This is a genomic window from Methylobacter sp. (genome assembly GCF_023227905.1).
Classification (GTDB): Bacteria; Pseudomonadota; Gammaproteobacteria; order Methylococcales; family Methylomonadaceae; genus Methylobacter_A.
Map to the genome: position 1 here is coordinate 1 of NZ_JALOCF010000005.1, position 57671 is coordinate 57671.

Genomic DNA, 57671 nt, shown 5'->3' on the forward strand with positions numbered 1-57671 from the left:
CCAGATGTACTTCATGGTAAACCATACCAGAAGTGCAAAGGTAATCATTTGCCCAATCAGAGTAGCATTGATACTCACGATGCGTTCCTCTTGTTGCTATTAAATTTAAACGACTTATTGACCCGCTGCAGCTTGTACAGCAGACAGGAATGGGTTGGCAAAAGTAAAGAACAGCGCCAAACCAACACCGATCATGGTTACCGCGTCCAACAGACCCGCAACAACGAACATTTTTACTTGCAGCATAGGTACCATTTCCGGTTGACGAGCTGCACCTTCCAAGAATTTTCCACCTAACAGACCAAAGCCTATCGCTGTTCCTAAAGCGCCCATACCAAGAACCAGACCTACTGCGATAGCAGTCATGCCTTGTACATCAGCAATTAATTTTGCAATTTCCATGAAACCTCCAAACGGTTAGTTAATTATAAAAAGTTAAAAAAGTCTTTAATGATCTTCGTGCGCCATGCTCAGGTAAACAATGGTCAAAACCATAAATATGAATGCCTGTAACGTGATAATTAAAATGTGGAAGATTGCCCAGGGGAAACTCAGCACCGGCTGGAGTTGCCAAGGCAGCAAGGCTATCAAAATGAAGATCAACTCGCCCGCATACAGGTTTCCGAATAAACGAAGTGCCAGTGAGATTGGCTTTGCTATTTCTTCTACCAATTTCAACAGCAGATTGAACGGTAAAAGCCATGGACCGAAAGGTTGAAACATCAATTCTTTGGCAAAACCCCAAGGGCCTTTTACTTTAATGCTGTAGAAAATAATTAAACAGAAAACGGAAATCGACATTGCAAAGGTTGCATTTAAATCCGTACTTGGAACAACGCGCAGATACTCAATACCCATCATCGAGCCGATTAACGGCAATATATCGACTGGGAACAAGTCCATGAAATTCCACAGGAACACCCAGCAAAAGATGGTCAAGGCCAGCGGCGCGATTAAGTTATTTTTACCGTGAAAACTGTCTTTAACTTGCGTATCGACAAATTCAATCAGCATTTCCACAAAGTTCTGTACCAGTCCCGGAACGCCTGCTGTTGCTCTGTCAGCCGCCATCTTAAAAAACCAGACAAACAGGCCGCCCAGAACAGCTGAGAAAAACAACGTATCCAGGTTCAATGCCCAGAAACCTTCGCCTACGGTTAGCGAAGTTAAATGGTGGATAATATAACCGGTTGCACCTTCGGCGGCATGAGCTTCGGTAGCCATCGTTCCTCTCTAAATATTAATAATGTCAGCGCATTAACAACGCAAACCAAAAAACCGATAATGCTGCTACATAGACTGAAAGCAGCGGTAATATTTCTATGTTTGGAAGTTGAAAAATCATGAAGAACAGCGCAGCTGTCAATAATAATTTGCCTGATTCCCCAGCGTAAAAAGACCTTACAATCTTTCTTGCTTCTTGCCCTGCGGATTTGCGCACCCTTAACGCGAAATACAGATTGGGAATAAATGCCGCCGCTCCGCCTAAAGCCGCCGACAAGGCGTAAGATCTAGCCCCTATCAAGGCAAATCCCGATGTCATTATTATGATCACCAGAATCTGGTAGCTTATGACTTTACTGACAGTAGAGCGCTTTCTATCTGTCATGCTCAACTCCATACACAACAGCTCGGGAATTATATCTAGCGACCCTCATTAAATCAAGGAACATTAAATTTAACTTACATTTACTATTGTTTTTCATCTACAGGCAGAGTACCTAATAACGCTATTTAATTTGCTCGAGAATTCCATCCAACTCTTCCAGACTGGAATAAGCAATGACCAACTTTCCGGCGCCATTTTCTTTATGCTCAATCAGCACCTTTGCACCCAGTTTGGCGGTCAGGTCTTCCTGTAAACGCAAGGTGTCTTTGTCTATTACCCTTACCTTAGGTATTTTAGGTTCTGCTTGACTGTCTTTTACCAGACGCTCCGCCGCCCTGACCGTCAACCCCTCCTTAACGATCTTGTGGGCCGCTGCCACCTGCTTCGGACCGTCCAGAGACAGCAGCGCCCTGGCATGCCCCATTTCTAGCTGCCGGCTGACCAATAGTTTTTTCACTTCCGGGTGCAACTCTATCAATCGCAATAAATTAGTCACCGTAACGCGCGACTTGCCGACCGCATCCGCAACTTGCTGATGGGTCATTTCAAACTCTTCCAACAACCTTTTTAGCGCTTCCGCTTCTTCCAAAGGATTCAGGTCTTCCCGCTGGATGTTTTCAATCAGCGCTATCGCCATTGCGGTACGATCGTCTATCTCTTTGATGACTACCGGCACCTGCTGCAATCCGGCCAATTGCGCTGCACGCCAACGCCGCTCCCCGGCAATAATTTCGTATTTTTCCGGCGCCATCATGCGCACCACAACCGGCTGGATGATTCCTTGCGCCTTGATGGAATCGGCCAACTCCTGCAATTTTTCGGGATTCATATCCTTTCTTGGCTGATACTTGCCCCGCTGCATGTGCTCGATCGGCAGGGTTTGCAGCTGATGGCCTTCCCCGGTTTCGCCTTGATCGTCTTTCCCGGCAACATTGCCCAGCAAAGCATCCAGCCCTCGATTTAATCCCCGCTTTTTCACAGCCATAACTTTTAATTTTCTCTGTTGGTCATTTTCCGCCTATTACACTAATCCATGCTGGCGCGAACTGTTGCTTCAAACTCTTCTATCAGCTTTCTTAAAGCCTCTGCCTCTTCAAGCAGCATACGATTTTCTTTTTGGATATTTTTAAATAACGCAACCACCATTGCCGCTTGATCATCTACTTCCTCAATGGCCTGCGCTGCATCCTGATCCACCTCTTTAGAGGGCTGATTTTCCTCCGATTGCACAGCTTGCGATTGATGTATTTTCTCTTTAGCTGAATCATCAGCCAACAAGGCTTCAAGCCCCCGACCTAAACCACGTTTTCTAAAAGTCATGTGCCGCTATGCTTCTCTTTTCTAATCATTTCACCCGCTAACGCAATATAGGCCATAGACCCTCGCGAAGCTTTGTCGTAGCTAAGCACAGGCAAACCATGACTCGGCGCTTCCGCCAGACGGATATTTCTTGGAACGCAGGTTCGAAATACCTTATCGCCGAAGTATCGAATCAACTGCTCCGATACATCCTTGGTCAAGCGGTTCCTGTCGTCATACATCGTCCGCAGAATACCCTCCAGATGCAACTCAGGATTAACGGAATCTTGGATGTTTTTCAATGTCGTCATTAATGCAGACAACCCTTCCAACGCATAATACTCGCATTGCATCGGTATCAACAGGCTGTTGGCCGCTACCATCGCATTCAAGGTCAGCATATTCAACGAAGGCGGACAATCGATCAAAATAAAATCATAATCCGCTTTGATCGGGATTAAGGCATCGGACAGTCGCCGCTCCTTATGATCGGCATGCATCAATTCGACTTCAGCCGCAGTCAGGTCAGAGTTTCCGGGAATCACCGAGAAACCGATTTCCGGCAGTTGAATGACGGTCTCCGACGCCGGCACTTCTTCCATCAACAAATCGTAGCTGGAATATTTAACTTCCTGCTTATCGATGCCGCAGCCCATCGCCGCATTACCTTGGGGATCAAGATCCACCAGCAACACGCGCCGGTTAGCCGCGGCCAGCGAAGCCGCCAGATTGACGCTGGTCGTAGTTTTTCCTACACCGCCTTTTTGATTGGTTATGGCAATTACTTTTCCCACTAGCTTACCTCGGCCTGTTCAGGCGATTGTATTCGTACCAGACATCGTTCAACATCAGTTCCCGGAACGCTAACCGAGATGACAGATTTTTTTGCAGTAATTTCCGCCAGTTCCGCATCAAGACTTTGCCCCTTCATTGCCAGCAATACACCTTCTTTAGATAGCAAATGTGCGGTCAACTTCACTATATCCGGCAAGCTGGCAAACGCCCGGGTAAGAACGGCATCATACGTTTGTTCAGGATGATAATTTTCCACGCGACTGTGCAAAACTTCGACGTTTTTAAGTTTTAATTCCAAAACGACCTGCTGCACAAACCGGGTTTTTTTGGCATTGCTGTCAAGCAAGGTAAAACCGACTTCCGGCAAACAGATCGCCAGCGGAATACCGGGCAAGCCCGCGCCGGTGCCGATATCGATGATCCGCTTGCCTTCGATATGCGGAACAATCGTCAGACTGTCCAGTATATGCAGCCGCGCCATCTCCTCCCTGTCCCGTATCGCGGTCAGATTATAGGCTTTATTCCATTTCTCAATCAGTTTTATAAAACTGAGTAACTGATCAACTTGCTGATCAGTTACATTTAAATTTAACGAGGCTATCCCGGAGACCAGGATTTTTCGACAGTCTTCCATCAGGCGCTTTTCTTCTTTAAATAAACCAACAACAAGGAAATAGCGGCCGGCGTTATGCCAGGGATACGCGATGCCTGACCCAAAGTCTCCGGCCGTTGCTTTTTAAGCTTTTCGCTTACCTCATTAGACAGTCCCGGAACGCCGCTGTAATCCATAATCTCAGGCAAGCGCAGATGATCATAGCGCAAAGCCTTGTCTATCTCGGTTTGCTGCCTGTCGATATAACCTGCATATTTGGCCTGAATTTCGACCTGCTCGGCTACCTGCGGATCTATATCCCCGGCCTCATCCATAAACGACAACAGCTGTTGAACATCCACTTCCGGACGGCGCAGCAAATCCATTAAGTTAGCTTCGCGTAATAACGGTTTGCCCCAATATTGCTCGACTTGACCGGCCTCTTCGGTTTCCGTTCTGACCCATTTCTTTTTCAGATCGCCCTGCAATTGCGAAATCGCATCACGTTTAGTCTCGAATGCCTGCCAACGCTCGTCATCAACCAAACCCAATTCACGGCCTTTTTCGGTCAGGCGCAAATCGGCATTGTCTTCCCGCAGCAGCAACCTATATTCTGCGCGGCTGGTAAACATCCGGTACGGCTCTTGGGTACCGCGCGTGATCAGGTCATCGATCATCACGCCGATATAAGCCTCGTCGCGTCCCGGACACCAGCTGTCCAGCCCTTGAACCAATCGAGCCGCATTAAGCCCGGCAATCAAACCTTGCGCGGCCGCTTCCTCATAACCAGTCGTGCCGTTCACTTGCCCAGCAAAAAACAGCGCATCCATGTGCTTGGTTTCCAGCGATGATTTCAAATCCCGAGGATCGAAAAAATCGTATTCGATCGCATAACCGGGACGCACGATTTCGGCGTTTTCAAAGCCCAGCATCGAGCGTACGAACTCATACTGCACATCAAAAGGCAGGCTGGTCGATATGCCGTTTGGATAAATCTCATGGGTATTCAGGCCTTCCGGCTCGACAAAAATCTGATGCGAATCCCGGTCGGCAAAACGCACAATCTTGTCTTCAATCGACGGACAGTAACGCGGCCCGATGCCCTCGATAATTCCCGAATAAAGCGGCGACCTATCCAGGCCGGAGCGGATAATATCGTGAGTTTTATTGTTAGTGCGGGTGATATGACACGGAATTTGCCGAGGATGATGCTCCGGCTTGCCGATGAACGAAAACACCGGCACCGGATCGTCGCCGTGCTGCTCTTCCAGCTTGCTGAAATCGATCGTCCGGCCGTCGATGCGCGGCGGTGTGCCGGTCTTTAAGCGGTCGATCCGAAACGGCAGTTCCCTTAATCGGTCGGCCAAAGCGATGGAGGCCGGATCGCCCGCGCGGCCGCCACTGTAATTTTCGAGGCCGATATGGATTTTGCCGCCCAAGAAAGTGCCGGTGGTCAAAACCACGGCTCTTGCGGTAAAACTCAAACCCATTTGCGTTTTAACGCCGGCAACCCTGCCGCCCTCGACAATCAAATCGGACACGGTTTGCTGAAACAAAGCCAGGTTGGGCTGATTTTCCAGCGCCGTTCTTACCGCTTGCTTGTAAAGCTGACGATCCGCCTGGGCGCGGGTTGCCCGAACTGCCGGACCTTTGCTGGCGTTCAGAGTGCGGAACTGAATGCCGCCGCGATCGATAGCTCTCGCCATTATTCCGCCCAAGGCATCGACCTCTTTAACCAGATGTCCCTTGCCGATCCCGCCGATGGCTGGGTTGCAGCTCATTTGCCCCAAGGTATCGATATTTTGCGTCAGCAACAATGTATTTGCACCGCACCGAGCCGATGCCAGCGCGGCTTCCGTACCCGCATGACCGCCGCCAACTACGATGACATCAAAATCTCTTCTAAATTTCACTAGCGCTATGTACTCTTAAAAAATGGTATATTACTACTGTGTGGCTTCACACAAACTTGACATATTATAAGAGGTAAATCATGAAAAAACGTAAAAATCCGAAAGGGCCGCAAATTGCCCCCATTCAAAACCTGGTCGCGAAGCACGCGCATCTGTTTAACAAAGCACAAACCTTTTGCGATAAAAGCAAATACAGCCGTAAAGCAAAACACCCAAGGCAGGAGGCTAATCCAACAGTTCCAGGCGGAATTATTGGATTAGCCTCTTGTTTTATCCAAAACCGGCTTTCAAGCTTATTTCCTGCCAGATAGACTCATTACTGTTTTCTCTACAAAATTCACCTGTGCTAATAAATTGAGGCAATAGAGGATAAACAGCAGTTTATACATTGAATTTTTGATTGTTTCGGGCATGCCAGGGCAAGGAAGAAAAACCGTAACTTATTATTTTCAAATAGCAAAACAACCATTAGGAGTTGAACCATGATTAATATCACTATCGACAACCCCGACATAGAACACATATTGCAACAAACCTATGGCAATAATCACAGCCGCCTGATCAAAGAATTCAGCCAATTCATACAAACTACAAGAATTAAAGACGATATCGGCATTTCCATACACCAACTTGAACAGGGCGAAAGCGTAAAACTGGCGGATGCGTTTACCCAAGTCAAACGAAGATATGAAGAGTGAACCGGAAATCGTCTTATCGCCTAAGGCTCTGCGACGATTGGAAGAGCTTGCCGAATATCTATATGAACAAACCCAATCAAAACGCTTTGTTAAAGAATATATCGGCAAAATAGAAGCTTATTTGGAAAACACCCTCAAATTATTCCCCGAATCCGGAACACCGATGCCGGAGTATGGTGAAGACATACGCCGCCTAAGCTATCAGCGATTTTCTATTCTGTATAGAATTGAGGGGACGCAAATTCAAATTTTAACCTTTTATCGGCAAAATCAGCCTTAATCCGAGTATCTTTCAACATGACAGGATCGGTACGACTTGGATACAGGCGTAGGCCGGAATAAGGCCATCCAAGCGCGTAGCGCAAGGTGGTGTTTCCGGCTAATTTAAGTAGGGGTTGCCGGAAAAGCTTCCGCTCCTCGGCAACTGCTCCTGCGTTGCTAAACCACAGGGAAGTGGCGAATGCAGAAAACGCAGGAGCGGTTTTCCGCCTACCTCCTGCATCCTTGCAGTCGTGCTCACGCCCCTTACCTACATAATCCACAGGGATGTGGTGAATGCAGATATTGCAGGAGCAAATATCTGTCCATGTAAGCAACGCCAGTTTTCGCTGTCACTCAAACCGACTTATTCCGGCCTACCGGGCTAATCCAATAGTTCCAGTTGGAATTATTGGATTAGCCTCTTGTTTTATCCCTCAGGCCTGAAAACTCTGCTCGTTATTGTGAAACCCAACAGTCCAAAAACCGCCCGTATCCGAGCGAACCTGTATTTGCATTCCTAAAACGTTTGCTTTAGCATGAAACTACTTTTGTAGTATTTTATTTCGGAGTGAAGCTATGGGAATGCCGGTACGCATAAATGATGATTTGTACGAACAGGCACGGGCGCAAGCGCAGGCTGAGCGGCGCACGATTGCCGGGCAAATAGAGTTTTGGGCTTTGGTGGGAAGAACCGCCTTGGACAACCCCGATCTGCCGATTGATTTCGTCCGTGACTTGTTGGTTGCCCGTGCAGAAGGACCGACGCTTGCCACCCCCTTCGTTCCCGAAGGAAAGCGTAATTGATGGCTGATGCCATTCAGGTACTGCAAAGCGCAATGTTCAAACGGGCTTATAAGCGCTTGCACCCGAATCAGAAAACCGATGTAGATGATGCCGTAGCTGAAATTGTTCGTGACCCGACCATCGGCGAAGCCAAGAAAGGCGATCTGGCAGGAGTGTTTGTGCATAAGTTCAAATGCAATGAGCAGCTGATGTTACTGGCTTACGAATACGATCCCGGCACTCGTCTATTGCTGTTGCTGGGTTCCCATGAAAACTTTTACCGGGACTTGAAGCGGTAAACCTACAAGTCCTGTCGAACGGGCATGTTGATTATTCCCGGCATTTCCATGTTTGGAGGGACGACAATTTTTATCTTGCCTGCACTACGTCAGGACGCCGCTTTGTTGCCTGAACGGCGGAATATGTGATTGCAAGACTTAACCCTGTACTTCTTGCAGAAACAATTACCTGAGGTCTAAGGGTTTCGCGTACTCTACCCATCCTATCGAGCTCCAGCCATTACATCGAACTTAACCGTTAGGGGGAGACGCTATACTGTTAATCTTATTTAAACCCCATGCTTCAATATCTTCTACAAAACTATCCCAGTCGGGAGCCAGCCCTACTGAGTTAAAAATCCTGTAGATTAGAGGCGTTGCGAACACATATGGAACAGTCTGATATTCATCATTACTAATAGAGCAGTTCAATTTCCGCAATTCCGCCTTGTGAATAAACATATTATCTTCAGTCGGCTCCTTGGGAAGGACTATCTCACGATCCATTGTCAATGGTAAAGACAAAGACTTTATTCTATCTATAAAGCAACTTGAATCTACAAATGGCGATGTATGAAATACATTTCGTAAAGTAAAACACGAAAAAACATCTCGTTGGTCGTCAGTAGCTTTAAGCATATGAAGGTAACAATTAGTTAACGCCCCAATAATTGGAACAAACATAGCGTAATCGACGATTTTCATATCTTGACACTGATTTTCATATGCAATCCCGCAATATTGACCTGCATAGATGTTTTTCTCGTGTGTCTTGGCAAAATTAGATAAATCGTAGAGATTTAGAGGAATATCAAATCGAACGCTTCCATCGTGCCACCAACGAATAGTCAACAAAGCAAGACTTGGATCATTATCTCCAATTTGCCTAGCAACAAAGCCATTCAAGGCACTATGGGCAGCAGGCAGTGGCGCATGCACACCAACTATGCTGTTATCTGAATTTGTAACGATACGTACAAATTCATCAAAACTTAACTTCTTGGTCGGCGGTAGTTGCCTTTCGCTTGGCTTGAAGAAAATATATGCCCACGGAGAATTAGACTGACATTCTGGTAATTCTGGTGTTTTAGTTAAGTGCATAACATTTTTCTGTTGATGTTCATTACCTCGTTTCCATAGCTCATCAAGAATATATCTATCTGTTTCTTCTTTTGGTTTAGATTGATCCGCTACACGACGATAAATTCTGCCTGAAGAATGTATGTGCGGCGTAGCAACACTTCTAGGTATGCCAACCACTACAATAGATTTTCCTTTCGCTAGATTTATTTCATCTATTGGCCCATCAATGACTTTTTCTTCATATAGAACTTCTGGATTAACATGAGCCGATGCAGCCTCTCTTAAAGCTAACGTGATTTTTGCTACTTCACTTTTTTCTACACCAGGAAATTCACCCGCTGTTCGAGAACCATCATTCTTTTCACTTACGCCAATGATTAGCCAGCCACCATATTGATTGGAAAAGGCGGCCAAGTGCTTTCCATAGTCAGATATTTTTAAGCCTTGTACCTTATAATCAATATACCAACCCTCTGAAACATCACGCAAAAGAGATAAGTCACTGCCATCAAGCTCCTCTAAAATATTTTTGAATGGAAAAAAAGAATAATTAAGCAATCTTACGTACTCCTAAAAAATTATTATCTAGTATCCACGCAACCTAACATAATTCATTAGGATTTTATATTTAAGCTTTTAACTTCTGCTATCGCAGCTCGATAGTTCGGTCATCTTGTTTATACCCGACAATTCAATGCGCCAATGTCCACGTTATTTCCATTTTTAGGTGCTATTGCAATTACTATATAAGCTGAAATAATTGTAGCGTCTGTTTTACAGGAGATCGAACCTTGCCCAACCAACAAAAGAATCAAAGCAAACAGCCTCCTTCACCTCCCTGGCATCTCCTGGAACCCTGGCAGACCACTGCATGGCTCAAGGTCGATCCAGAAAAAGGCCTCAATCATCAGGAGGCAAAAGAACGCCTCGAAACCTACGGACCGAACGCCATTAAGGAACAAAGCCGCCGGGGACCGGTGCGGATGTTTTTCGGGCAATTCGCCGATTTCATGATTATCGTGCTGATTATGGCCTGCATCGTTTCGGGTTTGATCGGCGATTTGACGGATACGATCGCCATCAGTGTGATTGTCGTGTTGAACGCCATCATCGGCTTCATCCAGGAGTACCGCGCGGAAAAAGCCGTGGACGCGCTCAAACGCTTGTCCAGCCCCACCGCGCAAGTGCTGCGCGAGGGCAAGACCCAGACCATCGCTGCCAAGGAACTGGTTCCCGGCGATTTGGCCATGCTTGAAGCTGGCAATATCGTCCCGGCCGACCTCAAGCTATTGGATGTGGCGCGGCTCAAGGTGGAGGAAGCCGCGCTGACCGGCGAATCGCTGCCGGTCGAAAAATCGGGAGCGTTGATTCGGGAACTGGATTCACCGCTCGGCGACCGGCTCAACATGGCTTACAAGGGAACGGTAGCGACTTATGGCCGTGGCGTCGGCATCGTCATCGCCACGGGGATGGACACTGAGCTCGGCAAAATAGCCGAGCTTCTGCGCCAGGGCAAGGAGACCAAAACCCCGCTGCAACAACGTCTTGCCAGCTTCGGCATGCGCCTTGCCCTGTTGGTTTTGGCCGTCTGCGCGATTATTTTTGCGGTCGGCTTGTTGCGCGGCGAAGAGCCCATGTTGATGTTGCTGACCGCTATCAGTCTGGCGGTAGCCGCTATCCCGGAAGCCCTGCCCGCCGTAGCGACGGTGACTTTAGCCATCGGCGCGCGCAAGATGGTCATCAAAAACGCGCTGATCCGCCGCCTGCCTGCCGTGGAAACGTTGGGTTCGGTGACTTTCATTTGTTCGGACAAGACCGGCACGCTAACGCAAAACCGCATGCATGCCGAAGCGTTTTACGTCGAAGGGCGCTTGCGGGAAGGCATCGCCGACGACTTTCCGGCCCCGCTGTTACGGGCGCTCGCCTTAAACAACGACGCCCGCCGCAACCACGAAGGGCAACTGCTGGGCGACCCTACCGAAACCGCCTTGTACGAAGCGGCCGAGAGCGTTGGCTATGTCGGCGCCGATCTCGTCAAAGCAACACCGCGACTGGATGAGATTCCTTTCGATTCCGAGCGCAAGCTGATGACCACGCTGCATCAGGAAAATGGCGAACTTGTCGCTTACACCAAAGGCGCGCCGGAGAATGTGCTGTCTCGCTGCATTAGCCTATGGACCAGTGACGGCCCGCAGCCTCTACCGAAAGAAAAAATATTGGCTGCCGCCGAGCAAATGGCGGCGGACGGCCTGCGGGTGCTGGCCCTGGCCTACCGGCAATTCCCCGAACGCCCGTCAACGCTGAGCGCGGACTCTGTCGAAGACGAATTGTGTTTTCTGGGCTTGGCGGGACTGATGGACCCGCCGCGCCCGGAAGCCAAGGACGCGGTGGCGCTGTGCAAGACTGCCGGGATTACGCCGGTCATGATCACCGGCGATCACCCGGCGACTGCCCGCGCCATCGCAATCAGGCTCGGTATCGTCGACGACGGCTGCAAGGTGCTGACCGGGTCGGAACTGGCGCAGATGAGCCTTGCCGAATTCGAGAAACAGGTCGAAGACGTTCGTGTTTATGCCCGCGTTGCGCCGGAGCAGAAGATCGAAATCGTCAAGGCGTTACAGGATAGGGGAGAGTTCGTCGCGATGACCGGGGACGGCGTTAACGATGCGCCGGCTTTGCGCGCCGCCAATATCGGCATCGCAATGGGCAAGATCGGTACGGATGTGGCGCGTGAGGCATCGCACATGGTGCTGCTGGATGATAATTTTGCCACCATTGTGAAAGCCGTTCGCGAGGGGCGGCGGATTTTCGACAACATCCGCAAGTTCATCAAATACACGATGACCAGTAACTCGGCGGAGATATGGACGTTGTTTCTGGCGCCTTTTCTGGGCTTGCCGATTCCGTTGCTGCCTATTCATATTCTTTGGATCAATCTGGTCACCGATGGCTTGCCGGGGTTGGCGCTGGCTGTCGAGCAGGAAGAGCGGGGCATTATGCAACGGCCGCCCCGTCCGCCTCAGGAAAGCATTTTTGCGCAAGGCATGTGGCAACATATCCTGTGGATCGGCCTATTGATGGGCGGCGTTTCGTTATTCTCCCAAGGTTGGGCTTATTATACCGGCTCCGCGCATTGGCAGAGCATGGTGTTCACGGTGCTGACTCTGTCGCAGATGGGACATGTATTGGCGATCAGGTCGGAACGGGAATCACTGTTCAGTCAGGGACTGTTTTCCAACAAGCTGCTGTTGGGTGCGGTGCTGTTGACCTTCGGCCTGCAAATGGCGGTGTTGTATGTGCCGGTTTTGCAGCCTATCTTCAAGACCGAGGCTTTGAGCCGCGACGAGCTGTTGTTCTGTCTGGCGCTTTCTTCGATTGTGTTCATTATGGTGGAAATTGAAAAGTGGATGCGCCGCCGGGGCTGGATTTACCGGAACGGCCAGCAAAGCCAGTAGTATTTTATAGCCATCGTATCCATTCTACGGATTCGCTGAATATTTTCGCGCTTTTAGTGATTTTCGCGGATTAAACGCTTTTTCAGGATTCATGCTGTTCAGTTTGGCTGCCGGCAGGCCTTTATCAGTTATAAGCCATAATGTCTAAATCATTACGAACCTACTATTGAATGCTAGAATACGGTTAAAGTGCGCATTGGATCGAATAGCTAACATCTAAAAAATGCACCAAACAAATACGTTTAAAACATTTTCTACTAAGAGGACACTATGCGGAACCTGAAGCTTCTACCCGCGATAATTGGAGCGACCCTTGCTGTCGCTATCATTTTATATGTCGCCTTCTACTTCATATTTCTCGATCTGTTTGTCGACTTATGGTGGTTCGAATCATTGAAGCTTGAGGCCTACTTCTGGCTAAGACTGCTCTACAAGTTCTTTCTTTCCGGCGCAGTCACGCTGGCGTTTTTTGCCATTTTCTTTTTTCACTTCTGGATTGCCTCGCGCTACCTGGGCTTAAATCCGCCGGATGAGATTCTCAGCAATTTAGATAAGCGCCGACGCTTTCAACGTTTTGCCGACACCTTCTTAAACGGATCGGCAGCCGTGTACACACCGATATCGCTAATACTTGCCGTATTTATTGCCATTCCCTTTTATAACCAGTGGGAAACGACACTGCTGTACTTTTTCGGCAGCGATTCGGGCGTAACCGAATCGGTTTACGGCAAGGATGTCAGTTTTTATATGCTGTCCTACCCGACTTATATGCTGATTCAGAAGGAACTGCTGACCACCGCCTCGCTGATTTTCTGCATGGTTGGTGTCTTATATTGGCTGGAACATGTTTTTATCCCTAGCCAAAACTCGGAATTCCCGTTAGGAGCCAAAATTCACCTAACGACCTTGATCGGTTTTGTAGTGGCTTTTGTGGTCTGGGGCTTCATGCTGGATCGCTATAGCCTGCTTTATACCGATAAGCACGAACCGGTGTTTTACGGTCCCGGCTTTGTTGAATTGCGCTATCACTTGCCATTGATCTGGCTAGAGATCGTTACCTTCGTAGCGACAGCGATAACAGCTGGCCTGTTTATTTTTTCGGAAAAACACCGGGTCAAATCGCCGTTTTTAATCTCACTCGGCTTATTTCTTTTTATTGCATTTTTACCGAATGTCCAATTTATCCCCAATTTAATTCAAAAATACATCGTCAACCCGAATCCGGTTAAAACCAATAAGTCGCTTATACAGCACAATATCGATTCAACGCTGGCCGCTTACGATTTGAAGAATATCAAAACGATTGATTTGCGCGTTAAACTGGATGCGGCCAAGGATATCGAAACGTGGAGCACACAAAAACATTTTGAAAATATTCCGGTGTGGGACAGGGAATTTATCGTTCATAGCTATAGACAGCTACAGGAAATAAGACCTTATTATAAAATCCTGTCTGTCGATGAAGACCGCTATTTTATTCTTGACCACACCCGGCAGGTTAATCTGGCAGCCAGGGAAGTCAATGTTTCCAAGCTGCCGCCTGAAGCGCAGAACTGGGAAAACATCCATTTGCGCTATACCCACGGTTATGGCGCTGTCGTTACTCCCGCAGCACAGGATGCCGACAACCCGCTGGTCTGGTATTTGCGCGACCTGAACATGCACTCCGACGTCGGCTTCAACGTCAAGCACCCGGACATCTACTACGGCCAGGAAAAATTCTCCTATGCCATCGTCCCCAATAAGCTCAACATTGTCGGCATTGCCGGCTCTGAGCCCGTCATAGAGGAAGCTTATCACGGCGAGGGTGGCATCCCCATTCCGTCGCTGTTCAGAAAGGCATTGTTTTCCTTTTATTTCAAGGATGAAAAAATATTTTTTTCACCCAACATTTCCACAGAGAGCAAAGTCAAGATGCGCCGGAATATAACCGACCGCATTAATACGCTGACCCCTTTCCTGCATCTGGATAAAGACCCTTATCTGGTTATAACCCAGGATCGGTTCTACTGGATACAGGATGCTTACACCTTGTCCAACCGGTATCCGGTCTCCAAGCCTGCGGACGATGATTTCCTGGAAGGCAAACAGAATTTCAACTACATCCGCAACTCGGTAAAGATTGTTGTCGATGCGTTTGATGGCGATGTTGATTTTTATATTTCAGATCCATCGGATGCCATCATTCAGGCCTACAGCAGTGCCTATCCCGGCTTATTTAAAAGTCTGCAAGAAATGCCGGACGAATTAAAGCGGCATTTGCGTTATCCCCGCGATCTTTATTATCTGCAGATGAAAGTGTTCGCCAAGTACCATCAACAAACCCCTGAATTATTCTACGAACAGGCAGAAACCTGGCAATTTGCCAATGTCCGCGGTGAGCCGGTAATGCCTTATTATCAGACCATGGACTTTGGCAACTGTAACGATATGGAAGAGTTTGTGTCGATTAACCCGATGACGCCGGTTAACAGAAGCAATCTTAGTATGATAGGCATTGCCGGAACACTCGATACCACCACTTGCAGCCTGGATTACAAGCCCGGCATTACCGTTTACAAGTTCGGCAAGGATGTTCAGGTCAATGGTCCGGCACAGGTTGAAGCCTTGATTAACCAGAACCCCGAAATCTCTGCCCAATTTACATTATGGGGCCAGGCCGGTTCTGTTGTTGAGATGGGTCGGATGATTATCCTGCCGATGGGCAGCACCGTTCTGTATGTACAACCCATTTACCTGGCTTCGATCAAAAACAAAATACCCGAATTAACCCGGGTCATTGTTTCTATTGGCAACGTGGTTGTTATGGATAAAACCTTATGGTCAGCTTTTAATCGTTTGAAGCAAATTTATCTGCAAAGTGCGGCGGAAAGCGATGGGACGGAAACGCCTAAAGCAATCGTAGAGCCTAAAATCGAGCCTAAAGTAGCCCCAGAATCAAAATAATGGGAAAAGGCCGGCGGAACAATATCCGCCGGCCTTTATTTTTCAATCAGCCCAACTTTATCGCCAAGTGTTTTCCTGGCGTGACTGTTCCAGCAACGCCTGACAATGAAGTTTTATCCCATCGCAGATAGTATGCAGGGGTAAATGGCTTAAGCTCTTTGTATCGAACGGATTTTGCAATTCAATACCAATCCTGTCCAAAGACAACAATGGATAAGCGACTAGCAAGAAGATAAACACCGCGCTGAAACCCAAATTGTCTATTAAAGAAAACGGCAGCAGTACCAAAAAAGTCAGAATGAAGCGCCTGGCTTTGATCGCGTAAACCAACGGCATTGGCGTTTTTAAGATCCTTTCGCAGCCGCCAAGGTGGTCAACCAGCAAAATTCGCTGCCCCTCCAACTCCCTAAAAGTGAAGCCATCGATATAACGGCTAACCCTGGCTTGCTGAATTAATGAAGCTATTTTACTGGCGACAAACAGCGGCATATGCACCGCGGATTTCAGCATTTCCAGTTCCTGTTCGCTCAGTAGACCGTTTAAATTATCAAAGTCTTTGCCGTTGCGTAAGGATTCTCTGACCGCAAAAGAAAACGTGACCGTCCACTTCAAAATTTCTTTACGCCACACATCCTGTTCAGAGCTGCAATTTTGAAGCTTAGTGTAGTTCAAAGCTTCAATAACGATGTTCCTGCTTTGGTTAACAATGCCTCCCCATAGCTTTCGAGCCTCCCACCAGCGCTCGTGGCCCGCGTTAGTCCGAAACACCAAAACCAAACCGAGCACCACCCCGGTATATTCAAGCGGCGTCACATCAAGATGCGGCAACGGCCGCCAATACTGATCCAATGCAACAACTAACCCGCAATAACAAGTCATCACCAGCAGATTGGGCAAGATACGCGGCGTAACGGAACCACTCCACATTAGGGCACCGCGTAAAAAATCCGGCGATTCATCTTTATTGCTATGTAACGGTATAGATCTTTTCATGCCTGCCCCTTATGGAGAATAAAAGTAAAATAGCAACACCATCTGAAAATAATAGTAACACTATCTTTTAAAGTGGCAATACTTCGGTTATTATTTCTTCAATGACGTGCAATAGCCCTTTTTAGAACAACCGGGCAACGTGCCTTACTATTTGAGATAAACAAGCCAAACCAAAGCGATGGAAATACAGCTACACATTAAAATGAATGAAAAATTGTTTCTCAGGGATCCGGAGCAATCCGAGCTGGGCAAGAAAATCATTCTGCACAGTATTCAGCTCATCCATAAAAACGGCTTTGAAGCATTTACATTTAAAAAACTCGCCGAAGCGATCGGCACCACCGAAGCAGGTATTTACCGGTATTTTGAAAACAAGCACCGATTGTTAATATACATTACCGCCTGGTATTGGAGCTGGCTTGAGTATCGGGTTAGTTTTCAGACTAATAACGTTAAAGACCCTGTTGTTAAGCTCAAAATGGTCATTAAATTGCTGGCTACTACCGTGGAAGACGATATCAGAACCAGCTATGTAGACGAAGGCATTCTTCATCAGATTATTGTCACGGAAGGCTCCAAAGCCTATTTGACTAAACGGGTATCGGAAGATAACAAGGATCACTTGTTTAAACCCTACAAAGACCTTTGCGCTGTTATCGGAAATATGATTTTGGAGTGTAATCCTCGTTACAAATACCCGAAATCATTAGCGTCCACCATTATTGAAATGGCGCATTTCCAGAGTTTTTTTATGAACAATCTGCCGGCGCTGACTGACTTTGGCAAAAACAAAGATGAAGCGGAGATTGTTTTATTCCTGGAAGACCTGGTGTTTTCCAGCTTAAATTCGGCTCAATAGCGGCAAGCTTAAGGAATATTTATGTTACGAAAAATTCTAATTGCCAACCGGGGCGAGATCGCGGTGCGCATCATCCGCGCCTGCGCCGAAATGGGCATACGCTCAGTCGCCATTTATTCGGACGCAGACCGCTTTGCGCTGCATGTCAAAAAAGCCGATGAGTCTTATTGTATCGGTAGCGAACCTGTAGCGGGCTACCTGAATGTCTATGGCATCGTCGATTTGGCGGCTGCGACCGGCTGCGACGCGATTCATCCGGGCTACGGCTTCTTGTCTGAAAACGCCCAGTTTGCCAGAGCCTGCAAAGAGCGCGGCATTATTTTCATCGGCCCCGATGCCGAGGTGATCCACCGGATGGGCGATAAGACTGAAGCCCGAAAAGCGATGATTGCCGCAGGCATTCCGGTCACGCCGGGCACCGACGGCAATTTGGACAGCGTTGAACAAGCACTGGCCGTAGCCGAAAAAATCGGCTATCCGATCATGCTCAAAGCCACATCCGGAGGCGGCGGACGCGGTATCCGCCGTTGCGATAATGCCGATGATTTGCAGCGTAATTACCAGCGGGTCATTTCCGAAGCGACCAAAGCGTTTGGCAGCGCCGACGTGTTTCTGGAAAAATGCATCATTAATCCCCGGCATATTGAAGTCCAGGTGTTGGCCGACCATCACGGCAATACCATTCATCTTTACGAGCGCGATTGCTCGATTCAACGACGCAATCAAAAGCTGATCGAAATAGCCCCGTCCCCGCAACTCGACGAAGCGCAACGCCAATATATCGGCGGTCTTGCGGTGCTTGCTGCTAAAGCCGTCGGCTACACCAATGCCGGTACCGTGGAGTTTTTGCTGGACGATAAAGATCGTTTTTATTTCATGGAAATGAATACCCGCGTACAGGTCGAACATACCATTACCGAAACCGTGACCGGCGTGGATATCGTCGAGGAACAGATCCGCGTCGCGGCCGGATTGACGTTGCGCTTCAAGCAACACGAAATTGTCCGGCGCGGTTATGCGATCCAGTTCCGGATTAATGCCGAAGACCCTCAAAACGGCTTCTTGCCCAGTTTCGGCCGGATTACGCGTTACTATGCGCCCGGCGGTCCCGGCGTGCGCACCGATACCGCGATTTATACCGGTTATGAAATTCCGCCGTTTTACGACTCCATGCTGGCTAAAGTGATTGTCAGCGCGATAACTTGGGAAGATGCTATCAAGCGCGGCGAACGGGCGTTGAAGGACATGGGCCTGTTCGGCATTAAGACCACCATCCCTTATTACCTGGAAATTCTGCGCCATCCCGAGTTTAGGGCCGCGACCTTTAATACCGGCTTTGTCGATAAATATCCCGAACTGGTTAATTATTCCAACAAACTCCGACCCGAAGAATTGGCCAGCGTGATCGCCGCTGTGTTGGCGGCCCATACCGGCCTGTAACCCAAGGAAAAACAGATGCAAAAAGTTCACATTACCGACGTTATTCTCCGGGACGCTCATCAATCGTTGATCGCGACCCGCTTGCGCACCGAAGATATGCTGCCCGCCTGCCCGATGCTTGACGATATCGGTTATTGGTCGTTGGAGTGCTGGGGCGGTGCGACCTTCGATGCCTGTCTGCGTTTTCTGAAAGAAGATCCGTGGGAGCGCCTGCACAAACTAAAGCAAGCTTTGCCAAAAACCCGCTTGCAGATGCTGCTGCGCGGGCAGAACCTGCTCGGCTATCGCCATTATTCCGACGATGTGGTGCAAAAGTTTATCGCCAAGGCCGCCGAAAACGGCATGGATGTGTTCAGGATTTTCGATGCGCTGAACGATGTACGCAACCTTAAAACCGCGATTGAAGCGACTAAAGCCGCCGGGAAACATGCGCAAGGCACGATTTGCTACACCACCAGCCCGGTGCATGATGTGGCCGGTTTTGTCGCACTAGGCAAAGACTTGGCTAACTTGGGTTGCGACTCGATTGCAATCAAGGACATGGCCGGACTGTTGACGCCGTATGCCGCCGGCGAGCTGGTCAAAGCGTTGAAAGATGCGGTCGACCTGCCGCTGCATCTGCATTGCCATGCCACGTCCGGGTTGGCCGAAATGTGCCAGCTCAAAGCCATCGAAGCCGGCTGTCTGCATACCGATACCGCTATCTCATCCTGGGCGGGCGGCACCAGCCATCCGCCGACTGAAAGCTTCGTCGCGGCTTTGCGCGGCACGCCTTACGATACCGGCCTGGATTTGGACAAGCTGCAAGCGGTCAACAGCTATTTTGCCGAAGTCAGGAAAAAATATCGCCGTTACGAAAGCGAATTCACCGGCATCGACACGCAAGTGCATGTGTTTCAAGTGCCCGGCGGCATGATCTCCAATTTAGCCAACCAATTGAAAGAGCGCAATGCACTGGATAGGATCGGCGAAGTCTATAAAGAAATCCCGCTGGTGCGTAAAGACCTGGGCTATCCGCCGCTGGTGACGCCGACTTCGCAAATCGTAGGAACACAAGCCGTGCTGAATGTATTAACCGGCAAACGCTACCAAACCATCACCAATGAAGTGAAACGCTACCTGCAAGGCGGCTATGGCAAAGCTCCGGCAGCGGTTGACAGCAATTTGCAAAAACGCGCGATCGGCAAGGAGGAAGTCATCGATTGCCGCCCTGCCGATTTGCTGAAACCTGAGTTCGACAATCTTCGCCAGGAAATCGGCGAACTGGCGCTGAATGACGAGGACGTGCTGAGCTATGCGATGTTTCCTGAAGTCGGCCGGACGTTTTTGGAACAGCGCTTGAATAACACGCTGGTGCCTGAACCTTTAGAAATTGAATCCAGAGCATCTGACGCAGTCAAAAAAGCGCCGACCGAATTTAATGTGGCGTTACATGGCGAGTCCTATCATATCAAAGTCACCGGTACCGGCCCGAAAAACCAGACTTTGCGGCATTTTTATTTCATGGTGGACGGCGTTCCCGAAGACATCGTGGTTGAAACCTTGGACGAAATAGTCCTGGAGGGCGGCACCCAGGGCGCGGTTAAAAGCGCGATTTCCCGTAAGCGCGCCAGACCTTCGACGGAAGGCGATGTTGTGGTCGGCATGCCGTGCAACATCCTGGATGTATTAGTCAAAACCGGCCAGCAAGTGACTGCCGGACAAGCCGTTTTGATCACCGAAGCAATGAAAATGGAAACCGAAGTAACCGCGCCGATAAGCGGAACCGTAAAAGCGGTGCATGTGGTTAAAGGCGAGCCGGCCAACCCGGATGAAGTCTTGATCGAAATCGCCCCCTCAGCATGATGAAGAACATTAAACCGATTGTTGCCGATGCCGACGCGATTAAGCGCGCGGCTGATTTATTGCGCCAAGGCCGGCTGGTGGCGTTCCCGACCGAGACGGTTTACGGCCTTGGCGCTGACGCCAGCAATCCTGATGCGGTCGCGGCTATCTTTAAAGCCAAAGGACGGCCTGCCGACCACCCATTAATCGTGCATATCGCCGATATTGACAGCCTTTACGATTGGGCCAGCACCGTGCCTGACGCTGCATTAAAGCTGGCGAATCGGTTCTGGCCGGGGCCGTTGGCAATCATCCTGCCTAAAAAGCCCGAAGTGCCGCTGGAAGTGACCGGAGGCCAACAAACGGTTGGTTTGCGCATGCCCGATCATCCTGTCGCGCTGGCTTTGCTAAAAAGCTTTGGCGGCGGTGTTGCCGCGCCGTCGGCGAACCGCTTTTGCCGGATCAGCCCGACCCAAGCGAGTCACGTCAGCGAAGAGCTGGGCGATGCGGTCGATATGATTCTTGATGGCGGCGCCTGTGAAGTCGGCGTTGAATCGACGATTATCGATTTAAGCGGCAGCAAGCCGAGATTGCTCAGGCCGGGACATATCACCCGTCAGCAAATTGAAGCGGTTTTACAAACCGAGTTGCTGATGCCTTTAGTATCAGGCGCGCCAGCCCCGGAAATTTCGGAAGAAACCCGTGCGCCGGGCATGATGGCCGTGCATTATGCGCCGACCACACCGGCTATGCGCTGCCCGGCAGAACAGTTGCCGGAGAGGATCCGGCAGTTGATCGCTGAGGGCAAAAGGATTGGCTTATTGACTTATCAATTGGATATAGCGGAAACCGGTCAAATCCGTGTTTTGCATTTGCCCGAACAAGCCGCTAACTACGCTCAAAGCCTTTATGCGGCACTAAGGGAGCTGGATAATTTGCAACTGGATGTGATTCTGATAGAGCTGCCCCCGCAAACAGAGCCATGGCGAGCAGTTAATGATCGTTTAAATAAAGCCACTGCTCTGCACTTATAATCCCTCAGGATTCGGTATGAATAAATTCGGCCAATAAGTGCGCCAGCTATCCGGGCGGGTTATGATATGAACCAATTTCCTTATTGGCCGATAAGTCATGTTTTAGGTTGTCAAGAATAAGGGCTGCATCACTGCCATATTTATCATTGAACGATGCCGCCGCCTCTGTAGAAGCCGACAATGCCAGAGCAATTTTTCTCATGACTGATAATGCGGGGTCTGACTTATCGGCTCCGGCGAGCAAATATTCGCAAACACTAAAATGGCCAAGAGAAATATAATTAATGAGTATTTCGGAAAATCGGGCCAACTTCCTCCTTACCGCCCGGTTAGCCGAAAAAGGTATAAGTTCAGCAATATGGCAAGACAAAGACCAGACTTTCTGTCTTTCGTTTTGTAGTTAAGTTATCAGTTGATAAGCCTGCTGTTTTTTCCGGATTCATTTGAACTGCAATCGACATGAACGCATTCCTAGAGGTTTTAGTTAGCGGCTTTAATTTATGTCGATTATTAAAAGCTCAAAATTAATTAAATCATAAGGATTTTTTTGAAAATCTCAGTAGTCGTTCCCACTTATAACCGCCGAGAATTGCTGGAGCGCGCGTTATTATCCATTTTCTGTCAAACATCGTTGCCGACTGAAGTCATAGTAATTGATGACGGCTCTACCGATGGCACGAAATCCATGCTTCGCCAGGAGTTCCCTCAGATAAACTACTGCCATCAGGAAAACCTCGGCGTCAGTGCGGCCCGTAATCTTGGCATACAGCAAGCAAACGGTGATTGGGTGGCGCTTCTGGATTCTGATGATGAATGGCTGCCTGGAAAGCTGGCCGCCCAGAAAGCGGCGCTGACGGCCAACCCTGAATACAGGATTTGCCATACCGAAGAAAACTGGATACGCAACGGAGCCCGGGTTGAAGTGCCCAAGAAATACGCCAAAACTGGCGGCTGGATATTTACCGAATGCTTGCCGCTCTGCGCGATATCGCCGTCCACGGCCTTGATACACCGTTCAGTATTTGCAGACATAGGCCTGTTTGACACCCAACTGCCGGCCTGTGAAGATTATGACTTGTGGCTTAGAATCGCCGCCAATTACCCGGTTTTATTGGTTGAACAGCCGCAGATAAATAAGCATGGCGGCCATGAAGACCAGCTATCGATGGCACTCTGGGGCATGGACCGGTTTCGCATCAGCGCTTTGCAAAAAATCATGGATGGCGGTCAACTGTCCGAGCAAGACCGGCAAGCGGCGGCAAAGATGCTGGTAAAAAAAGCACGCATTTACCTTGCCGGGGTTACCAAACGCGGAAAAACCGATGAAGCGGACTATTATCGGCAACTGATCAATCGTTATGCACTAGACGCTGTGTAAGTTACTTGATCCTGAAACTACACTTGCAATCGCCTTTAGCCATGCAGCTTAACTGCTCAACATCCTTATCCAGCAACGAAGACATCAGCACCAAATCGAACTCGCAAATCTCATGGTGTTTTTGAGCCAAATCATGATAAATGCAATTATAAGCCTGCATATTCGGGTTTTCAGTTTCGGGTTCCACGTCCACTTTTACTTGAAAGCCAAGGTCAGTCATGACTATAGCCAGTTCATCAATGCGCTCGGTTAAATTTTTGCCTTCAAATTTGCCGCGCAGCTTATCGGCCAGCTTGCTGCCCAGTTTTTGCATATAGGCTTTAAATCGCTCAGGACCTATTTCCTGTTGCAAATCGCTAAGGATTAATTCTGAAAACCAGGCATATTGCTTGGGAAAATAATTGTTGCCTTTGTCAGTTAAAACATAAATCGTCACCGGACGCCCGGCTGTTTTATTAAGCATGCTTTTCTTGATATAGCCGTCCCGCTCAAGAACAACAAAATGCTGCTGCACACCCGTTCTGGAAATATCCAGCGCTTTAGCCAGCTCATCAACACTCAAGCCATTCCTGCTTTCCAGCAAATGCTCAAGTATTTGGTGTTGGCGGGAACTGATCTTCTGAAGCATTAGCGGGTTCATCCTATGTGTTAAGTGTGCGGTAATAATAACCTATTATGACATATATAACTTGTAAAAGTTTTATATAGCAAAAAATCACCTGTTGTTATAAACTCCCCTTTGAGCAAGTTTGCTTATAAAAATAATAATGATATTACACATACTGGAGACTAATAATGAGCGATACTCAAGAAACAGGCCAAACACTCTATGAAAGAATCGGCGGCGAAGCGGCTGTCAATGCTGCCGTAGATATTTTCTACCGCAAAGTGCTGGCGGACTACCGCATTAACCGTTTTTTTGACAATACTGACATGGATCAACAAATCGCCAAGCAAAAAGCCTTTTTTACCATGGCATTTGGCGGCCCGAACAATTACAGCGGTCAAGACATGCGTAATGCGCATGCCCGCCTGGTCAAAATGGGCTTGAATGCCAGCCACTTCGATGCCGTAATGGAGCATCTTGGCGCCACATTAAACGAGCTGAATGTGCCGCAAGAACTGATCGCCGAAGCTGCCGCCATTGCGGAAAGCACACGCAACGACGTATTGGGTAAATAACGAAACACCAGGTGGAGACCATGCGAAGCATAACTATTGGCGGATCAACATTTTCCTGCCAACCGGGTGAATCTGTACTGGAGACCCTGCTAAGGGAAAACATACAGGTACCCAATGGTTGCCGCCAAGGACTTTGCCAAGCCTGCCAAATGCGCAGCCTTGATAATTCTCCACCTGTCTCTGCCCAAGTCGGCCTTAAAGATACCTTACAAAAGCAGAACTATTTCCTGGCTTGCATCTGTCATCCTGAGCAGAATATGACGGTTGCCTTGCCTAACCATCAAGGCGCGTCAATTAATGCCGTCGTTATCAAAAAACAGTTGCTAACGCCCGATATAGTACAGCTGGTTTTGCAATATCAAACCCCGTTTACTTTTTTCGCGGGCCAGTTTGTTAATTTAAAACGGCCCGATGGCTTAACCCGCAGTTATTCGATTGCCAATATCCCGACTCATGAAAACATTCTCGAGTTTCATATTCGCCGCTTGCCGAACGGCCAATTCAGCAACTGGATTTATGATGAATTGGAGGTAGGCGCTCAATTAGCCATTTCAGAAGCGCAAGGTTCTTGTCATTATCTGCCCGGACGTCAAGAACAACCCTTAATGCTGATCGGAACCGGCAGCGGCCTGGCTCCGCTTTACGGCATTATTGCCGATGCTTTGGCGCAAGACCACTCCGGGCCGATTCATTTGTTTCATGGTAGCCGCGATCTTAACGGCCTGTATTTCATCGATGAGATGCGCGAGCTTGCCGAAAAGTTTGGCAACTTTTATTACACGCCCTGTCTTTCAGGAGAGGATGTTGAATCGGAGCATATCCGGGGCCGCGCTCATGACGTTGCCTTATCATCCACTGAAACCTTAAACGGATGGCGGGTTTTTCTGTGCGGCCATCCGGAAATGATCAACCAGACCAAGAAAATGGCGTTTATGAAAGGCGCGTCTATGAGCGATATTTACACAGACGCTTTTCATATCGCTCAAGTGGAAAAGTAATAAGTCCGACTAAACACCCTACTCTCCAACTGGAGACATCCTATCAGGTTGGCTTGCAGCGAATTGTCGGAGCTGATGAACCCCAGCTTCGGCCTGGATAAACCGGCGCGAACTAATTCCGCGCCTTGTTACGCGCCCTTTTGCAAACCCGGCATATTGGCCTCTGCAATCGGCTTTACAAAGTCGCTAGAACCTTAAGCCCTTCACAAAAGCGTTTCCAAATATTCTTTTAAAGCTGCGGCATTATTAAGACGAGCTTCCTTGGAGCTAAACAAGAGAGTGGCTCGGCCATTGCCAATTTTGGCGATAAGCTCCTGCACCGGGCCCGGATGGCTTTGTAATTCGGTAAGGTATTTACGCTGGAATTCGGGCCATTTCTCCGGCTCATGTTGATACCAACGCCGAAGCTCACTGGAGGGAGCCACTTCCTTGGCCCAGAAATCGATCTTGGCCTCAGCTTTTGAAAGACCGCGCGGCCATAGGCGATCAACCAGGATGCGCATCCCGTCGCTATCCGCCGGCGGTTCATAAACCCGTTTAAGTTGAAGTTTCATCGTTACCTCCCAAGATAACAAGAATTGCCGCCTATCCAGAACCTCAATAGCATCGTTAGGTGCCTAATGTACTTGTTCTTATCAGCCCGGCTCTTGCCAGAGCACTTCGGCCACCCGCTTTCGAAGCGCCGGGAGCAGTTCGGCTTCGAACCACGGGTTTCGGCGAATCCAGAGATTATTTCTCGGGCTGGGATGCGGTAGAGGAATGACTTTTGGCCAGTAAGTTCGCCATGCCCGTACGGTTTCAGTGACCTGCAAGTTGGCTGTATTCATATGGTAACCTTGCGCATAGCGGCCCAGCACCAAGGTGACTTCAAGCTGTTTAAGACTCCCCAGAAGCTGCTCGCGCCATGCGATGGCACACTCCGGTCGCGGCGGTAAATCTCCTGATGCGCCGGAACCGGGATAACAAAAGCCCATCGGCAAGATCGCAATTTTCCCAGCATCATAGAAAACCTCGCGCGTCACGCCCATCCAGTCCCGCAAACGATCGCCGCTTGCGTCGTCGAACGGCACCCCCGAATCATGAACCTTTCTCCCCGGTGCCTGTCCTGCAATTAAAATCCGCGCTTTCGGATGAAACTGAAGCACAGGCCTGGCGCCGTGGGGAAGTTGCGCCTCGCAGATTTTGCAGGCCAAAATCTCGCTGAGTATTTTTTTTAGAGGCATCATCGCAAAGTACCTTTCAATAGCTTTACTTGACTGAATTGATCGAGCCTCCGTTTAGATTACCGCCGTTAACGAAGGCCTGGATGAAATTCTATCTTAAAACAGGGCAACTTTGACCTGTATACGCAAGATTATCGCTTTCATTGCTCTGTGTCGCCCTTAATCAAGTTTAAAATTCAGACAATTACGGCCTATTCAGTAACTGCTTTTTGCTGCTCGATAACAGCCAATAGACGCAAGCTATCCACCACCTGTTGCAACACGACCGAATCGCTGTCGCGCGGAAAAACCATGTACACCGGCAACCTGAATCGGAGACTGCCTGGCACATGGAATAATTTTTCGGCCTGGATTAAAGGCGCGGCCATGCGTATCGGCAGAAAACATGAGCCGCCGTTGCTGATGATTAACTGCACCCCCAGCCAGCCGATATTGACTACCTGCGGCGGGCGCTCCAGATCAGGGTAATTGCTGGAGTGTTGAGCATAAAATGCCGGCCCCCAATCTACATAGACGTAATCCTCATTGGGCCACGGCTTAGCCGGATCGGTGGTCATCAACACCAACGTTTCATCAAACAGATGTTCAATCTGGAGACCGGGGTTATGCTGCGGCGTATACATCAAACCCACATCTATCCTGCCTTCAATAAGCCCTCGCATCAGGTCTTCTTCAAAACCGATTTCGCTACGGATCGATACATCCGGAGCCTGCTTTCGCAATGCGCCAACCCATCGGGGCAGCATCTCTTCCCATAAAGCAATCCGCGCGCCCACTGTAATGCTGGCCCGGTAACGACTGGGCAGGCCAATATCATGCCGTGCCTGTTCCAGCGTTAATAACAGGGATTTGGCATGACGCAAAAAGCGATGGCCTGGCAGCGTTAATACGGCGCCGGAGCGATTGCGCACAAACAGGATAGCGCCAAGATAGGATTCCAGCCGCTGAATGCGCGTGCTTACCGTCGATTGCGTCACATGCAGCCGGTTGGCCGCTTCAAGAAAACTGCCGTTGGCGACTACTGCCAAAAAAGTTCTGATTTGATCTATATCCATGGCATTAATATCGGATATATCGATACTAATGTCCAATAAATATCGTTTGCCTTATACATCTATACTTCTTATATTGTTAATTAAAACTCTCTTGTCGCCATATTTTTAGATCAGCCTGGAGAAGAAACATGACACGAAATAATCTAACCGCTCGGCGGAATGAACAAAGCAAAACAGTCGGTGAACAACTGGCTGTGATTATCCCTTTTTACTACAAGCTGTTGAATGCAGCATACATCGGCCATTTTTTTGAAAAGATACGACATGTGCGGCGTTTGTTGCCGACCGGCAAAAACTGCGGCTTATTGCTTCCGGTACTGTTTATATTGAGCGCTTGCGTTGCCGCGCCGATTACACCGCCAACCGCCAAAGTGAGTGAGCTGCGAAAAATTCTTGTGACCTCGGTGGAATCGCCGCCGCTTGAGGTCATTCCCGACCTGATAGAAACCCGGTTTCCGGTGTATAACCAGTTTCAATATCAAGCCATGCCATCGCATCTGTACCTGGAGGAAAAAATCTACCAACATCCCGGCGGAATACTCATCGCCGGCATGGTGAGCAAGGATGAAGTTGTGCCGGCAGCCGATGCGTACCGAACCACAGCCTCAATGGAAGAATCCGCACTCCATGAACCTGCCGATAGCTGGACGCCAAGCCTTGCATTGGCGCAGCAAGCGGTCGCGCAATTGAATGGCGATAGGATCAAGGCAAAGCTGAGCAATCAGCCTTCCCGTCTTCCTATGGCAAGCAAAGATCGCAATGCAAATCCCGGCAACTGGCATGATGCCATTGAGCAATGGTACGGCCAGGACATTTCATCCGTCGCTTACCGGCCGTCCGACCTGGAACAGGTGGATGCACTGTTGGAAGTGGGCATCGGGAGTTATAGAATCTTTAACGCGCAAACATCGTTGCAGGTACTGGTCAAACTGATCGATCCCAAAACCCGGCAAGTTATCGGAAGGACCCGCGCACGAACCTTCTCTGCCGAGGATTCGCCACAAACGCTGCTCAGCCAAGATGCCGAAAAGTTCAAACAGCTTGTGTCCTTGATGGGTACACAACTGCTTACTCAAGCATTCGGCAACCTTGGGCTGCCGCACGACGCCCCCGACAGCAAGTTCCAGGCAGCGGTTGACAAGACAGCACTATGACTATCGCCTACGCCAAGCGCCTGCGCGGCTGGCGTTTTATCCTGTTTAATGTCGCGCTCAGCTTGGGCCATATCGCCGTACTGTTTAATGTCGGGGCCTATATTGCGCTGCTGCCGCATGTGGCCGGCGATCTGGGCGGCGTATTCCCGAGCTTTGGCACCTGGGGCCAGACGTACTTCATTGTTGCGCTGGCACTGGCCTTTCCTATCGCCCGTTGGCTGTCAGGCCGGTTCGGAGACTATCGCTTGTTCAGCACGGCGTTTGTCGTGTATGCCTTCGCGTCCTATCTGTGCGCCGTCAGCCAGAGCTTATGGCTGTTTGTTCCGGGACGCGTCCTGCTCGGCTTTTCAGGCGGGATTACGCTCTATATCGGCCAGTCCTTGATGTTGAAGGAGTACCCGGACGGCCGGAAAATGCTGGGTTTGGGAATATGGGGACTGGTCACGCTGATGCCCTTTACCCTCAGCTTTCCGATAGGCGGCCTGATCGCCGACGAACTGGGCTGGCGTTACCTGTTTTACCTGAATGTCCCCCTGGGCCTGGCCATCGCCGGGATTACAGGTTCGTTGCTTGCCGGACGGGGATTTGAACGCAGCCACATTCGTTTCGACAGCATCGGCTTTATTCTGCTGGCCTTGATTCTGGGAGGCTTGCAGACCATCCTGAACCTGGGCAACGATTTCGACTGGCTGGATTCGCCGATCCTGCGCAACACCTTGATTATGCTGATTATCGTATTGCCCTGCTTCATCATCTGGGAGCTCGGCGAACGCCATCCGGCATTCAGCGTACGCCTTTTTTCACAGCGCAATTTTACGATAGGCGTACTTTGCCTGATGCTCGGGTTTCTTTCAATACAGGGACTACTGTCTGTGTTTATCGTCCAGCTTCAGTTATTGCTGGGATATTCTTCGTCTCTGGCGGGCATGGCCTATCTGCCGATGATCCTGCTTGCATTGCCAGTGACGCTGGCAATGCATGTGCTGCCGAAAAATATCGACGCCCGCCTGCTGGCCTGTGTCAATTTGCTTGGCTTTTCCTTGACCTTTTACTGGCTGGGTTTGTTCGATGATCCCGGCTCATTCGACCAAATTTTTTGGCCAATGTTGCTGCTCGGCTTTTTCCTGGGTTCGTTCTTCGTGCCGCTAACCCGACTGACGCTGCACGGGCTGTCCGGTAAGCAGCAGATGCGCGCGGCCGAAGAGTCGGGGCTGCTGAGAGTCGTTTCCGGCGCAATCGGCATCACCTTGCAAGGTATCGTGGTGTTTCGGCGTAGCCCTTTTCATCAGCTTCAATTGGCGGATCATTTCGGAGGACGGCAGTTCGCTTCAATCGATGTACTGCAAGAGCTTTCTTCGAGATTGGCAGCGTCCGGCCTTGACTCCGGCATGATCAATCGCAAGCTTCTGGCCGTCCTCAAGCAGCAGGCAACCCTTTTGGCACTCAACGACGCCTTTTTGCTGGCAAGCTACCTCTTTCTTGGCATGGCCGGACTGGTATGGCTGGCCTATCCTACCCACCCACCAGTTCATCCAACTCTGGCGAAAGATTTAGCCGATATTCGGGCGGAAGAAATAATGGAAGAACCATGATTCGTCAATTCACACCCAACCAACGGCTGCGTTTTGGATTGCTCGTATATATGCTGTTGATATCCGGTTGTGCCTGGATACCTCAGGGAGACAAGCCTGCCGAGTTTCTGAAAACCCCACCCATGGAACATACGCTATCCCATCCGGGACGGGAGCCGGTTGCGCCTGCCGGGCATTGGCCGCCTGAACGCTGGTGGCGTGAATTCGGCTGCGCAGAACTCAACGGCCTGATGGATACCGCGCTACAGGACAACATCGGCTTGAAAGTGGCAGCTGCAAGGCTGCATCAAGCGCAAGCCATGGTTCGCGTGGAAGGCGCGAGGCTGCTGCCATTCCTGGATGCGACCGCAGGTATGGAAGTGGGCCGTTTTTCGGAAAATGGTTTCAATGTGGTGTTGCGGGGCGAGAATTTTGTTTCAGCCTTTATAAATCCCTTGAGCCTGCGCTACCAGTTCGATTTCTGGGGAAAAAATCGCGCCGCGCTGGAAGCGTCTCTGGGCGAAGAGGCAGCCGAGAAAGCGCAACAGGCCGAGACTCTGCTTCATTTGACCGGCGCAATTGCCAGGTCCTATATCCATGGCATGGCACTGCGCCAGCAGCTCGACCTGGCGCAGGACATGGCTAAGTTGCGCCGCGATTTGCTCAGTATGGACCAGACACGCCTGCGGTTGGGTCTGGATTCCGGCGATTTGGTTAAACAGGCCAATATTGAATTAGAGCATATCAATAAACGCGAAGCCGGTATCCGGGTTCAGCTGGATATTCAGCGGAACCTGTTGGCCCGCCTGATAGGTAAAGGCCCCGACTCGACGCAAAAGCTGTTTACCGATACTCTTCTCAGCTCGGAAAAGTTACGCTTGCCGACACAACTTCCGCTGGAGCTGCTCGGCCAGCGCCCTGACTTGGCCTCGGCGCTTCACCGAGCCGAGGCGGCGGCGCAAAGGGTCAAGATGGCCAAAGCCAGCTTCCTGCCGACCGTCGACCTGACGACATTTGTCGGCGTGAACGCCCTCAGGCTGACATCGCAAGGAGGAAGCTCTCTGGCCAACCTGCTGTTCTCAGGTTCCAGCTTTTCCTATGGCGTCGCGCCGGGCCTACGGCTCCCCTTATTCGAAGGCGGACGTCTGCGCGGGGAATTATCGGCGCAACGGGCCGAGTACGATGTCGCCGTGGAGCTTTATAATGAAACCTTGCTGCATGCCGTGCAGGAGGTCGCCGATAGTCTGAGCCGCTGGCGGGAAACCAGCGCCATCCTCGAAGCGCAAGGCCGCTCGCTATCTGCGCAACATGAAAACCTGAGTTTCTCTGAAGTGCGCTTTCGCACTGGCCTGGATGATCGCCGGGCGATGCTGACCCGCCAACATGCCGTGCTGGACCAGGAATATGCGTTGAAAACGCTGGAAGCCGATAAGCTGCTGGCAATGGTGGATGTGATGGAAGCGCTAGGCGGAGGGTACGTCAACGATCTGCGAACGACCGATCAGAATCCCGAACAAAAACAGCCCGGCTGGTGGCCATGGTCGATTTAATGGAAGCCTTGAGCGGATGGATTCGTATTAAAAATAATAATATGGCACTGCCGATATAACTACCTATGACAACTCAACCCAAGATTATTCGCGCCCGACGCAACCGCTATCTATTAATCGTCGCACTGGTAATGACCATAGCCGCTTTGGCTTACGCCGGTCATTGGTGGTTCAACTATCGTTTCCGGGTGGTAAGCCACAATGCGTTCGTCGCCGGCAACCTTATTCCGGTGGAAGCGGATGCAACGGGTATCGTCACACAGGTACTGGTCGAGGAGAGTCAGTATGTGAACAAGGGGGATCTGCTAATCCGCCTTGATGAGCATCGTGCGCAAACCGCGTTGGGCCAGCGTAGAGGCGAGCTGGGACAGGTGGTGCGCGATATCGGGGCGGTTTTTTCCACGCATCAGCAACTGTGCCAGAAACTGCTTGCCCGCTCTGCCCGGCTGGCCCGTGTCCGCCATGATGTGCTTCGGTTTCGGCGGGCGCTGCCAACCGGCGCAGTGTCCGAGCAGGTTGTGCAAAATGCCGAAGACCAAGTGACGGCCCTGGAAGCCGAGATGCGGGAAGCCGACGCGGAACTTAAATCCATAGAAGCGAAAGTGGGAGGCACCAGTAAAATCTTGCACCCGGACGTAGAAGCGGCCAAATATAAATTCATCGCCGCTTATCTTGACTATTCCCGGCAGCAAATCCATGCTCCGGTTTCCGGCTATGTATCGATGCGCAAGGCTCAGGTCGGCAACCGGGTTCAGCCCGGTGATCCGCTAATGACGATTGTCCCTTTGGAGCATCTGTGGGTGGAGGCGAATTTGCGGGAAACAGAGATAGCGCGGATACGCCCCGGCCAGCCGGCAGAGATTATCGTCGATCTCTACGGGGACAGCCATATCTATCACGGAACGGTTGAGGGCTTGGTACCGGGCACCGGCAGTGTTTTTGCGTTATTGCCGCCCAATAACGCCGCCGGAAATTTTATTCATATCGTGGAACGTATTCCCGTTCGCATCGCATTGAAAAAAGACGAGATACTGAAATACCCCCTTCGCCCGGGACTGTCCACCGTGACCTCAATCGACGTCAGGGAATTGGATCGGCCATTGGACACTTCACTGGCTACAGTGACCAGCCCGGAGTATCAGACGGATATCTTTGCCGATGAAATCACCGAAGCTGAAGCCAAGGCTCAAGCGATTATCATGGACAATTTGATTCAAAAAACCGATCTATTAGAGCCGAGTTGCAAGACTCCCGAATCGGCAAGTGCTAAAAGCGCTGGCGCTGGCCGGTGATTTGCTTATTGCATTGCTTAAGGGATAATGATGCTTGAAATTGGACCGTCTGATAATTAACTAACCATCCTGAATCATGCAACAAACCCCGCCCCGAATTTTTATCTACGCCGCGCTGCCCTGCGAAGCCAAGCCGCTGGTCGAGCATTTCAATTTAAAAAAAGATACGACGATCCAGCCGTTTGCAGTGTATTTAAATCAGGCCATCTGCCTGACGGTAAGCGGGCTGGGAAAAAGCGCGATGGCTGCCGGTGTGGCTTATACCCAGGCTTTGTTTGCTTCGGTTGAACATCCGGTGCTGATTAATATCGGTATCGCCGGACATAAAGACCACGCTGTAGGCAGCCTGTTTTTAATCGACAAAATCACCGATTTTGATAGCCAAAAAAGCTATTACCCGCCACTGGTTTTCACGCCGCCTTGTCCTACTGCCAACATCCAAACGGTATCAAGGCCGCAGCTTGTTTACGACCGGCAACATCTTTGCGATATGGAAGCGTCTGCGTTTTATGAAACCGCTGTGCGGTTTTCGACCGGTGAACTGATCCACTGCCTGAAAGTTATCTCGGATAATGAATCATCGCCCGCCGAAAACATCCAGCCCAAGCAGGTTGCGTCATTAATAGCCGCGCATGTTGCAACGATTGAAACCCTGCTGCTGGTGGAGTTAAGCCGTTTGGCGGAATTGATAACTGCGCCGGAACCGGCACAGTTTGCAGAACTGACACAACGCTATCATTTTACGGCCAGCGAACAGGGACAGCTGAAAAACCGGCTGTCCCGCTGGTCGGCGTTAACCCGGCAACCAATCCCCGAGTTTGATGAAACCCGGTTGCGCAAAGGCAAGGATGTTTTAGGCTGGCTGGATCAACAACTCAGTCAAATTGAGTTTTCTTTGTAATTCTACTTTGTCAGATTATTTGTAAGCGCGTCATACAGGCATCCTAAGTTCAAAGCCATCCATGGCCTGGATTTCGAATCTATCCCATTCGATGAGTTCATTCCCTACACGCAAATCGATACCCCACACCCGCTTCGGTCAGCAAGTAGCGCGGCTGAGTGGGGTCTGATTCGAGTTTCCGGCGCAATTGTCCCATGTAAATCCGTACATAGTGGGCGTGTTCCACGTAGGCAGGTCCCCAAACCTCCAGCAATAGCTGCCGATGCGTCATCACCTTGCCCGCATGATGAATCAATACGGTCAGCAACCGGTATTCGATGGGGGTCAGATGAATCTCTTGGTCGCCGATATGCACGCTGCGGCGGGATAAATCGACCTGCAAATCGCCGACATGAAACAATGTTTCGACGCCGTCTCCTCCGGCAAGTTGAGCGGCATGGCGCAGCGAGACGCGCATGCGCGCCAGCAGTTCGCCGATGCTGAACGGCTTGGTCAGGTAATCGTCCGCGCCGGCATCCAGCGCGGCTATCTTGTTGCTTTCCTGACTTCGGGCCGACAGCACGATGATCGGCACGGCGGACCATTCGCGCACCTTGCGGATCACCGCTATGCCGTCCATGCCCGGCAAGCCCAGGTCGAGTATGACCAGCTCCGGTTTTCGGGTGCCGATCTCCACCAAACCCCGTTCGCCGGTTCCGGCTTCAATCACCTGAAAACCTTGCACGCTCAAGCTGGTACGTAAGAACCGGCAGATTTGCGGGTCGTCCTCAATAACTACAATGACAGGCTTGGCGTTACTCATCTTGCAACTGCTCCGCTGCCAGTTGCGGCGGCGCTTCGTCTATTGGTAGCAGAAAATAGAATTGCGCCCCGCCGCCAGGCCGGTTGCCGGCTTCGATAACGCCGCCATGCGCAATAATGATGGCCTTACAAATAGCCAGGCCCAAACCGACGCCGCTTTGCGTACCCTCCCGGTGTACCCGATAGAACTTATCGAACAGTTGTTCCTCTTCTCCCGGCGGTATGCCGGGACCGCGGTCCGCTACCGTCACCTTGAGCATATGGCCGGAGCACTCGGCGCTAATGTCGATAGGACTGCCTTTGGGTGTATATTTGCAGGCATTTTCCAGCAGGTTGACCAGCACCTGTTCGATCAGTACCGCATCGACGCGCACCAGACAGAGGTCATCCGGCAGCTGGGTATTGACGGTTCGATCATTAAGTCGCTTGCGCATCCGCGTCAACGTTCCGCCGATAATTTCATCCAGCGGATACCATTGCCGGTTCAGTGATGCCTGTCCTGCATCAAGACGCGCCATGTCCAGAATATTGTTAGCCAGGTTCGACATGCGCAGCGCTTCGTCATAGATGGTCTGGCTCAGTTCCTGCCGATCCGAAGGGGCAAGCTGGGCATCCTCCTCCACCAAGGTACTGGCTGCGCCGACGATAGACGCCAAAGGCGTGCGTAAATCATGGGAAATAGCGCTGAGCAGGGAATTGCGCAAAGTCTCTGATTCCATGCGCAGCTGCGTCTGTTGCGCCTCTTCGGCAAGATGCACCCGCTCAATGGTCTGGCCGACCTGACTGATGAAGGTATCCAATAGCCGACGCTGTTCGGGCAGAAACACCCGGCGCAGATTGGCGGCGCGTAAAGCCAGCACACCGATGACGCCGCGAAAGCCGGAAATAGGGAAGAATACCGCATTGGCGCCGGGCAAGGTGTCGGTGCCTTGTCCTGCTATCTGGCCGTGATCGAAAACCCACTGCGCGACGCTGAGATCGCAACCGCGCAGGGACTCCGGAGCTGGGGGATCCGACGGATAGACTATCCGGCCGTCATCGTCGGGAAACAGCAGGACGCTGGCGCCGCCGAACTCCTCACGAATACGGCGCACTGCGACTCGCGCAGTATCCGCTATGTTACGGCTGGCCGCCAACTCTTCGCTCAGCGCATAAAGAACATTGGCGCGCCGCTCCCGGTGCGAGGCAACTTTCGCCTGTGAGCGCATGTTGCTGGTCAGATGGCTGATAATCAGTCCGACCAGCAACATAATGACGAACGTCACTAAATACTGGACATCCGCAACCGCAAAGGTATGAACCGGGTTTACAAAAAGAAAATCGAATGCGGCAACGCTCAGTACCGAGGTCAGGATGGATGCCTCGCGGCCAAAGCGGGCCGCCATAAAAACCACGCCCAGCAAATAAACCATGACCAGATTAGCCAATTCGAATTTCCCGGACATGAGCCAGGCAAGAAAGCTCGTGCCCCCGGTCATAACCAGCGCCCAGCCCCAATTTAACCAGCGCCGTTTGGCGCGTCCCCAGGGATAGCTGGAACGCGGCACTTTTCCTTTAGGCGTTTTTTGCTCGAAACTGTCTTTGCCGCGCGGGCTTCCCAATAAATGGACATTAATATTGTGCGCTTCCGCGATCAGGGTATCGACGACCGAGCCCAGCAACCAGCGCCTCCAACCTCTGCGGCGAGGCTTGCCCAGCACGATTTTGGTGACATTGCGGCTTTTGGCGAAATTCAGGATTTCTTTGCTCATGTCCGGGCCTGACAACGTCGCCGTTTCGGCGCCCAACTGTTCGGCAAAACGCAATACCCGCAATACCTCATCACGACGTTCGACGGGCAGGCGTTGCAACTCCGGCGTTTCCACATAGGCCGCAATCCAATGGGCGTGCAGGCTGGTCGCTAGGCGCTTGGCGGCGCGCACCAACCGTTCGGCCAGAGCGTCGGGGCCTATGCACACCAATATCCGGTCGCCGACCGGCCACACATCGCGTATCGCATGGTCGTCCCGGTAGTCTTGCATTTGCGCATCGACCCGATCGGCGGTCAGCCGCAAGGACAACTCGCGCAAGGCAATCAGGTTGCCTTTGCGGAAGAAATTGCGCATCGCCCGTTCCGCCTGTTGCGGCACATACACTTTGCCCTCCTTGAGCCGCCGCAGCAATTCATCGGGCGGCAAGTCGATCAATTCGACTTCATCGGCCAGCTCAAATATCGTATCCGGCACGGTCTCCCTAACCTGCACGCCGGTTACCTGGCTGACATCGTCGTTGAGACTTTCCAGATGCTGGACATTCAGCGTGCTGTAGACGTCAATGCCGGCATTCAGTAATTCTTCGACATCCTGCCAGCGTTTGGGATGGCGGCAACCGGGGGCGTTGCTGTGCGCCAATTCGTCCACTAAGACCAGGGTCGGGCGGCGTTTCAGCGTGCCGTCGAGGTCAAACTCGCGCAGCACCGTGCCGCGATGTTTCACCAGCTTGGGCGGCAGCACATCCAGGCCTTGCAATAAAGCGACGGTTTCCTGTCGTTCGTGGGTTTCGACCAATCCGACCACCACATCGACGCCTTCATCCCGCTTGGCTTGAGCCGCCAGCAACATCGCATAGGTTTTCCCTACCCCTGCTGCCGCGCCGAAAAAAACCTTGAGCCGTCCGCGCCGCCGCCGGTTTTCCGCCTGCTCTACACGGGCAAGCAGGGCGTCAGGGTCTGGTCGGGTGTCGTTCATGCGTGAGTCCGGTCGTTACTGGAAATTCATTCATTAAGGCGATGATCCAGCGCCAAATTTAATTTCAATACATTAACACGGGGTTCGCCCAACACGCCCCATTGCCGTGGTTCAGCATAACGCTCAACCAGTTCGCGCACGCGGTCAGGAGGGATTTGCCTGGCTTTGGCAACGCGGCTGATTTGATAAGCAGCGGCGGCAGGGCTGATGTGCGGATCAAGACCGCTGGCCGAGGCGGTCACTAAATCCACAGGCACTGCTTCCGAATGGCCGGGGTCTGCATCGCGCAAGGCTTTGATGCGCGCCTGAACGGCATCTATCAGTGCCGGATTGGTAGGCCCTTGATTGGAACCGCCGGATGCTCTGCCGTTATAGGGAACGGGCGAAGTCGCCGAAGGCCGACCCCAAAAATATTCGTGACGGCTAAACGCCTGGCCGATTAATTCGGAGCCGAGCGGTTGCTCGCCGCTGCCCAGCAAACTGCCGTTGGCTTGGTTCGGAAATACGGTTTGCGCGATCAGCGTGACCGTCAATGGATAAGCGATGCCGGTCAGTGCAGTAAAGAACAATAGCATCAGTAAAGCGGGCTTGATGTGCTTAATCACAGTGATCTCCTAATAATCAGAACGCTAACGCAGTTAAGCCCAGGTCGATCAGCTTAATGCCAATAAACGGCACGATAACACCGCCGCCGCCATAAACCAGCAAGTTATTGCGCAATAATGTTTCCGCATTTCGCGGCCGGTAAACCACACCTTTCAGCGCCAACGGAATCAAGGCGACAATAATCAGGGCATTAAAAATAACCGCCGAAAGAATCGCGTTGTCCGGGCTGCTAAGCCCCATGATATTCAACGCGCCAAGTTGCGGATAAGTGCTGGCGAACGCGGCCGGGACGATGGCGAAATACTTGGCCAAGTCATTAGCCAGGCTGAACGTGGTCAACGCGCCGCGAGTCATCAGCATTTGCTTGCCGGTTTCAACGATCTCGATCAGCTTGGTGGGGTTGGAGTCGAGATCGACCATGTTGCCGGCTTCCTTGGCCGCCTGGGTGCCCGAGTTCATCGCCACCGCCACATCGGCTTGGGCCAACGCCGGGGCATCATTGGTGCCGTCGCCGGTCATCGCCACCAGTCGGCCTTCGGCTTGCTGCTCGCGGATCAGCTTGAGCTTGGCTTCCGGCGTCGCCTCAGCCAGAAAATCATCGACGCCCGCTTCGGCCGCGATCGCCGCTGCAGTCAAGCGGTTATCGCCGGTGATCATGATCGTTTTAATGCCCATATTCCGCAGTTCGACAAAGCGCTCCTTAATGCCGCCCTTGACTGTATCTTTCAGCTCAATAACGCCTAATACCCGTCCACCCTCAGCAACCAACAGCGGTGTACTGCCCCGGCGCGCAACAATATCGGCGGCTCGAGCCGCTTCCTCCGGGAATTTTGCCTGTTGCGCTTCCACATAGCCGCGAATCGCATCGGCAGCACCTTTGCGGATCTGGCGTTCGCCGATATTGACGCCGCTCATCCGGGTTTGTGCGCTGAAGGCGACAAACGTCGCATCCAGTTCGTGAATATGGCGCTCGCCAATGCCGAATTTCTGCTTGGCAAGAATGATAATGCTGCGGCCTTCCGGCGTTTCGTCAGCCAGCGTCGCCAGTTGCGCGGCATCGGCCAATTCTCTTTCGGTAGTCTCGCCTATCGGGATAAAAGCCGAAGCCTGGCGGTTGCCCAGCGTAATCGTGCCGGTTTTGTCCAGCAGCAACACATCGACATCGCCCGCCGCTTCAATGGCCCGTCCCGAAGTGGCGATCACGTTTTTCTGCATCATCCGGCCGATACCGGCAACGCCGATAGCGGACAGCAAACCGCCGATAGTCGTGGGAATCAGGCAGACCAACAGCGCCACCAGCACGGTGATCGAAACCGGCGTACCGGATTTGGCGACTTCCACGCTGTATAAGGAAAACGGCAGCAAGGTCACGGTGACCAGCAAAAAAATCAGCGTCAATGCCACCAACAAAATGGTCAGGGCGATTTCATTAGGCGTTTTTTGCCGCGATGCGCTTTCCACCATCGCAATCATCCGATCCAGGAAGGCCTCGCCGGGATTGACGACAATCTGCACGACCAACCAATCGGATAACACCCTCGTCCCGCCGGTTACCGAGCTAAAATCGCCGCCCGATTCGCGAATCACCGGCGCGCTTTCGCCGGTGATCGCGCTTTCATCGACACTGGCAGCGCCTTCGATGACTTCGCCGTCCGCAGGGACAAAATCCCCCGCCTCAATCAGCACGATGTCGCCGCGCCGTAACGAGGTGCTGGTGACTTTGGCGTAGTCTGTACTGTAACGCGGTTCGTCCAGTTTCTTCGCCATGATGTCGCGCTTGGCGCTGCGCAATGCCGCCGCTTGCGCCTTGCTGCGGCCTTCGGCGACGCTTTCCGCGAAGTTGGCGAACAACACCGTGAACCACAGCCAGAAAGTTACGGCCAACATGAAACCGGTTTGGGTACTGTTCTCTGAAAACAACTCCCACAGCCATAGCCCGGTGGTCAGTAAGCTGCCGATATAGACCACGAACATCACCGGGTTTTTCCATTGTTGCTGCGGAGCCAGCTTGCGCAGGGTATCGCCTAGCGCATCCAGCAGTATCTGACTGTTGAATAACTGTTGCGTATGCTGTTTCTTGCTCATAGCCTGTTTCTCTTATTGCTTGAATTCATAATCGTAGGCCGGAATAAGGCCATCCAAGCGCGTAGCGCGAGGTGGCGTTTCCGGCGAATTTGGGCAGTGTTTGCCGGAAACGCCAGTTCTCGCTGCCGCTCGAACCGGCTTATTCCGGCCTACGGAGCTAATTATCTTGCCGCGTTCATCATCAAATGCTCGACCACCGGCCCCAGCGCCAAAGCGGGAACAAACGTCAACGCGCCGACCAAAATCACGGTGCCGATCAGCAGCATCACGAATAATGGCGTATGCGTAGGCAATGTGCCGACGCTAGCCGGTACGGTTTTCTTCGCGGCCAATGAACCGGCAATCGCCAGCACCGGGATGATAATGCCGTAGCGCCCGGCCAGCATCGCGACGCCTAATGCGACGTTGTAAAACGGCGAGTTGGCGCTTAATCCGGCAAAAGCGCTGCCGTTGTTGCCCGCGGCGGAAGAAAATGCATAAAGAATTTCGCTGAAGCCGTGCGCGCCGGGGTTGGCGGCCGCTGATTTCCCTGTTTCGACCATGACCGCCAACGCCGTTCCACCCAAAATAAAGAAGGCCGGAATTAAAATAACGATAGCCGCCATTTTTATCTCGAAGGCCTCGATTTTTTTGCCGAGATACTCTGGGGTTCGGCCTATCATCAGACCGGCAACAAATACCGCGATCAGCACAAAAACCAGCATGCCGTAAAGACCGGAACCGACGCCGCCGAAAATGACTTCGCCTAGCTGAATCAGCCACATCGGAACCAGGCCGCCCAGCGGCGTATAGGAATCGTGCATGGAATTGACCGAACCGTTGGATGCCGCGGTCGTCGCAGTCGCCCACAGCGCGGAATTGACGATGCCGAAGCGCGTTTCCTTGCCTTCCATGTTACCGCCGGATTGGTCAATACCAATGCTTTGCTCAACTCCAAGCACAGCCAGCGTAGGATTGCCGCCTTGCTCAAGACCAACAGCGAGAAATACTAAACTGACCAGCACCAGCGTCATTGCAGACAAAATGGCCCAGCCCTGGCGCGTGTCGCCGACCATCGAGCCGAAGGTATGGCACAGCGCCGCAGGTATCAGCAAGATCGCCAGCATTTCCAGAAAATTAGATAATGGCGTTGGGTTTTCGAAAGGGTGCGCAGCATTGGCGTTAAAAAAGCCGCCACCATTCGTGCCCAATTGTTTGATCGCGATTTGCGAGGCGACAGGGCCTACTGCCAAGGTTTGTGTGGAATCTTCCGTTGCTGTGCCTACCTGCTCAACTAACGGCATGGTTTGGTAAGGTTTGAAGGTTTGCACAACGCCTTGGCCAACCAACACCAACGCCAGTACAAACGACAGCGGCAGCAGGATATACAAAGTGCCGCGCGTCAGGTCCGCCCAGAAGTTGCCGATACTGTCAGCATGGGTGCGTTTAAAGCCGCGTATCATCGCAACCAAAACCGCCATGCCGGTGGCCGCCGAGACAAAGTTTTGCACACTCAATCCCAGCATCTGGGTTAGATAACTCATCGTCGTTTCGCCGCCGTAACCCTGCCAATTAGTGTTGGTGGCAAAACTGACCGCGGTGTTGAATGCCGAATCGGCCGTGACATTGCCCAGTTGTTGCGGGTTCAGCGGCAGAAAAGCTTGCAGCATTTGCAATGCAAACACCGCCAGCCCGCCGAACAGATTAAACCAGAACAGGGCTGCTGCGTATTCTGTCCAGCGCATCTCCTGTTCCGGGTTAACACCGATCAACCGATAAACCCCTGCTTCCAAAGGCCCCAATATGAGCTTGAGAAGTAACGGGCGATTTTCATACACCGCCGCCATATAAACGCCCAAAGGCTTAGCCAACAGCAACAGGACGATAAAATATAAGGTGATTTGCGATAAGCCGTTTGCCGTCATTAGAATTTCTCCGGGTAAAATAACGCCACCAGCAGATAAACGAATAATGCGAATGCGAGCACGCCGCTCAAGCCGTAGATAAAGGTCATGACTGCCTCTCTTTATGAATGTTTCGAGAGGTTAATGTAACGCGGTTGTTATAAAAAAATTGTAAAAATAGCTGATCTATCGCTGCCGATCAGATTATTGAGTGCGTTGCGAAATTCAGTTGTTGTATGGGATATGTATACGTTGTGCTGAGAAACGAGGCTATGCAGGAACTCAAGCTGTTTGAAGGAGGTCATTTTAGGGTCAGCGAACAGGGACAGCTGAAAAACCGGCTGTCCCGCTGGGCCGCATTAACCGACGCCCAAGTTCCTGAATTTAATAAAACCTGTTGCCCAAAGGCAAGGATGTTTTTTCTTTGGCTAAATCAACAACTCAATAAGATTGAGTTTTCTTTGTAACTGTATTTTCAGCCGTTAAAAGAATATGAAGGCATTCTTGGTGGCTGCGACAACTGCGATATAAACGAAGCAAGCCAGCGCTCCGGCAAAAGCTTTCCAGCGCAATTCGCCCTGGCTCTTGATAGCGACAATGCCCAAACCGACGTAGGCCACCAAAGCAATAAGCTTAGCGATAATCCAGCCGTACTCGGCTGAAAACCAGGAACCTTGAAAAACCAGCGTAAAACCGGTAAGCAGCAATAAGCTGTTGATGACATGCGGCCCGATTTTTATCCATTTTTGTTCCAGCATTTCCGGGCGCTTTTCCGCTAAATAGACCCTGCCGACAAAGCTGGAAATGGACAATAAAATAAAGGTGAGGTGGAAAATTTTGATCATGCTGTGCTCCTGGGGTTGAAAATATTAACGTTACTGGATAAATAAGTCTGTTGCCGATGTTGCAGCAGTATGCTCCGAAAAACCAGCGGGTCTTTCTGCTGTGTTATGTCGCCGGGACGCGGATAACACTGATGTTCCAGGCGAGACAGCCAGAAACGCAGCGCCGCCGCCCGAAGCAACGTCGGCCAGTGCCGTTTTTCCAGCGGCTCCAGCGGCCTCAGGCTTTCATAAGCAGTTAGCAGCGCCGTGAATTTTTCGGTATTCACCCTGCCGTCATCACAACACCAATCGTTAGCCGTTATCGCAACATCAAGCAGCAAGGTATCGGTGCAGGCACTGTAAAAATCCAGCAAACCGCTGAGCCGGTCATCGGCAAACAATACATTATCCCTGAACAGGTCGGCATGAATGACGCCGCGCGGCAGATTAACCGTGTTGTTTTCAGCCTGGAAAGCCAGCTCGTCATCAATCAGCGCGCGATCGGTTGTTGATAAATGAACGCGGATCTTGTTCAACACCGTTTGGCACCAACTCAAATCATTGCCGCTTTTTATCGGAAAAACGTAGCCTTGCGTACAGCGATGCAAGCTGGCCAGCTGCAAGCCGATTTCCTGGCAATGCAAAACAGAAGGCGATGCCATTGCCGCGCCGGACAGCCGATTAAATACCGCAGCCGGTTTGCCGTTAAGCTGACGCAATGAATTGCCCTGCCGGTCGCTCTGCGGACGAGGACAAGACAGGCTGTTTTTGCCCAAGTGCGCCAGTAATTCTAAAAAATGCGGCAATTCCCCGGCAGTTAACGACTCAAACAGGGTCAGAACAAAGCTGCCCTGCGTAGTCGTTACCCAGTAATTGGTGTTGTCTATGCCGTCCGTTATCCCTTCAAAACCGACGACTTCGCCGAGAGTATAAGTACTGAAGAATTGATCGAGTTGCGGGCGTGTTATACGAGTAAATACAGACACTGAGTTTAAGCGGCTACCATTCCAGTATCTTCCACATATTGATGTCGAGTTCTCTATCTACATTGTTGCGGCGTTCATCCATTTTGCCGTCGCCGTTGGTATCAATAAAATAATACGGAGGGCCGACAACCGGAACGACTTTTATCATATAAAGCCTGCCGCCGCGCCGGTACTCCTGAATGGTTTCTTTGCCTTTACGGATAATGGTAATGTCCGGCTCCATGGTTTCGCCGTTTTGCACCGGCAAGGGCGGCTCCGGAGCCTCCGGCACAGCCTCAAGTTCAGGCTCAGGCGGCCGCTCATCGATGGCATAGACCGGAAAGGCCAGTAAACTCAGTAGGATAAAACGTCGCATAACGTGACTCTTTTAAAATAAAAACTGCGGCTATCTTATTACAGTTTTTATCGACTTGCTTGACTAAAATGGCTCAATAGAGTGCTCCGCCGAGCTTTCATGTCTGGGATCAATGGACAGGCAGGTCTGCCGATAGACCGGTTTGAGCTGGTCGAGCGTCTGGATGAACTAAAGTTCCTTCACCGTTCGCCTCCTGTGGATAAAGAGACCAAGGCCCGGTCCAGCGTTCGCCATGCCAGCAGTGCGCACTTGTGGCGTCCCCGATGAGGGGTCACCGCCGTGAGAGGACGTATTACATCGCAAACGAACGGATCATCGGCGCTGCCGGCAAGAACATTCTCCATCGCCCAGTGGTAGTCCTGCGCCTCGCTGACGGCAACGCCGGTGAGCTTTATCGTCATCATCGACGCTGAAGCGATGCAGATGGCACAGCCGCTGCCCGTGAAATGCGCGCCACTGATGCGCTCGGAATCGACGGTGAGAAACAAAGTAATCTGATCCCCGCATACAGGGTTGTGCAGAGATGCCTTTACGGAGTAATTGGCCGGCTCTGCGCAATTAGCCGGGGCCGCGAAATGCCGAAGAATCTCCGGCCGGTAGAGGGATATATTCATATGATTGGTTTCCGAGTTGTGTGCAGGCTTCCGCCAGCTGGTCGAAGAAGAAGTCGATTTTCTAGTGTGTTGTAAACGCCGCGCGAGAGGCGTACTGATGACGTACAGGTCAGTGGTATTGACCTCTGCACTATGGACTTCAATCTGAAACCGGGTGCCGGCGCTGACCTTGCCTTCAGGCGTGAGCGTGCTGGCGTCAAGGATAGTGAGATTCAAGATACTGGTGGGACGATCGGGGCTTTGTCCATAGTCATAGTGCATGGTTGCTGGTCCGTATAGTCGAGTTGAAGAATTATTATTTGGAAGTTTCTCTCAAGTCCAGTTAAGTTTCTAATATAAAGTTGCCCGGCAATATCTGTCACCGGCTACTGCGCATGAGTCGGAACAAATATGGCCGTTTTCGGTAAACAGCGCATTCTTTAATGCAGACAAAAAACCAATTCAAACGCAATGAGTATCCAAGAGCCCATCATCAGCCGACTAACCGCTTACTGTTTTTTCGCAAGCTGATTTCCAGCAACAGATCACAAGAGTTAACTGAGCCTTAATGATGGCAGCCAAGTTAATCCGCAGGTCAATAAAATGCGCCTGATTATGCCTCGCCCACTCTTGTTGCTCTTGATAAGACTTTGTTTTTTCCATAACTAATAATATTGCTATTAGTGGCGCGATTCGAAATGAACTTATACAAATACCTGAAAATTCACCTGAATTAGAGTCTATTTGATTAAATAGAAAAATGCAAATGAATGCCCGTCTCCCAGCATCAATGCGCTTGCGCCAGAAATCCGGCATAAGCATATCTAACATATTTTCAGCGGGGCAAAGAGACACCTCGCCAATAGGTCGTTCTGGAAATCGTTCAAGTTCGCCTCATGCCAACCCATCCAAGGAACAACAACTCAGAGATAAAACTATTCATTAAATCAGGCCGGTTTACCGGCTCGCCTAAAGCAATTCTCGGTTATTTAAGGTTACTCGTTATCTATTAAGCAGCAGGCACTTGAGTGGCACGGACTGGGTCCCGTTTGCCGCGCCGGGCACCGGAGCTTTCGCCGGGACAGATCAGCAGGACAGCGGTTTGCATGCGTAGTAGCTCCCGCAAGGCAAGGCACAGGCAGGTGTTCGAGACCTCGATTCAAGCAAGCGTCTTAAATCACAACGTAGCGCGTCTCAGACAGCATTCCTTGGTAGCACATGGGAACGAGACAATTTATTTTAAAAAATTCGGGCTATGTTTCTAACTAACAAAGAAGCGCTCTAGTCAGTGGCACCACCATATCAAAGCCGGCATCGGCGGCGAGAGTCACATCAAATGGGCTGACTTTGTCGCCTGGTGTCAGAAAATACAGGATTCGTTGTGCCATGAATATGCCGTTAAAATTATTTGTTAAAAATGGCCGACAGCCTAACGCATAGCCTGTATATTTTAAAATTACAGCCAGCCGACCCTTTTCAGGCGCAAATACAGCAGCACACTGCCCACCCCGACACCACCGACTACCAGCGGATAGCTGTATTGCCATTCCAGCTCCGGCATATGCCTGAAATTCATGCCGTACCAGCTGAATACCATAGTCGGTATCGCCAGGATCGCCCCCCAACCGGCCAGCCGTTTGACCACTTCGTTCTGGCGCACCGTTTCGAAGGTCAGATGCACCTGCATCGCCGCCAGCAACATCTCGCGCATGCCGCGAATCGCCTGGTCGATGCGTTTGATGTGGTCGGCAATATCGCGGAAATACACCTGCACATCCTTGGGAATAAGCCCGCTATGAAAGCGCATCAGCTCGTTGCAGATATCGATAACCGGATTAATGGCGCCTTCCAACTGCAACAACTCGCGCTTTAGTTCATACAGGCCTTCTATAGTCTGACGGCTGGGACGGGATTCGAAAATTGCCGACTCCAGCACATCGAAGCGCTGTTGCAAACCGTCGATTACCGGTACATAGTTATCGACGATGAAATCCATGATCGAATACAGCACAAACCCGGGCCCTTTAGCCAATTGCTGCGGCATGGCCTCGCAACGCTCCCTGACTTTGCTGTGACTGCGCGAAGCGCCGTGCCTGACCGTCACCAAAAAACGCGGCCCCATGAAAATATGGGTTTCGCCAAACTCGACCTGCTCTTCGGCAAGATGGGCGGTATGCAAGACCATGAACAGCGATTCGCCGTATTCCTCGATTTTCGGACGTTGATGCGCCGTGAGGGCGTCTTCGATAGCCAACTCATGCAGCCCGAATTCCTGCTGGATTTTGGCTAACAACTCGCCGTCTGCTTCGTACAAACCCAGCCAGACAAAGGTATTTTCCCGTTTCAGAACTTCGCTGATGTTTTCGACAGTCACATCGCCGATGCTGGCGCCGTCTTGGTAGGCCGCGCATTTTATGATCTTGTTGTTGTCGATTTGTCCCGTCAAAAGTTTCTCCGGTTATTTGGCAAAAGTAATGAAGCGATTCGACCGGTGAAACCATTGGTAAAAATCGATGAATGCAATGCTTGATGCTGATGGGAACGGGCCCTATTCAAGAGCGGCTGTTTGGGCGGAATGCCAGTGCTTGCCTTGTCGTATTCGATGACAGTATGAGCCAGCGCCATTGGCGATAAGCAAACTTGCAGGCGGTACAAAGTCAGCATCGTCAGCCATCTTGCCGTGGCCTTGGTTAAGGTTGCCGACCGGTTGGAATTGGGGATCATACCGTCCTTTGAATTTAGTAAAGAATCAAGTTTGCATGCAACAGGGGCTAAACTCAATCAGTTTTAATTGTTGCCGGTGTGCTCCGCTGCATAATCAAGAGCTAGCCCATGCATATCGGTCGGCATTGTTATTCAGTTTGGCAATATCGCCCCATCCGTTCGGCAGCCATTCCTGTGGCCCGGCAGCGCTGCTATCAGAATTTAGCATCGACCAGTTTCTGTTCGCGGATGATTTCCCCGGTTTCCAGGCTGCACAAGGCAAACCAGTCCGAACCGCCTTGCGTTTGTATCTCAAACCGCACCCAGAAATTCCCGGACCGGTTTAGTATTTGTTGTTTCTCAATTAATCCGGGATGCCGAAGCAGTCCTTCCCGTTGGCAGGATTCGATATAACCCTTACTTGCAGGCAGTGCATAGCGATCGGCAACGTTCTCATCCTCGCCGGTCATATCCCGATAAAGCGCCGATTCCGATAACGGGAATGTGTTAGAAAATGCAGGCCAAACCCCAAGGGTCGACGCCAAAATCAACACAATTTTAATAAATTTGTTATTCATAAAGCGCCTCTTGAAACTTGTAAAAAACCGCTTGAATTAACTCTGACCCAGCCAGCCTCTTTGATTGTAAATCAGCCGTGCAGATGAGACCGGTTATCAAGCTATTGACTGCATGGTAAAAGAAGATTTCTTAAGAAATCCCTAAATAGGTTTTTATACTGATGAGCCGAACCAAGGGAATAATAAAAGTCTTACCTTTTATCAAAACTTGCAGGTAGCATAGCGATTATCATTAAATTCATGTGAGCTTTTATGCCGATAGCAAACGATATCCAGCAACTGCACGCTCAAATGCGCCAATGGCGTCAGCATCTGCACCGGTTTCCTGAAACCGCTTTTGAGGAAACGCAAACAGCGGAATTTATTGCCTGTAAGTTGGCGGAGTTCGGCCTGGACGTTCACCGGGGTTTGGGCAAAACCGGCGTTGTCGGGACGCTTACTGCCGGGAACGGCGGCAAGAAAATTGCGTTGCGCGCCGATATGGATGCCTTGTTCATTCAGGAACAAAACACTTTCGCCCATAAATCCTGCCACGACGGCAAAATGCATGCCTGCGGCCATGACGGCCATTCGGCGATGCTGCTGGGCGCGGCCTGCTATTTGGCCGAGCATCGCAACTTTAACGGCACGGTGTATTTTATCTTCCAGCCTGCCGAGGAAGGCCGCGCTGGAGCCAAGCAGATGATCGATGACGGGTTGTTTGAGCAATTTCCGGCCGACCGCGTTTTCGGCCTGCATAATTTCCCGGACATTCCGCCGGGACATTTTGCGGTTAAATCCGGCGCGATGATGGCGTCATTCGACTGCTTTGAAATCATTATCACCGGACAAGCGACCCATGCCGCGATGCCGCATTTGGGCAATGATGCGATAGTCGCGTCCGCCCAGCTGATTACCGCGTTGCAGACTATCGTCAGCCGAACGGTTAATCCCATTGATCCGGCGGTGGTCAGCATTACCCAGATTCATGCCGGCAACACCTGGAACGCGCTGCCGGAATCGGTGCTGCTAAGAGGCACGTTCCGTTGCTTTAGCGGCGAGGCGCAAAAAACCATTGCCGATAAAATCACCCGGCTGGTTAATGCGCTCTGCGAGGGTTTTGCGGTCAGAGCGGAAATCAAATTCAACCCGGAAAACCCAGGCTATCCGGTGACCTTTAATGCGGAAGCTGAAACCGAGCTGGCGATACAAGCGGCAATGGCCGTCGCCGGAGCGGACGGTGTCGATCGGCAACCGGCCCCCTGCATGGGCTCAGAAGATTTTGCGTTTATGTTGCAGGAAAAACCCGGCTGCTATGTCTGGATAGGCAACGGCTCATCCGAAAATGGCTGCCTGCTGCATAATCCGCATTATGATTTTAACGATGAGGTATTGCCGGTCGGCACGGCTTATTGGGTAAAATTGGTTGAAACGGTGTTAAGGTAAAAGCATTTAGACCTTCCAGGTTTTACGACTGCCATGGATGGCGGAAGTGCTGGAGCCGCCGGGAGCGGCTCCAGTAAAAACCTGGAAGGTCTGATTTAGCTCTTTTTCGATTCAAACAGCATGTGCGCCATTTTCTTTGCTTTGGTTTTTAAATAACCGACATTGTCTTCATGAGCCACGGCCTCGACCGGAATGCGGCCCGCCACGTTAATGCCGAGTTTTTCCAACCCTTCTATTTTCTTCGGATTGTTGGTCATCAATTTTATGGACCTGACGTTCAGGTTTTCCAGCATTAACGCGGCAATGCTGTATTCCCTTTCGTCGGCAAGATGGCCCAGGTGGATATTGGCATCCACGGTATCCATGCCCTGATCCTGCAAGTTATAAGCTTGCAATTTTTTCAACAGGCCGATGCCGCGGCCTTCCTGGCGCAGGTAAATCAATACGCCGAAACCGGCTTTATCGATCATTTGCAACGCCATATCCAGCTGTTCTCCGCAATCGCAACGCCTTGACCCTAATACGTCCCCGGTAAAACATTCGGAATGGATGCGCACCGGCACGTTTTCCTTGTCTGCAACCTCGCCTTTAACAAGAGCGACATGCTCCTTGTCATCAATGGTGTTGCTGTAGTAATGCAGGATAAATTCACCGTGTTTGGTGGGGATCGGCGTCTGTACCAGATTTTCTAATTGAGGTTTCACTTAAATTAACTAATCCAAAAATTGATTGTATTTTACCCAATTCAGCGGCTATCCAGTTAAAAAGTTTCACGGCGCTTTGGCGGATTGTAATTGCCGACAATCGGAATATCGCAAAATATCCGTTATTTTCTGGCTTCAATCAGCTTGATGATATCACTGCTGCGGTCATCGACATGCACCGAGGTAAACGCGCAGGCTTTAACGTTCTTAACCGTATTGCGGTTAATGTTTGCCCCGACCAGCGCGACAACGACCGGGTTAAGCAGGTTCATCAGCGCGGCAAGCACGGGATTTGAACTGACCACATGTTCCAGCAATAAGACCTGTCCGCCCGGTTTGCAGACCCGGTACACCTCTTTCAAGCCTTTGAGCGCCGACGGTACCGAACAAAAAACAAATGAACAAATCACCGTATCGAAACTGTTATCGGCAAAACATAACGACTGAACATCCATCAGTTCCAGATCGACCTTGACATTTTTCCTGTCCCGTTTGCGCACCGCCTGCTTGAGCATTTGTTCGCTAAAATCAATCGCGGTTATTCTGGCATCCTGGGGATAGTAATCAAAATTCTTGCCCGTCCCTACGCCGACTTCGAGTATATGATGCCCTTCGACCTTGGCCCATAATTTTTTCCGCCAGCTTCTAAAAAACAACCCTTCCATGACCGCCTCCATGCCCTCGAAATACGGGGCGATCCGGTCGTATCGTTTTCTAATAGCGGCGCTGTCTGGCTTCATGATGGCTTCGGGTAATTAATCGGGTGCTGCATAGTACAGCGCAAGCTCAATTTTCATCAACAATATAAATTGATTAATTCACCACGAAGACACGAAGTTCACGAAGTTCACGAAGTTCACGAAGTTCACGAAGCTTAGGAATGATAATTCGAACAACTCGCGCACTAGGTTTTCAGCGGAAGTGCAGGCTTCGCCTCGGCAACTGCTCCCTGCGTTGCTAAGCCACAGGGACGTGGTGAATGTAGAAAACGCATGGAGCAGTTTTCTACCTACCTCCTGCGTCCGTGCAGTCGTAAAGCGCCTACTTTTGGTGCTTGCGTTTGCAGGCAAAGCCTGCACTCCGACTATCGGCAATTTGCTTAAGTTATTTTGTGCATGTCCCTTAGCAAAGTAAAACTTCGTGTCCTTCGTGTCTTCGTGGTGCGAAAATGGCACTTCGGTTAGAGCAATATTTTAAGGATATTGCACAGGCACAGGCTCTAATTTCCATATCTCCCGGTTATAGTCGCTGATGGTTCTGTCCGTGGAAAACTTGCCGCTGTTTGCGCAATTCAATATGCTCATCCGGGTCCAGTGGTCTTTATCCTGATAGGCGACTTCCACACGTTTTTGCGCGTCGATATAGCTTCTGAAATCCGCGAGGGTCATCCACGGATCGAACTTGCTTTTAACCGATGCGATCAGGTCGTCGAATATCCCCAATTCAAACTGGTTAAAATGCCCGCTTTCCAATAGATTCATCACCCGCCGCAAATCTTCATCCTGATCGATGATGGCGTACGGGTCATAATGCTCCCGCCTTGCTCCAATCTGCTCTTCGGTCAGGCCGAACAGGAAAAAGTTTTCCTCGCCGACTTCTTCCATTATTTCAATATTGGCGCCGTCCAGCGTGCCGATAGTCAACGCGCCGTTCATCATCAGCTTCATGTTGCCGGTGCCGGAAGCTTCTTTTCCTGCGGTCGATATCTGTTCGGAAAGATCGGCAGCCGGGCAGATCATTTCCATCCCGGACACCCGGTAATCGGGCAGGAATAACAAGGTCAGTTTACCGTCAGCATCGTGATCCGCGTTGATAACATGCGCGACATTGTTAATCAATTTGATGGTCTTTTTCGCCATCGCATAACCGGGGGCGGCCTTGCCGCCGATCAGCACGCAACGTGCAACCCAGTTTGCGGTATCGCCGCGTTTGATACGATCGTAAAGATGAATCACATGCAGCACGTTTAGAATCTGCCGCTTGTATTCATGAATGCGTTTAACCTGTATATCGAACAGTGCATCGGAACTTAAATGAATGTCCACATATTGTTTTTTGTGTTCAATCAGCCGCTGTTTTGCATTTTGTTTTATCGCGCGCCAGCGATTCCGGAACTCGGCATTCTCGGCAAAAGGACTCAGCTTTTTTAATTCGTCCAGATGCGTTATCCAGCCGGCACCGATGGTTTCGGTGATCAGCGCGGCCAGCTCGGGATTACAGGAAGCCAACCATCGGCGCGGAGTGACGCCGTTGGTTTTATTGTTAAACTTGTCAGGCCATAATTGATAAAAATCGCGAAACAGGCCCTGTTGCAATAACTGGGAATGCAACTGGGCTACGCCATTGACCGAAAAACTGCCGACGATGGCAAGATAAGCCATACGTACCTGCTGCTCGGCACCTTCCTCTACGATAGACATCCGGGTCAATCTGGCCCTGTCGCCGGGCCAACGTGATGCAACCTCCGACAGCAAACAGGCATTTATTTCAAAAATAATCTCCATCAATCTCGGCAACAACTTTTGCATGAGCTTAACCGACCATTTTTCCAGCGCTTCAGGCAGCAGGGTATGATTGGTGTAAGCCATAGTTTGCCGGGTAATGTCCCAGGCTGCATCCCATGACAAGCCATGCACATCCATTAACAGGCGCATCAGCTCGGCAATGGCGATACTCGGATGGGTGTCGTTTAACTGAAAACAGTTTTTGTTGGCAAAATGGCTAAAGTCGTTTCCATGCTGCCGGACCCAATGGGAAAGCACATCCTGCAAGCTGGCGGAAGCCAGGAAATACTGCTGGCGCAGCCTCAGTTCCTTGCCGTTTTCGTTGGCGTCATTCGGATACAACACCATGGTAATGTGCTCTGCGATGACTTTTGCTGCCACCGATTCGGCATAATCGCCCGCATTAAACTCATCCAGGTTGAATTCCTCTGTCGCGACGGCTTTCCATAACCGCAAAATGTTGACGGTATTGTTTTGATAACCGGGTATTGGCGTGTCAAAAGGCACCGCCAGCACATCGTTAGTGCTTAACCAATATACCCGCTGGCTGCCCTGTTCATCGGTCTGTATTTCGGTATGGCCGCCAAACTTGACGCGCAGCGAGTATTCCAGCCGCTCAACTTCCCAGACGTTGCCGTAACGCAGCCAGTGGTCCGGCTTTTCGACCTGTTCGCCATTAATGATGGTTTGGGTAAACATGCCGTATTCATAACGCAAGCCATAGCCAGTCACCGGCAATTGCAAGGTTGCGCAACTGTCGATAAAACAGGCGGCCAGGCGCCCCAACCCGCCATTGCCCAAGCCGGCATCGAGTTCCCTGTCAATCAGCTCTTCGATTTCAATGCCCAAATCATGCATGGCTTGAGTGGCTTCATCGGTTACGCCCAGATTAAGCATGGCGTTGCTCAAGGTTCTACCCATCAAGAACTCCATTGAAAGGTAATACGCCCGCCTGCTATCCAACTTGTTGTAGATTTTATGAGTGGTTTTCCAACGCTCCATCAGCCGGTCGCGGATGGATAATGACAATGCCTCGCAGGCATAAAAAGGCGATGAACGGAAATTCTCGTCCCGCCCCAGAGAATGAACATAATACCGTTTAAAATCTTCGATAAAATTCTCTTTTTTTACGCCCAACGTGGGAACATCAGTGATTGAAGGTATAGGCTTGCTTAAAATAAATCGTTTATTAGGCATGGTTACTCCAATAGATTGATGCGAATAAGGTATTAGCTTAAGTAGTGCTCCATTATTGCCTGTTATATTTAATTTTCGGTTAAGAGTTAGCGCGGTTCAGAATTTCTTGCCACAAGGCATCGTAAGCGACCGTGGATGGGCTGTTCTTGATATAGCCTCCCAACGGCATACGCTTCAGACCCATGCGCTCAATATCGCTGGCATAAGGAATGGCGGTAGCTAAAATTTCGGGATGGCTCTCACTCAAAGTCTCCATGATGTCCCGGTGCATTTTTTTGCGGCGGTCAACCATCGAAAAAAACGGAATGAGCGCCAGTTTATTCAAGCCGTTAGCTTCGATAAAGCGTTCCAGCTGTTCGAGCGTTCTTAACGACAATGTCGTAGGGATTATCGGCGATAATAATATATCCGCGGCCTCAAAAACGGCTTCGGACAATAGCGAAATGTTGGGCGGACAATCCAGAAAAATAAAATCGTAGTCTTCCGCCAAGGGCTTCAGGAGTTTTTTGAGCTGCCGGGTCGGTTTTTTTTGGGCATCCAGAACCAGGTCCAGATTTCTGAAAGAAAAATCGGCCGGTAACAGGTGCAAATTTTCAAAGTCAGTGCCTTTAATCAGGCCTTCCAGTTCGCGTTTTCCGGCGATGAGGTCTTTGCCGCCGCCCTTGACCTTCGGCTTGATGCGAAAGTAATAACTGCTGGCTCCCTGCGGATCGAGATCCCAAATCAGGGTGCGGTAACCGTTGCGGGCGGCTGTATGGGCCAGATTGACCGCGCTCGAAGTTTTGCCAACGCCACCTTTAATGCTATAGACAGCTAATACATTCATTGCATAGTCTCGTGTTTATGCGGGTAAGGTTGAAACAACGATAACACAACACCCCCTACTATTGGCAAAACTGCCCGGTTTTCGCATAACGGGCGCATGGCGGGCTAACCTGTTCAAGTATGACAATTTTCCCTTATTGTCATGTTCTCGCCGGCTTAGGACGATGAGTCAAGCCGCGAACCGTTGCGGCCGCCTTGCTTGGCGAGATATAAAGCATTATCCGACCTTTTCATCAGTTCTTTCCAACTCGGCTTGGCGCCCTTGGAGCCTGCCACGCCAATACTAACAGTCACCGGGCAACGCAATTCGATCCTCTCAGGCTGGTTTCGCTCGATGGCATTGCGGATGCGCTCGGCCAGCAATACGGCTGTGGTACCGTCGGTGTTGGGGGCGATGATCAGGAACTCTTCGCCGCCCAGCCGGCAGACAATGTCGCTGGTGCGTACATTTTCCCGCATCAGGCTGGCTGCGTGGACCAGCACCTGGTCGCCGACATCATGTCCCAGCGAGTCATTGACCGACTTGAAATGATCCAAATCCAGCATTAAAACGCTCAAAGGCTGATTGGAGCGCTGCGCAGTCGCGGACTCCTGTTCCAAGCGGGCCATTGCATAACGCCGATTGGGCAAGCCGGTCAGAATGTCGGTATTCGCCATAGACTTAAGACGGCGGTTTGCTGCGGCCAGCTCGGCAGTATAGCGTTTGATGTCCTGGCTTTCTTTTTCCAGTTCATTTTGCAAGGTAACAATGCGCTGCCCGGCCCGTAAGCGCGCCAGCAGCACGCGCAGGCTGACCGGTTTGGTCACATAGTCGTCGATACCGGCATCGAAAGCTTCAACCAGGGCATCTTCATCTTCTGTCGAAGTCAGCATAATCAGGTAAATATTTTTACCAAAGGCCGACGCGCGTAGCGCCTTGCAAAGGGCCAGTCCATCCATGGGCTTCATCCTCCAATCGGTAATCACCAATTGCGGCTTGTGCTCAATGATATATTTCATTGCGGATTCACCGTTTCGGCACGTTGCAACCTGATTACCCGCCGCGGCAAGCTGCTTGGAAAAACGCGCCAGCATCATCGGGTCATCATCGACCAGCAACAGGCTCAAGCCCGGTAAAGCCGGTTCTGGAGCTGCATTTTTTACCAGGGAATCCCGCACATCTGTTTTTACGTCGATCAGCTTGCCCCAATCGTGCCAAAGCTCGACGGTTTCGTCGATAAACCTGAGCAAAGCCGACTCGTCCATGGCATGAAGAGCCGCCTTCGCTGTTAATTCCGTCCACATCACGGCACGGAGTTGCTCATCAGCCACGCAGTAGTTGCCAATCAGCCGGGCAAAAATCAGTTGCCTGGCAAAATCGGCTGTCCGGTTAAACCCTTCAATTTTTTTCTCGAAGCTCAGTTTCAAGGCATCCAGAAATATCGCGGGAAATCCCCAGTCGGCCAGCAATATATGGCTCAGGACTTTATGGTCGATAGCAAAACGCTCACTCTCCAGGGCAAGAAGCCGCTCACCCTCCGCTGCGCCAAGGCATTCATCATAAATATCCGGCCAAGCGGTTGCCAGGGCGAGACTGCCGATGTCACTCAGCAGGCCCAACGTAAACGACTCCGCAGGCACCACTGTGGTTTCCCTGGCAGTGATGGCCGCGATGGATACTGACACCGCCAAGGATCGCGACCAGTAGGCTTCATAATTAAATCTCCGGCAATGCCCGCTACCGCTGTTGCCAATCAGGGAAAGACTCAGCGCGAAGTTACGTACCGTCTGCATGCCCATCATCATGACCGCAGTTTGAACATCGGCGATGGGCCGCCGGGCTCCGAAAGCCGCCGAATTGGCAAAGCGCAAAATGCGCCCGCTGAGGGCAGGATCGACTTTAACCAGTTGACTCACCTGTTGCACGGTGGCATCGCTTCGTTGTACGAGTTGCATAATGGCCAGCGCCGTTCCCGAAGGGGAAGGCAGGCGATCGGTAACTTTGAGTTCATCAAGATTGAATTCAATATTCATTGCTTTGTTCTTTCCGTTGTAACAGGCTATCGATTAAACTCATCATGGCCCGGATCAAGTCATGGGTCATCAACTGAAAATCGGCATCCGAAGCAGAAGCCATGCGGGCTGAATGCTCCAGTTTTACCGCAAGACTGATTATTTTTTCGGCGCAAAAATGCCCGGCCATGCCTTTAATAGCGTGGGCGACATCGGCCAGCGCAACAAGGTCGGCTCGAGACAGGGCGGCATTCAATTCAACTATTTGCCCTGGCGCCTCTTCAAGCAACAAATCTATCATCTCGGCCAATAAATCATGGTCATCATCCAGCCGTTGAAGCGCTGCCTCCTCATCCCAACAGGCTGAGCTTTCCGCATCCTCCTTTGCCAAAAAAAGACGTTCCCTTTCAGCAGCACGATCCTGCGCTGCATGGGCGACTTCAGGGACGGACGGCTCACCCAGCCAGCGCGCCAAAACTGCTGCCAGATCGGCTCGGCTGGCAGGCTTGCTTAGATAATCGTCCATGCCGGCAGACAGGCATTTCTCACGCTCGCCTAACGAGGCATGCGCAGTCAGCGCCGTGACCGGCGTATGCGCTCCGCAAGCTGCCGCGACTTCCCGTTCGCGCAAGATGCGTGTGGCTTCGTAACCGTCCATAATCGGCATTTGGCAATCCATGAATACCAGATCGTAGGCTTGGCGCTCCAGATGATTCAG

54 protein-coding genes and 2 pseudogenes (1 of these 56 running past the window's edge) are annotated in these 57671 nt (G+C 51.0%); 21 read left to right on the forward strand and 35 right to left on the reverse strand.

Annotated elements, in window-relative coordinates:
• From M0R47_RS03080 to mnmG, 9 genes and pseudogenes are all read right to left on the reverse strand, one after another.
• Positions 1-78 (reverse strand): annotated as a pseudogene (locus M0R47_RS03080) (F0F1 ATP synthase subunit B); the annotation flags it as partial.
• Between the two features lie 36 nt (positions 79-114).
• Positions 115-384 (reverse strand): F0F1 ATP synthase subunit C, encoded by a 270-nt coding sequence (gene atpE, locus M0R47_RS03085; RefSeq protein WP_292550502.1) that lies wholly within the window; start codon positions 382-384, stop codon positions 115-117.
• 63 nt (positions 385-447) lie between these two features.
• The gene (gene atpB / locus M0R47_RS03090; RefSeq protein ID WP_292550176.1) at positions 448-1224 is read right to left on the reverse strand and encodes a F0F1 ATP synthase subunit A; all 777 of its coding nucleotides are present in this window, start codon (positions 1222-1224) and stop codon (positions 448-450) included.
• A gap of 25 nt (positions 1225-1249) precedes the next feature.
• Complete coding sequence (locus M0R47_RS03095) at positions 1250-1609, reverse strand: ATP synthase subunit I (protein WP_292550177.1); 360 nt, start codon at positions 1607-1609, stop codon at positions 1250-1252.
• Positions 1610-1730: 121 nt separating this feature from the next.
• Positions 1731-2594, reverse strand: a complete 864-nt coding sequence (locus M0R47_RS03100) for a ParB/RepB/Spo0J family partition protein (protein WP_292550178.1) — start codon at positions 2592-2594, stop codon at positions 1731-1733.
• Between the two features lie 41 nt (positions 2595-2635).
• Entirely contained in the window at positions 2636-2929 is a 294-nt protein-coding gene (locus M0R47_RS03105) for a hypothetical protein (RefSeq protein ID WP_292550179.1), read from the reverse strand.
• Positions 2926-3702 (reverse strand): AAA family ATPase, encoded by a 777-nt coding sequence (locus M0R47_RS03110; protein WP_292550180.1) that lies wholly within the window; start codon positions 3700-3702, stop codon positions 2926-2928. Before M0R47_RS03110 ends, M0R47_RS03105 begins: the two co-directional genes overlap by 4 nt.
• Positions 3702-4337: a 16S rRNA (guanine(527)-N(7))-methyltransferase RsmG gene (gene rsmG / locus M0R47_RS03115; RefSeq protein ID WP_292550181.1), complete on the reverse strand. Its 636-nt coding sequence runs from the start codon at positions 4335-4337 to the stop codon at positions 3702-3704. Before rsmG ends, M0R47_RS03110 begins: the two co-directional genes overlap by 1 nt.
• Entirely contained in the window at positions 4337-6208 is a 1872-nt protein-coding gene (mnmG, locus tag M0R47_RS03120; protein WP_292550182.1) for a tRNA uridine-5-carboxymethylaminomethyl(34) synthesis enzyme MnmG, read from the reverse strand. The genes rsmG and mnmG overlap by 1 nt, the downstream gene beginning before the upstream one ends.
• Positions 6209-6288: 80 nt before the next feature.
• Between mnmG and M0R47_RS03125 the strand changes: the two genes are divergently transcribed.
• The 5 genes from M0R47_RS03125 (at position 6289) to M0R47_RS03145 (ending at position 8249) form a co-directional block, all read left to right on the forward strand.
• Positions 6289-6519 carry a hypothetical protein gene (locus M0R47_RS03125; RefSeq protein WP_292550183.1) on the forward strand — a complete coding sequence of 77 codons (231 nt, stop codon included), beginning with the start codon at positions 6289-6291 and terminating at the stop codon, positions 6517-6519.
• A gap of 171 nt (positions 6520-6690) precedes the next feature.
• Positions 6691-6906, forward strand: coding sequence for a hypothetical protein (locus tag M0R47_RS03130; RefSeq protein WP_292550184.1), 216 nt, complete (start codon positions 6691-6693; stop codon positions 6904-6906).
• On the forward strand, positions 6896-7186 hold the full coding sequence (locus M0R47_RS03135; protein ID WP_292550187.1) for a type II toxin-antitoxin system RelE/ParE family toxin: 291 nt from the start codon (positions 6896-6898) through the stop codon (positions 7184-7186). The genes M0R47_RS03130 and M0R47_RS03135 overlap by 11 nt, the downstream gene beginning before the upstream one ends.
• Before the next feature lie 563 nt (positions 7187-7749).
• A complete protein-coding gene (locus M0R47_RS03140; RefSeq protein ID WP_292550190.1) occupies positions 7750-7971 on the forward strand; it encodes a ParD-like family protein in 222 nt (73 codons plus the stop codon).
• On the forward strand, positions 7971-8249 hold the full coding sequence (locus tag M0R47_RS03145; protein ID WP_292550193.1) for a type II toxin-antitoxin system RelE/ParE family toxin: 279 nt from the start codon (positions 7971-7973) through the stop codon (positions 8247-8249). Before M0R47_RS03140 ends, M0R47_RS03145 begins: the two co-directional genes overlap by 1 nt.
• A gap of 231 nt (positions 8250-8480) precedes the next feature.
• Here the strand turns inward: M0R47_RS03145 and M0R47_RS03150 are convergent, their stop codons facing one another.
• Positions 8481-9869 carry an ATP-binding protein gene (locus M0R47_RS03150; protein WP_292550195.1) on the reverse strand — a complete coding sequence of 463 codons (1389 nt, stop codon included), beginning with the start codon at positions 9867-9869 and terminating at the stop codon, positions 8481-8483.
• Positions 9870-10102: 233 nt separating this feature from the next.
• Between M0R47_RS03150 and M0R47_RS03155 the strand changes: the two genes are divergently transcribed.
• Both M0R47_RS03155 and M0R47_RS03160 read left to right on the forward strand, forming a co-directional pair.
• Complete coding sequence (locus tag M0R47_RS03155; protein WP_292550198.1) at positions 10103-12766, forward strand: cation-translocating P-type ATPase; 2664 nt, start codon at positions 10103-10105, stop codon at positions 12764-12766.
• A 270-nt stretch (positions 12767-13036) separates the two neighbouring features.
• Complete coding sequence (locus M0R47_RS03160; protein ID WP_292550202.1) at positions 13037-15712, forward strand: UPF0182 family protein; 2676 nt, start codon at positions 13037-13039, stop codon at positions 15710-15712.
• Between the two features lie 57 nt (positions 15713-15769).
• On the opposite strand, the gene M0R47_RS03165 is transcribed toward M0R47_RS03160, so the two are convergent.
• Positions 15770-16705 carry a bestrophin family ion channel gene (locus tag M0R47_RS03165; protein ID WP_292550205.1) on the reverse strand — a complete coding sequence of 312 codons (936 nt, stop codon included), beginning with the start codon at positions 16703-16705 and terminating at the stop codon, positions 15770-15772.
• Positions 16706-16907: 202 nt separating this feature from the next.
• Between M0R47_RS03165 and M0R47_RS03170 the strand changes: the two genes are divergently transcribed.
• The 4 genes from M0R47_RS03170 to M0R47_RS03185 are packed head-to-tail and all read left to right on the forward strand — an operon-like array spanning position 16908 to position 21862.
• Complete coding sequence (locus M0R47_RS03170) at positions 16908-17564, forward strand: TetR/AcrR family transcriptional regulator (RefSeq protein ID WP_292550208.1); 657 nt, start codon at positions 16908-16910, stop codon at positions 17562-17564.
• Positions 17565-17585: 21 nt separating this feature from the next.
• Entirely contained in the window at positions 17586-19004 is a 1419-nt protein-coding gene (locus tag M0R47_RS03175; RefSeq protein WP_292550209.1) for an acetyl-CoA carboxylase biotin carboxylase subunit, read from the forward strand.
• A 15-nt stretch (positions 19005-19019) separates the two neighbouring features.
• Positions 19020-20849, forward strand: a complete 1830-nt coding sequence (gene oadA / locus M0R47_RS03180) for a sodium-extruding oxaloacetate decarboxylase subunit alpha (protein WP_292550211.1) — start codon at positions 19020-19022, stop codon at positions 20847-20849.
• A complete protein-coding gene (locus tag M0R47_RS03185) occupies positions 20846-21862 on the forward strand; it encodes an L-threonylcarbamoyladenylate synthase (protein WP_292550214.1) in 1017 nt (338 codons plus the stop codon). The genes oadA and M0R47_RS03185 overlap by 4 nt, the downstream gene beginning before the upstream one ends.
• Before the next feature lie 46 nt (positions 21863-21908).
• On the opposite strand, the pseudogene M0R47_RS03190 reads toward M0R47_RS03185, so the two are convergent.
• Positions 21909-22244, reverse strand: a pseudogene (locus M0R47_RS03190) (Rsd/AlgQ family anti-sigma factor); the annotation flags it as partial.
• A 165-nt stretch (positions 22245-22409) separates the two neighbouring features.
• Here M0R47_RS03190 and M0R47_RS03195 point away from each other — a divergent pair.
• Positions 22410-23240, forward strand: coding sequence for a glycosyltransferase family A protein (locus tag M0R47_RS03195; protein ID WP_292550217.1), 831 nt, complete (start codon positions 22410-22412; stop codon positions 23238-23240).
• 1 nt (position 23241) lies between these two features.
• Here the strand turns inward: M0R47_RS03195 and M0R47_RS03200 are convergent, their stop codons facing one another.
• Positions 23242-23868, reverse strand: coding sequence for an HTH domain-containing protein (locus tag M0R47_RS03200; RefSeq protein WP_292550221.1), 627 nt, complete (start codon positions 23866-23868; stop codon positions 23242-23244).
• A 167-nt stretch (positions 23869-24035) separates the two neighbouring features.
• Between M0R47_RS03200 and M0R47_RS03205 the strand changes: the two genes are divergently transcribed.
• Positions 24036-24422, forward strand: coding sequence for a group 1 truncated hemoglobin (locus M0R47_RS03205; protein ID WP_292550223.1), 387 nt, complete (start codon positions 24036-24038; stop codon positions 24420-24422).
• Between the two features lie 20 nt (positions 24423-24442).
• Positions 24443-25420: an FAD-binding oxidoreductase gene (locus M0R47_RS03210; RefSeq protein ID WP_292550226.1), complete on the forward strand. Its 978-nt coding sequence runs from the start codon at positions 24443-24445 to the stop codon at positions 25418-25420.
• A gap of 203 nt (positions 25421-25623) precedes the next feature.
• Here the strand turns inward: M0R47_RS03210 and M0R47_RS03215 are convergent, their stop codons facing one another.
• The 3 genes from M0R47_RS03215 to M0R47_RS03225 all read right to left on the reverse strand — a co-directional run bounded on the left by M0R47_RS03215 (position 25624) and on the right by M0R47_RS03225 (position 27734).
• Complete coding sequence (locus M0R47_RS03215; protein WP_292550230.1) at positions 25624-25974, reverse strand: DUF488 family protein; 351 nt, start codon at positions 25972-25974, stop codon at positions 25624-25626.
• Between the two features lie 81 nt (positions 25975-26055).
• On the reverse strand, positions 26056-26646 hold the full coding sequence (locus tag M0R47_RS03220) for a uracil-DNA glycosylase family protein (protein WP_292550233.1): 591 nt from the start codon (positions 26644-26646) through the stop codon (positions 26056-26058).
• Between the two features lie 188 nt (positions 26647-26834).
• On the reverse strand, positions 26835-27734 hold the full coding sequence (locus M0R47_RS03225; RefSeq protein WP_292550235.1) for a LysR family transcriptional regulator: 900 nt from the start codon (positions 27732-27734) through the stop codon (positions 26835-26837).
• Between the two features lie 92 nt (positions 27735-27826).
• On the opposite strand from M0R47_RS03225, the gene M0R47_RS03230 reads away from it, so the two are divergent.
• The 5 genes from M0R47_RS03230 (at position 27827) to M0R47_RS03250 (ending at position 34166) form a co-directional block, all read left to right on the forward strand.
• The gene (locus M0R47_RS03230) at positions 27827-28852 is read left to right on the forward strand and encodes a hypothetical protein (RefSeq protein WP_292550238.1); all 1026 of its coding nucleotides are present in this window, start codon (positions 27827-27829) and stop codon (positions 28850-28852) included.
• Positions 28849-30444, forward strand: a complete 1596-nt coding sequence (locus tag M0R47_RS03235) for a DHA2 family efflux MFS transporter permease subunit (protein ID WP_292550241.1) — start codon at positions 28849-28851, stop codon at positions 30442-30444. Before M0R47_RS03230 ends, M0R47_RS03235 begins: the two co-directional genes overlap by 4 nt.
• A complete protein-coding gene (locus M0R47_RS03240; protein ID WP_292550244.1) occupies positions 30441-31973 on the forward strand; it encodes an efflux transporter outer membrane subunit in 1533 nt (510 codons plus the stop codon). The genes M0R47_RS03235 and M0R47_RS03240 overlap by 4 nt, the downstream gene beginning before the upstream one ends.
• 65 nt (positions 31974-32038) lie before the next feature.
• Complete coding sequence (locus M0R47_RS03245; protein ID WP_292550246.1) at positions 32039-33265, forward strand: HlyD family secretion protein; 1227 nt, start codon at positions 32039-32041, stop codon at positions 33263-33265.
• 76 nt (positions 33266-33341) lie between these two features.
• Positions 33342-34166 carry a hypothetical protein gene (locus M0R47_RS03250; RefSeq protein WP_292550249.1) on the forward strand — a complete coding sequence of 275 codons (825 nt, stop codon included), beginning with the start codon at positions 33342-33344 and terminating at the stop codon, positions 34164-34166.
• 97 nt (positions 34167-34263) lie between these two features.
• Here M0R47_RS03250 and M0R47_RS03255 read toward each other — a convergent pair whose 3' ends face one another.
• The 6 genes from M0R47_RS03255 to kdpF all read right to left on the reverse strand — a co-directional run bounded on the left by M0R47_RS03255 (position 34264) and on the right by kdpF (position 42377).
• The gene (locus tag M0R47_RS03255; RefSeq protein ID WP_292550252.1) at positions 34264-34968 is read right to left on the reverse strand and encodes a response regulator; all 705 of its coding nucleotides are present in this window, start codon (positions 34966-34968) and stop codon (positions 34264-34266) included.
• Positions 34961-37693, reverse strand: a complete 2733-nt coding sequence (locus M0R47_RS03260; protein ID WP_292550256.1) for a sensor histidine kinase KdpD — start codon at positions 37691-37693, stop codon at positions 34961-34963. Before M0R47_RS03260 ends, M0R47_RS03255 begins: the two co-directional genes overlap by 8 nt.
• A gap of 26 nt (positions 37694-37719) precedes the next feature.
• Positions 37720-38298 (reverse strand): potassium-transporting ATPase subunit KdpC, encoded by a 579-nt coding sequence (kdpC, locus tag M0R47_RS03265; RefSeq protein WP_366513160.1) that lies wholly within the window; start codon positions 38296-38298, stop codon positions 37720-37722.
• Positions 38299-38314: 16 nt separating this feature from the next.
• Entirely contained in the window at positions 38315-40384 is a 2070-nt protein-coding gene (gene kdpB / locus M0R47_RS03270) for a potassium-transporting ATPase subunit KdpB (protein WP_292550258.1), read from the reverse strand.
• 161 nt (positions 40385-40545) lie between these two features.
• Entirely contained in the window at positions 40546-42288 is a 1743-nt protein-coding gene (gene kdpA / locus M0R47_RS03275; RefSeq protein ID WP_292550261.1) for a potassium-transporting ATPase subunit KdpA, read from the reverse strand.
• Positions 42288-42377: a K(+)-transporting ATPase subunit F gene (gene kdpF / locus M0R47_RS03280; protein ID WP_292550263.1), complete on the reverse strand. Its 90-nt coding sequence runs from the start codon at positions 42375-42377 to the stop codon at positions 42288-42290. Before kdpF ends, kdpA begins: the two co-directional genes overlap by 1 nt.
• A gap of 126 nt (positions 42378-42503) precedes the next feature.
• Between kdpF and M0R47_RS03285 the strand changes: the two genes are divergently transcribed.
• Positions 42504-42734, forward strand: coding sequence for a hypothetical protein (locus M0R47_RS03285; RefSeq protein ID WP_292550266.1), 231 nt, complete (start codon positions 42504-42506; stop codon positions 42732-42734).
• A gap of 15 nt (positions 42735-42749) precedes the next feature.
• Here M0R47_RS03285 and M0R47_RS03290 read toward each other — a convergent pair whose 3' ends face one another.
• The 7 genes from M0R47_RS03290 to M0R47_RS03320 form a co-directional block, all read right to left on the reverse strand.
• Positions 42750-43112, reverse strand: coding sequence for a SirB2 family protein (locus M0R47_RS03290; protein WP_292550269.1), 363 nt, complete (start codon positions 43110-43112; stop codon positions 42750-42752).
• Positions 43109-44077 (reverse strand): homoserine kinase, encoded by a 969-nt coding sequence (locus M0R47_RS03295; RefSeq protein ID WP_292550271.1) that lies wholly within the window; start codon positions 44075-44077, stop codon positions 43109-43111. The genes M0R47_RS03290 and M0R47_RS03295 overlap by 4 nt, the downstream gene beginning before the upstream one ends.
• Positions 44078-44090: 13 nt before the next feature.
• The gene (locus M0R47_RS03300) at positions 44091-44432 is read right to left on the reverse strand and encodes a DUF2782 domain-containing protein (protein ID WP_292550274.1); all 342 of its coding nucleotides are present in this window, start codon (positions 44430-44432) and stop codon (positions 44091-44093) included.
• A 179-nt stretch (positions 44433-44611) separates the two neighbouring features.
• The gene (gene sufU / locus M0R47_RS03305; RefSeq protein ID WP_292550277.1) at positions 44612-45307 is read right to left on the reverse strand and encodes a Fe-S cluster assembly sulfur transfer protein SufU; all 696 of its coding nucleotides are present in this window, start codon (positions 45305-45307) and stop codon (positions 44612-44614) included.
• Positions 45308-45526: 219 nt separating this feature from the next.
• Positions 45527-45856 (reverse strand): hypothetical protein, encoded by a 330-nt coding sequence (locus M0R47_RS03310; RefSeq protein WP_292550280.1) that lies wholly within the window; start codon positions 45854-45856, stop codon positions 45527-45529.
• 625 nt (positions 45857-46481) lie between these two features.
• Positions 46482-47471, reverse strand: coding sequence for a magnesium/cobalt transporter CorA (gene corA, locus M0R47_RS03315; protein WP_292550284.1), 990 nt, complete (start codon positions 47469-47471; stop codon positions 46482-46484).
• A 472-nt stretch (positions 47472-47943) separates the two neighbouring features.
• Positions 47944-48306 carry a hypothetical protein gene (locus M0R47_RS03320; RefSeq protein ID WP_292550286.1) on the reverse strand — a complete coding sequence of 121 codons (363 nt, stop codon included), beginning with the start codon at positions 48304-48306 and terminating at the stop codon, positions 47944-47946.
• 252 nt (positions 48307-48558) lie between these two features.
• On the opposite strand from M0R47_RS03320, the gene M0R47_RS03325 reads away from it, so the two are divergent.
• Entirely contained in the window at positions 48559-49731 is a 1173-nt protein-coding gene (locus M0R47_RS03325; protein ID WP_292550288.1) for a M20 aminoacylase family protein, read from the forward strand.
• 95 nt (positions 49732-49826) lie between these two features.
• Here M0R47_RS03325 and ribA read toward each other — a convergent pair whose 3' ends face one another.
• The 6 genes from ribA to M0R47_RS03355 all read right to left on the reverse strand — a co-directional run.
• Positions 49827-50435 carry a GTP cyclohydrolase II gene (ribA, locus tag M0R47_RS03330; RefSeq protein ID WP_292550290.1) on the reverse strand — a complete coding sequence of 203 codons (609 nt, stop codon included), beginning with the start codon at positions 50433-50435 and terminating at the stop codon, positions 49827-49829.
• Between the two features lie 122 nt (positions 50436-50557).
• On the reverse strand, positions 50558-51175 hold the full coding sequence (locus M0R47_RS03335) for a methyltransferase domain-containing protein (RefSeq protein ID WP_292550292.1): 618 nt from the start codon (positions 51173-51175) through the stop codon (positions 50558-50560).
• 453 nt (positions 51176-51628) lie between these two features.
• Positions 51629-54136, reverse strand: coding sequence for a glycogen/starch/alpha-glucan phosphorylase (locus M0R47_RS03340; protein WP_292550295.1), 2508 nt, complete (start codon positions 54134-54136; stop codon positions 51629-51631).
• A 79-nt stretch (positions 54137-54215) separates the two neighbouring features.
• Positions 54216-54962 carry a ParA family protein gene (locus M0R47_RS03345; RefSeq protein ID WP_292550297.1) on the reverse strand — a complete coding sequence of 249 codons (747 nt, stop codon included), beginning with the start codon at positions 54960-54962 and terminating at the stop codon, positions 54216-54218.
• 155 nt (positions 54963-55117) lie between these two features.
• On the reverse strand, positions 55118-56974 hold the full coding sequence (locus tag M0R47_RS03350; RefSeq protein ID WP_292550300.1) for a diguanylate cyclase: 1857 nt from the start codon (positions 56972-56974) through the stop codon (positions 55118-55120).
• Positions 56964-57671, reverse strand: the 3' end of a protein-coding gene (locus M0R47_RS03355; RefSeq protein WP_292550303.1) for a response regulator. The gene runs 2967 nt beyond the window's last position; only the last 708 of its 3675 coding nucleotides appear in the window; its start codon lies off the right edge, out of view; its stop codon occupies positions 56964-56966. The genes M0R47_RS03350 and M0R47_RS03355 overlap by 11 nt, the downstream gene beginning before the upstream one ends.

Coding starts and splice junctions, on each gene's coding strand:
- atpB (WP_292550176.1), bottom strand. CDS start 1,224: ATGGCTACCGAAGCTCATGCCGCCGAAGGTGCAACCGGTTATATTATC.
- M0R47_RS03095 (WP_292550177.1), bottom strand. CDS start 1,609: ATGACAGATAGAAAGCGCTCTACTGTCAGTAAAGTCATAAGCTACCAG.
- M0R47_RS03100 (WP_292550178.1), bottom strand. CDS start 2,594: ATGGCTGTGAAAAAGCGGGGATTAAATCGAGGGCTGGATGCTTTGCTG.
- M0R47_RS03105 (WP_292550179.1), bottom strand. CDS start 2,929: ATGACTTTTAGAAAACGTGGTTTAGGTCGGGGGCTTGAAGCCTTGTTG.
- rsmG (WP_292550181.1), bottom strand. CDS start 4,337: ATGGAAGACTGTCGAAAAATCCTGGTCTCCGGGATAGCCTCGTTAAAT.
- M0R47_RS03125 (WP_292550183.1), top strand. CDS start 6,289: ATGAAAAAACGTAAAAATCCGAAAGGGCCGCAAATTGCCCCCATTCAA.
- M0R47_RS03130 (WP_292550184.1), top strand. CDS start 6,691: ATGATTAATATCACTATCGACAACCCCGACATAGAACACATATTGCAA.
- M0R47_RS03135 (WP_292550187.1), top strand. CDS start 6,896: ATGAAGAGTGAACCGGAAATCGTCTTATCGCCTAAGGCTCTGCGACGA.
- M0R47_RS03140 (WP_292550190.1), top strand. CDS start 7,750: ATGCCGGTACGCATAAATGATGATTTGTACGAACAGGCACGGGCGCAA.
- M0R47_RS03145 (WP_292550193.1), top strand. CDS start 7,971: ATGGCTGATGCCATTCAGGTACTGCAAAGCGCAATGTTCAAACGGGCT.
- M0R47_RS03160 (WP_292550202.1), top strand. CDS start 13,037: ATGCGGAACCTGAAGCTTCTACCCGCGATAATTGGAGCGACCCTTGCT.
- M0R47_RS03165 (WP_292550205.1), bottom strand. CDS start 16,705: ATGAAAAGATCTATACCGTTACATAGCAATAAAGATGAATCGCCGGAT.
- M0R47_RS03170 (WP_292550208.1), top strand. CDS start 16,908: ATGAATGAAAAATTGTTTCTCAGGGATCCGGAGCAATCCGAGCTGGGC.
- M0R47_RS03175 (WP_292550209.1), top strand. CDS start 17,586: ATGTTACGAAAAATTCTAATTGCCAACCGGGGCGAGATCGCGGTGCGC.
- oadA (WP_292550211.1), top strand. CDS start 19,020: ATGCAAAAAGTTCACATTACCGACGTTATTCTCCGGGACGCTCATCAA.
- M0R47_RS03185 (WP_292550214.1), top strand. CDS start 20,846: ATGATGAAGAACATTAAACCGATTGTTGCCGATGCCGACGCGATTAAG.
- M0R47_RS03200 (WP_292550221.1), bottom strand. CDS start 23,868: ATGCTTCAGAAGATCAGTTCCCGCCAACACCAAATACTTGAGCATTTG.
- M0R47_RS03205 (WP_292550223.1), top strand. CDS start 24,036: ATGAGCGATACTCAAGAAACAGGCCAAACACTCTATGAAAGAATCGGC.
- M0R47_RS03210 (WP_292550226.1), top strand. CDS start 24,443: ATGCGAAGCATAACTATTGGCGGATCAACATTTTCCTGCCAACCGGGT.
- M0R47_RS03215 (WP_292550230.1), bottom strand. CDS start 25,974: ATGAAACTTCAACTTAAACGGGTTTATGAACCGCCGGCGGATAGCGAC.
- M0R47_RS03220 (WP_292550233.1), bottom strand. CDS start 26,646: ATGATGCCTCTAAAAAAAATACTCAGCGAGATTTTGGCCTGCAAAATC.
- M0R47_RS03230 (WP_292550238.1), top strand. CDS start 27,827: ATGACACGAAATAATCTAACCGCTCGGCGGAATGAACAAAGCAAAACA.
- M0R47_RS03235 (WP_292550241.1), top strand. CDS start 28,849: ATGACTATCGCCTACGCCAAGCGCCTGCGCGGCTGGCGTTTTATCCTG.
- M0R47_RS03240 (WP_292550244.1), top strand. CDS start 30,441: ATGATTCGTCAATTCACACCCAACCAACGGCTGCGTTTTGGATTGCTC.
- M0R47_RS03245 (WP_292550246.1), top strand. CDS start 32,039: ATGACAACTCAACCCAAGATTATTCGCGCCCGACGCAACCGCTATCTA.
- M0R47_RS03250 (WP_292550249.1), top strand. CDS start 33,342: ATGCAACAAACCCCGCCCCGAATTTTTATCTACGCCGCGCTGCCCTGC.
- M0R47_RS03255 (WP_292550252.1), bottom strand. CDS start 34,968: ATGAGTAACGCCAAGCCTGTCATTGTAGTTATTGAGGACGACCCGCAA.
- M0R47_RS03260 (WP_292550256.1), bottom strand. CDS start 37,693: ATGAACGACACCCGACCAGACCCTGACGCCCTGCTTGCCCGTGTAGAG.
- kdpB (WP_292550258.1), bottom strand. CDS start 40,384: ATGAGCAAGAAACAGCATACGCAACAGTTATTCAACAGTCAGATACTG.
- kdpA (WP_292550261.1), bottom strand. CDS start 42,288: ATGACGGCAAACGGCTTATCGCAAATCACCTTATATTTTATCGTCCTG.
- kdpF (WP_292550263.1), bottom strand. CDS start 42,377: ATGACCTTTATCTACGGCTTGAGCGGCGTGCTCGCATTCGCATTATTC.
- M0R47_RS03285 (WP_292550266.1), top strand. CDS start 42,504: ATGGGATATGTATACGTTGTGCTGAGAAACGAGGCTATGCAGGAACTC.
- M0R47_RS03290 (WP_292550269.1), bottom strand. CDS start 43,112: ATGATCAAAATTTTCCACCTCACCTTTATTTTATTGTCCATTTCCAGC.
- M0R47_RS03300 (WP_292550274.1), bottom strand. CDS start 44,432: ATGCGACGTTTTATCCTACTGAGTTTACTGGCCTTTCCGGTCTATGCC.
- sufU (WP_292550277.1), bottom strand. CDS start 45,307: ATGCACTATGACTATGGACAAAGCCCCGATCGTCCCACCAGTATCTTG.
- M0R47_RS03310 (WP_292550280.1), bottom strand. CDS start 45,856: ATGTTAGATATGCTTATGCCGGATTTCTGGCGCAAGCGCATTGATGCT.
- M0R47_RS03320 (WP_292550286.1), bottom strand. CDS start 48,306: ATGAATAACAAATTTATTAAAATTGTGTTGATTTTGGCGTCGACCCTT.
- M0R47_RS03325 (WP_292550288.1), top strand. CDS start 48,559: ATGCCGATAGCAAACGATATCCAGCAACTGCACGCTCAAATGCGCCAA.
- M0R47_RS03335 (WP_292550292.1), bottom strand. CDS start 51,175: ATGAAGCCAGACAGCGCCGCTATTAGAAAACGATACGACCGGATCGCC.
- M0R47_RS03340 (WP_292550295.1), bottom strand. CDS start 54,136: ATGCCTAATAAACGATTTATTTTAAGCAAGCCTATACCTTCAATCACT.
- M0R47_RS03345 (WP_292550297.1), bottom strand. CDS start 54,962: ATGAATGTATTAGCTGTCTATAGCATTAAAGGTGGCGTTGGCAAAACT.
- M0R47_RS03350 (WP_292550300.1), bottom strand. CDS start 56,974: ATGAATATTGAATTCAATCTTGATGAACTCAAAGTTACCGATCGCCTG.